The organism is Streptomyces sp. SP18BB07, assembly GCF_036322545.1.
GTDB classification, from domain to species: Bacteria; Actinomycetota; Actinomycetes; order Streptomycetales; family Streptomycetaceae; genus Streptomyces; species Streptomyces deccanensis.
Map to the genome: position 1 here is coordinate 1 of NZ_JAQYWT010000334.1, position 57,671 is coordinate 57,671.

36 protein-coding genes and 2 pseudogenes (1 of these 38 running past the window's edge) are annotated in these 57,671 nt (G+C 72.8%); 22 read left to right on the top strand and 16 right to left on the bottom strand.

Going from position 1 to position 57,671, the window contains the following annotated elements:
* From PUR53_RS26600 to PUR53_RS26620, 5 genes are all read left to right on the top strand, one after another.
* Positions 1–576, top strand: a 576-nt coding sequence (locus PUR53_RS26600) for an alpha-glucosidase C-terminal domain-containing protein (RefSeq protein ID WP_329909868.1), incomplete at its 5' end; no start/stop codon positions are given.
* 29 nt (positions 577–605) lie between these two features.
* Positions 606–1,994 (top strand): maltokinase N-terminal cap-like domain-containing protein, encoded by a 1,389-nt coding sequence (locus PUR53_RS26605; protein WP_329909869.1) that lies wholly within the window; start codon positions 606–608, stop codon positions 1,992–1,994.
* 4 nt (positions 1,995–1,998) lie between these two features.
* The gene (glgB, locus tag PUR53_RS26610; RefSeq protein WP_329909870.1) at positions 1,999–4,353 is read left to right on the top strand and encodes a 1,4-alpha-glucan branching enzyme; all 2,355 of its coding nucleotides are present in this window, start codon (positions 1,999–2,001) and stop codon (positions 4,351–4,353) included.
* Positions 4,350–4,703 carry a VOC family protein gene (locus PUR53_RS26615; protein WP_329897847.1) on the top strand — a complete coding sequence of 118 codons (354 nt, stop codon included), beginning with the start codon at positions 4,350–4,352 and terminating at the stop codon, positions 4,701–4,703. The genes glgB and PUR53_RS26615 overlap by 4 nt, the downstream gene beginning before the upstream one ends.
* Positions 4,704–4,775: 72 nt before the next feature.
* Complete coding sequence (locus tag PUR53_RS26620) at positions 4,776–5,177, top strand: MarR family winged helix-turn-helix transcriptional regulator (protein ID WP_329897846.1); 402 nt, start codon at positions 4,776–4,778, stop codon at positions 5,175–5,177.
* A gap of 72 nt (positions 5,178–5,249) precedes the next feature.
* Here PUR53_RS26620 and PUR53_RS26625 read toward each other — a convergent pair whose 3' ends face one another.
* On the bottom strand, positions 5,250–5,672 hold the full coding sequence (locus tag PUR53_RS26625; protein WP_329897845.1) for an SseB family protein: 423 nt from the start codon (positions 5,670–5,672) through the stop codon (positions 5,250–5,252).
* Positions 5,673–6,092: 420 nt separating this feature from the next.
* Here PUR53_RS26625 and PUR53_RS26630 point away from each other — a divergent pair, with 420 nt between their 5' ends.
* From PUR53_RS26630 to PUR53_RS26645, 4 genes are all read left to right on the top strand, one after another.
* Positions 6,093–7,382 (top strand): alpha-L-fucosidase, encoded by a 1,290-nt coding sequence (locus PUR53_RS26630; protein ID WP_329897844.1) that lies wholly within the window; start codon positions 6,093–6,095, stop codon positions 7,380–7,382.
* 729 nt (positions 7,383–8,111) lie between these two features.
* Entirely contained in the window at positions 8,112–10,331 is a 2,220-nt protein-coding gene (locus PUR53_RS26635; protein ID WP_329909871.1) for an endonuclease, read from the top strand.
* A gap of 41 nt (positions 10,332–10,372) precedes the next feature.
* Positions 10,373–12,397 carry a S8 family serine peptidase gene (locus tag PUR53_RS26640; protein ID WP_329897842.1) on the top strand — a complete coding sequence of 675 codons (2,025 nt, stop codon included), beginning with the start codon at positions 10,373–10,375 and terminating at the stop codon, positions 12,395–12,397.
* Positions 12,398–12,509: 112 nt separating this feature from the next.
* Positions 12,510–13,964, top strand: coding sequence for a glyceraldehyde-3-phosphate dehydrogenase (locus PUR53_RS26645; RefSeq protein WP_329897841.1), 1,455 nt, complete (start codon positions 12,510–12,512; stop codon positions 13,962–13,964).
* Positions 13,965–14,083: 119 nt separating this feature from the next.
* Here PUR53_RS26645 and PUR53_RS26650 read toward each other — a convergent pair whose 3' ends face one another.
* The 3 genes from PUR53_RS26650 to PUR53_RS26660 are packed head-to-tail and all read right to left on the bottom strand — an operon-like array spanning position 14,084 to position 16,625.
* Positions 14,084–14,731, bottom strand: coding sequence for a 3-oxoacid CoA-transferase subunit B (locus PUR53_RS26650; protein ID WP_329897840.1), 648 nt, complete (start codon positions 14,729–14,731; stop codon positions 14,084–14,086).
* Positions 14,728–15,423, bottom strand: coding sequence for a 3-oxoacid CoA-transferase subunit A (locus PUR53_RS26655; RefSeq protein ID WP_329897839.1), 696 nt, complete (start codon positions 15,421–15,423; stop codon positions 14,728–14,730). Before PUR53_RS26655 ends, PUR53_RS26650 begins: the two co-directional genes overlap by 4 nt.
* On the bottom strand, positions 15,420–16,625 hold the full coding sequence (locus tag PUR53_RS26660) for a thiolase family protein (protein WP_329897838.1): 1,206 nt from the start codon (positions 16,623–16,625) through the stop codon (positions 15,420–15,422). Before PUR53_RS26660 ends, PUR53_RS26655 begins: the two co-directional genes overlap by 4 nt.
* Before the next feature lie 71 nt (positions 16,626–16,696).
* Here PUR53_RS26660 and PUR53_RS26665 point away from each other — a divergent pair, with 71 nt between their 5' ends.
* The 3 genes and pseudogenes from PUR53_RS26665 (at position 16,697) to ligA (ending at position 19,966) form a co-directional block, all read left to right on the top strand.
* Entirely contained in the window at positions 16,697–17,578 is an 882-nt protein-coding gene (locus PUR53_RS26665) for a LysR substrate-binding domain-containing protein (RefSeq protein WP_329909872.1), read from the top strand.
* Positions 17,579–17,730: 152 nt separating this feature from the next.
* A pseudogene (locus PUR53_RS26670) lies at positions 17,731–17,814 on the top strand (VOC family protein); the annotation flags it as partial.
* A gap of 58 nt (positions 17,815–17,872) precedes the next feature.
* Positions 17,873–19,966: an NAD-dependent DNA ligase LigA gene (gene ligA, locus PUR53_RS26675; protein ID WP_329909873.1), complete on the top strand. Its 2,094-nt coding sequence runs from the start codon at positions 17,873–17,875 to the stop codon at positions 19,964–19,966.
* A 6-nt stretch (positions 19,967–19,972) separates the two neighbouring features.
* On the opposite strand, the gene PUR53_RS26680 is transcribed toward ligA, so the two are convergent.
* The 10 genes and pseudogenes from PUR53_RS26680 to PUR53_RS26725 all read right to left on the bottom strand — a co-directional run bounded on the left by PUR53_RS26680 (position 19,973) and on the right by PUR53_RS26725 (position 32,073).
* Complete coding sequence (locus PUR53_RS26680; RefSeq protein ID WP_329897835.1) at positions 19,973–21,202, bottom strand: PP2C family protein-serine/threonine phosphatase; 1,230 nt, start codon at positions 21,200–21,202, stop codon at positions 19,973–19,975.
* Between the two features lie 286 nt (positions 21,203–21,488).
* A complete protein-coding gene (locus PUR53_RS26685; protein ID WP_329909874.1) occupies positions 21,489–22,295 on the bottom strand; it encodes an endo alpha-1,4 polygalactosaminidase in 807 nt (268 codons plus the stop codon).
* Positions 22,292–22,954, bottom strand: a complete 663-nt coding sequence (locus PUR53_RS26690; RefSeq protein WP_329897833.1) for a spherulation-specific family 4 protein — start codon at positions 22,952–22,954, stop codon at positions 22,292–22,294. Before PUR53_RS26690 ends, PUR53_RS26685 begins: the two co-directional genes overlap by 4 nt.
* 380 nt (positions 22,955–23,334) lie before the next feature.
* Positions 23,335–24,123, bottom strand: a pseudogene (locus PUR53_RS26695) (NAD-dependent epimerase/dehydratase family protein); the annotation flags it as partial.
* Between the two features lie 7 nt (positions 24,124–24,130).
* Positions 24,131–24,844, bottom strand: coding sequence for a nucleotidyltransferase family protein (locus PUR53_RS26700; RefSeq protein ID WP_329897832.1), 714 nt, complete (start codon positions 24,842–24,844; stop codon positions 24,131–24,133).
* A 40-nt stretch (positions 24,845–24,884) separates the two neighbouring features.
* Entirely contained in the window at positions 24,885–25,886 is a 1,002-nt protein-coding gene (locus PUR53_RS26705; protein WP_329897831.1) for a GDP-mannose 4,6-dehydratase, read from the bottom strand.
* Between the two features lie 73 nt (positions 25,887–25,959).
* Complete coding sequence (locus tag PUR53_RS26710) at positions 25,960–27,378, bottom strand: hypothetical protein (RefSeq protein WP_329909875.1); 1,419 nt, start codon at positions 27,376–27,378, stop codon at positions 25,960–25,962.
* A complete protein-coding gene (gene pelF / locus PUR53_RS26715) occupies positions 27,375–28,883 on the bottom strand; it encodes a GT4 family glycosyltransferase PelF (protein WP_329909876.1) in 1,509 nt (502 codons plus the stop codon). Before pelF ends, PUR53_RS26710 begins: the two co-directional genes overlap by 4 nt.
* 93 nt (positions 28,884–28,976) lie before the next feature.
* A complete protein-coding gene (locus PUR53_RS26720) occupies positions 28,977–31,136 on the bottom strand; it encodes a hypothetical protein (protein WP_329909877.1) in 2,160 nt (719 codons plus the stop codon).
* Between the two features lie 409 nt (positions 31,137–31,545).
* The gene (locus PUR53_RS26725; protein ID WP_329909878.1) at positions 31,546–32,073 is read right to left on the bottom strand and encodes a hypothetical protein; all 528 of its coding nucleotides are present in this window, start codon (positions 32,071–32,073) and stop codon (positions 31,546–31,548) included.
* A 527-nt stretch (positions 32,074–32,600) separates the two neighbouring features.
* On the opposite strand from PUR53_RS26725, the gene PUR53_RS26730 reads away from it, so the two are divergent.
* From PUR53_RS26730 to PUR53_RS26755, 6 genes are all read left to right on the top strand, one after another.
* Positions 32,601–35,429, top strand: a complete 2,829-nt coding sequence (locus PUR53_RS26730) for a M4 family metallopeptidase (RefSeq protein ID WP_443080363.1) — start codon at positions 32,601–32,603, stop codon at positions 35,427–35,429.
* 367 nt (positions 35,430–35,796) lie between these two features.
* Positions 35,797–36,663, top strand: a complete 867-nt coding sequence (locus tag PUR53_RS26735; RefSeq protein ID WP_329897825.1) for a DUF4132 domain-containing protein — start codon at positions 35,797–35,799, stop codon at positions 36,661–36,663.
* Complete coding sequence (locus PUR53_RS26740) at positions 36,660–41,573, top strand: DNA-binding protein (RefSeq protein ID WP_329909880.1); 4,914 nt, start codon at positions 36,660–36,662, stop codon at positions 41,571–41,573. Before PUR53_RS26735 ends, PUR53_RS26740 begins: the two co-directional genes overlap by 4 nt.
* Before the next feature lie 128 nt (positions 41,574–41,701).
* Positions 41,702–42,862, top strand: a complete 1,161-nt coding sequence (locus tag PUR53_RS26745; protein ID WP_329897823.1) for an ATP-binding protein — start codon at positions 41,702–41,704, stop codon at positions 42,860–42,862.
* A complete protein-coding gene (locus PUR53_RS26750; RefSeq protein ID WP_329909881.1) occupies positions 42,859–46,851 on the top strand; it encodes a vWA domain-containing protein in 3,993 nt (1,330 codons plus the stop codon). Before PUR53_RS26745 ends, PUR53_RS26750 begins: the two co-directional genes overlap by 4 nt.
* The gene (locus tag PUR53_RS26755; RefSeq protein WP_329909883.1) at positions 46,848–48,950 is read left to right on the top strand and encodes a hypothetical protein; all 2,103 of its coding nucleotides are present in this window, start codon (positions 46,848–46,850) and stop codon (positions 48,948–48,950) included. The genes PUR53_RS26750 and PUR53_RS26755 overlap by 4 nt, the downstream gene beginning before the upstream one ends.
* Before the next feature lie 107 nt (positions 48,951–49,057).
* Here the strand turns inward: PUR53_RS26755 and PUR53_RS26760 are convergent, their stop codons facing one another.
* Together PUR53_RS26760 and PUR53_RS26765 are read right to left on the bottom strand one after the other, a co-directional pair.
* Entirely contained in the window at positions 49,058–49,735 is a 678-nt protein-coding gene (locus PUR53_RS26760; protein ID WP_329897820.1) for a response regulator transcription factor, read from the bottom strand.
* Entirely contained in the window at positions 49,732–50,706 is a 975-nt protein-coding gene (locus PUR53_RS26765; RefSeq protein ID WP_329909884.1) for a sensor histidine kinase, read from the bottom strand. The genes PUR53_RS26760 and PUR53_RS26765 overlap by 4 nt, the downstream gene beginning before the upstream one ends.
* Positions 50,707–50,846: 140 nt before the next feature.
* Between PUR53_RS26765 and PUR53_RS26770 the strand changes: the two genes are divergently transcribed.
* The 4 genes from PUR53_RS26770 to acnA form a co-directional block, all read left to right on the top strand.
* Positions 50,847–51,563 (top strand): ABC transporter ATP-binding protein, encoded by a 717-nt coding sequence (locus tag PUR53_RS26770; RefSeq protein ID WP_329897818.1) that lies wholly within the window; start codon positions 50,847–50,849, stop codon positions 51,561–51,563.
* Complete coding sequence (locus PUR53_RS26775; RefSeq protein ID WP_329897817.1) at positions 51,560–53,872, top strand: FtsX-like permease family protein; 2,313 nt, start codon at positions 51,560–51,562, stop codon at positions 53,870–53,872. Before PUR53_RS26770 ends, PUR53_RS26775 begins: the two co-directional genes overlap by 4 nt.
* A 117-nt stretch (positions 53,873–53,989) precedes the next feature.
* A complete protein-coding gene (locus tag PUR53_RS26780; protein WP_329909886.1) occupies positions 53,990–54,877 on the top strand; it encodes a GntR family transcriptional regulator in 888 nt (295 codons plus the stop codon).
* Between the two features lie 128 nt (positions 54,878–55,005).
* Positions 55,006–57,671: the 5' portion of an aconitate hydratase AcnA gene (gene acnA / locus PUR53_RS26785; RefSeq protein WP_329909887.1), read on the top strand. The gene runs 34 nt beyond the window's last position; the window shows 2,666 of its 2,700 coding nt (coding positions 1–2,666); its start codon is at positions 55,006–55,008; the stop codon falls past the right edge of the window.

Here is a 57,671-nt window from a genome sequence, read left to right on the forward strand (position 1 = left end):
CTCCTGCTCTCCCTCCCGGGCTCGCCGATCCTCTACTACGGCGACGAGATCGGCATGGGCGACAACATCTGGCTCGGCGACCGCGACGCCGTCCGCACCCCCATGCAGTGGACCCCCGACCGCAACGCCGGCTTCTCCTCCAGCGACCCCGGCCGTCTCTACCTGCCGACGATCATGGACCCGGTCTACGGCTACCAGGTCACCAATGTCGAGGCGTCGATGTCGTCGCCCTCCTCGCTGCTGCACTGGACCCGCCGGATGATCGAGATCCGCAAGCAGAACCCGGCCTTCGGCCTCGGCACCTACACCGAACTCCCCTCGTCCAACCCCTCCGTGCTGGCGTACCTCAGGGAGTACAAGGACGATCTGGTGCTGTGCGTGAACAACTTCTCGCGCTTCCCGCAGCCCACCGAGCTCGATCTGCACGCCTACGAGGAACGCCACCCCGTCGAACTCATCGGCGGCGTCCGTTTCCCCGCCGTCGGTGAACTGCCCTATCTGCTCACCCTCGCGGGCCACGGCTTCTACTGGTTCCGGCTCTCCCGAGTCCTCTCCCGCGCTGCCCGAGGGCGTTGAAGCGCGGGCCGGCGAAAGGACGCGTCACCATGTCGAAGACCGCATCCGCACTGCTCCGGCCGAGCGGCGAAGAGGTCGCCACCGGCCTCATGACCTCGCTGGCGGGGCTGTTGCGCGAGTGGCTGCCACGGCAACGCTGGTTCGCCGGCAAGGACCGGCCGGTCACGGATCTCGCACTGCTGTCGATGACCGAGCTGTATCCGGGCTGCCTGCATCTGCTCGTGCACACCGGTCAGCCGAGCCACACCGGTCACGGCGGGGTGCCCGCGCCGGGCGGTACTCCCCCGGCCGGCGACTGCTATCAGCTCCTGCTCGGGGTGCGTGAGCATCCGGTGCCGCGCCTGGCCAGGGCACTCATCGGGCAGGCGCACGAAGGACCGCTGGCCGGTCTGACGGTCTACGACGCGCTGTACGACCCCCGGTCGGCCGAGGTGCTCCTCGAACGGCTGCGGCATCCCGGCTCGGCGGGCCCCCTGCGTTTCGAGGCGGACCCCGGCGCGCGGGTACCGGCCGGGTTGGCGCCCCGGCTGCTGGACGCCGAGCAGTCCAACTCCTCGCTCGTGTACGGGGACGCGTACATCCTGAAGGTCTTCCGGCGCATCCAGCCGGGGGTGAACCCCGATCTGGAGGTGCCGGGCGCGCTGGCCGGGCAGGGGTGCGGCCGGGTGCCGGCGCCGGTCGCCTGGTTCCGGACGACCGATCCGTTCCCGGCGACCCTCGGTGTGCTGCAGCCGTTCCTGCCCGACGCCTCCGACGGCTGGACGCTGGCGCTCGGCGCGCTCGCCGCCGGGCAGGACTTCACCGAACAGGCCCGTGAGCTGGGCCGGGCCACGGCGGACGTGCATCTGGCGCTGGCGTCGGCCTTCCCCGCCGGGGCCCCCGGCGAGAACGCGCGGACGGCGGCCGCGATGACCGAACGACTCGACGCCGCCGCGCGCGCCGTACCGGCCCTGCGGCCGTACGTCCCCGGTCTGCGCACGGCTTTCCGCGCCCTGCTGGCCTGCGACGCGGGGCCGCCCGCGCAGCGCGTGCACGGCGATCTGCATCTGGGGCAGGTGCTGCGGGCCGGCCCGGAGTGGTTCGTCATCGACTTCGAGGGCGAGCCGTCCCGTCCGCTCGCCGAGCGGTGCGGTACCCAGTCGCCGGTGCGGGACATCGCCGGGATGCTGCGCTCCTTCGACTACGCCGCGCGGCAGCGCAGGCCCTGGCGCCCGGAGTGGGCGCGCCGCTGCCGGGAGGCGTACTGCGCGGGCTACGCGGCCCGCGCCGGCTGGGACCCGCGCGAGAAGCACGGTCTCCTGCGTGCCTACGAGACGGACCGGGCCGTGTACGAGGTCCTCTACGAGGCCCGGCACCGACCCGACTGGCTCCCCGTACCGATGGCGGCGATCGAGCGTCTCGCCGTGAGAGGAGACTGAAGCCGTGGCTCTGCGTGACACCACGCCCCCCGAGTCGGCCGGCCCGCCCCGGCGCGGCCCCCGGCTGACCGTGGCCGCCCCTCCCCTGCCCCCCGAGGAGCGTGCACGGCTGCTCTCAGGCGCACATCACGACCCGCACGCCCTGCTGGGCGCCCATCCGGTGCCGGGCGGTGGGATCGCGGTGCGGGCCCTGCGCCCGTACGCCCATGCCGTGAGCGTCGTCATCGAGGGCGAGCGCACCTATCTCGCCTCGGAGGGCGACGGTCTCTTCTCCGTCCTCCTGCCGCTCGACGCCGTCCCCGCGTACACGTTGTTCGTGTCGTACGAGGACACCGACCACGAGGTCCACGACCCGTACCGTTTCCTGCCCGCGCTCGGGGAGCTGGATCTGCATCTGATCCGGGAGGGGCGGCACGAGCAGTTGTGGAAGGCGCTCGGGGCCGAGCCGATGACCCACCAAGGGGTCACCGGCACCCGCTTCACCGTCTGGGCGCCGAACGCCCGGGGGGTGCGGGTCGTCGGGGACTTCGGCTGCTGGGACGGGACGGCGTTCCCGATGAGGTCCCTCGGTTCCTCGGGGGTCTGGGAGCTGTTCCTGCCGGGGGTGGGCGAGGGCGCCCTCTACAAGTTCGAGATCACCGCGCGCGACGGCCGGCGGCTGCTCAGGGCCGACCCGATGGCCCGCCGGGCGGAGGTGCCCCCCGCGACGGCGTCCGTCGTCCACGCCTGGCACTACGCGTGGGGCGACGCGGAGTGGATGGCCCGGCGCGGTGACGTCCCGGTGCACGAGGCGCCGTTCTCGGTGTACGAGGTCCATCTGCCGTCCTGGCGCTCTGGATTGACGTACCGTCAGCTCGCGGACGTGCTGCCCGGGTACGTCGCCGATCTGGGGTTCACCCATGTCGAGTTGATGCCGGTCGCCCAGCACCCGTTCAGCGGCTCCTGGGGCTACCAGGTCACCGGCTTCTACGCCCCGACCGCCCGGCTCGGCACCCCGGACGACTTCAAGTACCTCGTCGACGCCCTGCACCGGGCCGGGATCGGCGTGATCGTGGACTGGGTGCCCGCGCACTTCCCGAAGGACGACTGGGCGCTCGGCCGCTTCGACGGGGAGCCGCTGTACGAGCCCGGGGACAGCCGGCGGGCGGAGCATCCGGACTGGGGGACGTACGAGTTCGACTTCGGCCGCACCGAGGTGCGCAACTTCCTCGTGGCGAACGCCGTGTACTGGTGCGAGGAGTACCACGTCGACGGGCTGCGGGTGGACGCGGTCGCCTCGATGCTCTACCTCGACTACTCGCGGGACTCCGGGCAGTGGTCGCCCAATGTGTTCGGCGGGCGCGAGGATCTGGACGCGGTCGCCTTCCTCCAGGAGATGAACGCCACCGTGTACCGGCGGGCGCCGGGTGTGGTGACCATCGCGGAGGAGTCCACGGCCTGGGACGGGGTGACCCGCCCGACCGACAGCGGCGGGCTGGGCTTCGGGCTGAAGTGGAACATGGGCTGGATGCACGACTCGCTGGGCTACATCGAGCACGAGCCCGTGCACCGCAAGTACCACCACAACGAGATGTCGTTCTCGATGGTGTACGCGTACAGCGAGAACTACGTCCTGCCCATCTCCCACGACGAGGTCGTGCACGGCAAGCGGTCGCTGGTGTCGAAGATGCCGGGCGACTGGTGGCAGCAGCGGGCCAACCACCGCGCGTACCTCGGCTTCATGTGGGCCCACCCCGGCAAGCAACTCCTCTTCATGGGGCAGGAGTTCGCCCAGGGCGGGGAGTGGGTGGAGGCCCAGGGGCCGGACTGGTGGCTGCTCGATCCCGGGTACGGCGCCGAGGCGGACCACCGGGGGGTGCGGGACCTCGTCCGGGACCTCAACACGGTCTACCGTGACACGCCCGCCCTCTGGCAGCGGGACACGGACCCGGCCGGCTTCCAGTGGGTGAGTGGGGACGCCGCCGAGGACAACGTCTTCGCGTTCCTGCGGCTCGCCGCGGACGGCACGCCGCTGTTGGCCGTCTCCCACTTCAGCCCCGCGGTGCGGGAAAACTACCGCCTCGGGGTGCCGGACGGCGTCGCGGCGTGGCGCGAGGTGCTGAACACGGACGCGGCCGTCTACGGGGGCAGCGATGTCACCTGTTCCCAGCCGGTCGAGGTCGAGCCGCACGCCTGGCACGGGCGGCCGGCCAGTGTCCGTCTGACCCTGCCCCCGCTGGCCACGGTGTGGCTGCGCCCGGAGCCGTCTTTCGGCCCGGGGGCAACCGGTCAGGATCGGAGAAGCCCGGCGGTGCCGGTCCGGCCTAGCGTGAAGGCGGATTCCAAGGACCGCAGACCACCGCGAAGGAGTGCGTCATGACCGCCGGACTGAAGACCGTCATCTACCCCGTGAAGGACCTGGCTCGGGCGAAGGCCCTGTTCAGTGCCCTGCTGGAGGTCGAGCCGTACGCGGACTCGCCGTACTACGTCGGCTTCAAGGACGCCGGGCAGGACGTGGGGCTGGACCCGAACGGCCACGCGAAGGGAATGACGGGGCCGGTGCCGTACTGGCACGTCACCGACATCCGGACGGCGCTCGCGGCGCTGCTCGGGGCCGGCGCGCAGACGCTGGAGGACGTCCATGACGTGGGCGGCGGCCGGCTGATCGCCTCGGTGAAGGACGCGGACGGCAACCTGATCGGACTCCTCCAGGACACGGTCGCGGAGTAGGGCCGAGGCGATCGATGCGGCTGCACTAGTTGCACACTCAACGATCGCTCCGCGCTCTGTTACCGTGCACATATGGCAGCGAACACGACCGGTGTCCGGCTCGAGGACCAGTGGCGGGACATCCTGTCCGTGCACGCCCGCACGATGTGCGAGATCGATCGCGTGCTGCATCCGCACGGGCTGGGCGCCAGCGACTTCGAGGTGCTCGACATCCTCGCGTCGGGGCTGGCGGCGGCCACGGCGGCCGGGGACCTGTGCCGGGTGCAGAACATCGCCGAGAAGGTCCACCTCAGCCAGAGCGCGCTGTCCCGGCTGATCGGCCGGCTGGAGAAGGACGGCCTGGTGGAGCGGTCCGTGTGCGCGGAGGACCGGCGCGGGGTGTGGGTCGCCCTGACGGACAAGGGCCGCGAGCTGCACACCCGGGTCCAGCCCCTGCAGCGCGACGTCCTGGCCCGCATGCTGCGGCAGGACTGACCCCGCCCTCGGGGCTCGTGGGAGCGCCTGCGGGCCCTCCCCTCGTCCGTCGGGCGAGCGGTCCCGTGCGGGTCAGATCCCCTGGCCTCCGAGCAGGGTGCCCACGTCGTGGGCGTCGAGGGTGAGGCCGTGCGGGGAGCCGGCGTCGATGGTGAGGGAGAGGTCGGCGTCGGCGGGCCACTGGGAGGCCAGGGCGCCCAGGGGCACCAGGCGGTAGCGCGACACATAGGGCAGGAGCTCGGCCATCGCGGGCTCCGAGGTGAAGACGGGCACGATCTGCTCGCCGCCGGGCTGCTCCAGCACGGGCAGCGCCACGGCCGTCGGATCGTTCACGGCCGCCTCGTCGGCGTCGTCCGGGACCGGGATCAGCACGTCGGTGTCGGCGAGCGTGTGGAGCGCGGCCGTGTCATGGGTGTCGAAGGCGAGCGCGGTCAGCGCCTGCTGGGCCGGCGAGGCGGCCTGGGGCGGGTGGTGGCCATTGGCGGGTATGTCCATCGGAAGATCCCAGGTAGTAGCGGAAGGGCCGCCCGGGACGGCGTCCGTCCCGGGCGCTGCGCTGCTCGCGTACCCGACGGGGAGGCGGGCATTCCTCTACCTGGCCGATGCATAGGGGGTGCGAGGGGCCGGTGCGGCGTGAGGGCCCCGGTCAGGGCGGCTGCGGCCCCTCGGAGGTCACTTCGGACAGGGCTCGTCCGTGCCGATCTTTCCGGGGCCGTCGAGGACGTACACCCGCGGATCGCCCTTCCGGCCTTCATGGTCGTCGTGCCGGTCGGCAGGGTGTGGTCGGCCCTGTTGTCGTCCTGCGTGAGGGGTCGCGCCGCCGACGATGCACCGAAGGGGTCGGCGGTGAAAATGGACCAGTAGTGGTGACCCGCGCCCACGCGTCCGCCGGGATCGGGCCCCTAGCGTGGCCGCATGACCATGCAACCCTGGTTTCCCGCCGCCAAGCTGGGCATCTTCATCCACTACGGCATCTACGCCGTGGAGGGGGTGCCGGAGTCCTGGTCCTTCTACTGGGGCGAGGTGCCGCACGAGCGGTACATGAAACAGCTCGACGGCTTCACCGCGTCCGCGTACGACCCCGCGGCCTGGGCCGAGTTGTTCGCCCGGGTGGGCGCGAAGTACGCGGTGCTCACGGCACGCCACCACGACGGCGTCGCCCTGTGGGACACCGCCCTGGGCGACCTGGGCGTCGTCCACCGCACCCCGGCCGGCCGGGACCTGATCACCGGGTACGTCGACGCGCTGCGCGAGCGGGGCCTCAAGGTCGGCCTCTACTACTCGCACTCCGACTGGAACCACCCCGACTACGCCAGTGTCCGCCACCCCGAGATCGACCAGTGGACCAACGAACACCCCGGCGGCAACGACGCCAACCCCTACTCCCATGCCGCACCCGGCGAGGAGGACCCGGCCGCCTGGGAGCGCTACCTCGCCTACCGGGACGGCCAGGTGGGCGAGCTGGTCCAGCGGTTCCGCCCCGATCTGCTGTGGTTCGACGGTGAGTGGGAGCGCACCGAACAGCAGTGGCGGATGCGGGAGTTGGCCGAGCTGATCCTCAGGGAGAACCCGGACACCGTGCTCAACGCCCGCATGCTCTCGTACGGCGACTACGCCACCCCGGAGCAGGGCGTGCCGCTCGAAGCCCCCGACGGGCCCTGGGAGTTGTGCCTGACCATCAACGACTCATGGGGCTTCCAGCACGCGGACCACAACCACAAGTCCGTGCGGCAGCTGGTGCGTTACTTCGCCGAGACGATCGGCATGGGCGGCAACCTGCTGCTGGACGTCGGGCCGAGGGCGGACGGGTCGATCACCGCCGAGCAGGTCGAGCGGCTGGAAGGGCTCGGGGCGTGGATCCGGCGGCACTCCGACGCCGTGTACGGCACGGTCGCCGGGCTGCCCGCCGGGCACCACTACGGTCCGAGCACCCTCTCCGCCGACCGGCGCACCCTGTACCTGATGTGCTTCGACGTGCCGCGTGAGTCCGTGGCGGTCCGGGGGCTGCGCAATCCCGTCAGCAAGGTCACCGTCCTCGGCACGGGCACCGAGCTGGCCCACCGGGTGATCGGCGGTCTCGACGCGGTACCCGGCGTGACCTGGATCGACGCACCCGCGGAGGCCGACCTCGACCCGTACGCGACCGTCCTCGCCGTGGAACTGGAAGGGGAGATCGACCTCTACCGCGGCTCGGGCCGCGACTGACCCGGCACCACGGCACCGCACCGCGCCCAATCAGCCGGGCGGACCCGGTGTCCCTGGAACTCCTCGACCACCTCGTCCGGCACCCGCCTCGGCGCGCCCCCGTGGTGATCGTGGTGGCCCGGCGGGAACGGCAGACCACGCCCCGGCTCGTCGCCTCCCTCACCCGGGAGCGGAAGCCGGGACGGTGCTCCGTCTCGAACTGGGCCCCTCGACCGGAACGCCTGCCTCGCGGCGCCGGCGCCCGACCACTCGGCCGGTCTCGCCGCCGAGCTGAACGCCGCGCCGCGTGAGGGCGGCGCCTGAGCCGGGTGCGAAGGTTCGCCGGGCCCGGTCCGGAACCACGTGGCCGGCCATGATCTCCGGCGGGAAGCCTGTCCGCCCTTTTGCGCGTGTTTGCCCTAGCTGTCAGGATCGAAGAGGGGCTTGCACACACAAGGTGCGGCCGGGACCACTCCGGTAGCGCATGAAGCCGACGGCTCCTCCCGGGAGTTGAGACAGGTGCCCGGCAACGCTCCGCGGGGCGAGGCGCCCGGACTTCGCCGCGACGGCCGGTCCACGATCTCCCGTGCGGGGCCGGACACTCGTCCGTGGTCGCACGGAGCCCTCCCACCGGCCGCGTTCATCGCGCACGGCCGCCTCGGCAACCCACTCCGACGAGGCGTCGCACAGCACACGACTCGTGGCGTGGCGCGCCGTACTCCCCACCAACTCCACATGGGAGGCGGACCCATGACGACGGCGGAGCTCTTCTCCCCCACGGAATCCGGCTACTTGTCACAGCTGACGAGGGCCGCGGACCGCTTCGCGGACCGGGCCGAGCGGCGGGAGCGCCATCAGGAACTGCTACGGACCCGCGGTGTGCTGTACGCCGACGAACCGGAGCGCGTCGAGAAGCGGCTGAACCGCCTCGGCACCGACTGGTCCCAGGCCAGGGCCATCGACCGGGAACCGACCGAGCCCCGCACGACGAGCGGAAGCACCTTGCGGCTACCGCCCGAGCACTTCGGCAGCGACATGCTGGGGCTGGAGCGCCTGATCGGGCGCAACAACCTCACTCCGGTCGCGTTCCTGGAGAAGGGCGCGCTGGTGGCCCGCTCGGTCGGCCGGATCACCCTCAGCGGGCCGGGCGGCGGCCACGGCACCGGCTTCATGGTCTCGCCCTCGCTGCTGCTGACCAACAACCATGTGGTGCGCAGTCAGGAGGAGGCACGCCGCAGCACCGTCGCGTTCGCCCTGCAGGCCGGCGTCGACGGCCGGCCCCTGGTACCGGCGGTGTTCCAGCTGGAGCCGCAGCGGTTCTTCGTCACCGACCGGGAACTGGACTTCACCCTGGTCGCGGTGGCCGAGCGCGGAGGGCGAGGCGAAGCCCTCTCCTCCTTCGGCCTCCTGCCCCTCAGCGAGGAGCAGGGCAAGATCGTCATCGGGGAGTTCGTCAACATCATCCAGCACCCCGCAGGCGAGCCCAAGCAAGTGGCGCTGCGGGAGAACCAGGTCGTCGACATCCTGGACCGGTTCCTGCATTCCACGACCGACACCCTTCGGGGCTCGTCGGGTGCGCCGGTCCTCAACGACCAGTGGGAGGTCGTGGCACTGCACCACTCGGCCGTCCCGAAGACGGACGCCGAGGGCCGCCCCCTGAGCGTCGACGGCACCCTCTGGACACCGGAGATGGGCGAGGAACGAGTGGCCTGGGTGGCCAACGAAGGGGTGCGGATCAGCCGGATACTGCGCACGCTGAGCACGATCAGCCTGACCGGTACGGCGGCCCGGCTCCGCGACGAGGTGCTCACCGCCGGGCCGACCGGTGAATCGGTCGCGGTACCGGTCGGCGTCCCTCGGCCCGTGGCCCCGTCCCCGCCGCCGGTGGACGGGGCGGGGGGACTGCCCGGCGCCGACGGCACCCGCGTCCAGGTGACCGACGGCATCGCCCACCTCACCGTCCCCCTGAGGATCAGCGTCGGACTCGACCTGCCGGCCCGTCCCGTGACGTCGATGTCCACCCCCGCGCCCTTCCTCGCGCCCGCTCCGCCGTCGCCCCCGGCCGCGCCTGCGGACGGTGCGTCGGCGGTCGAGAGGGACATGGAGGCCGCTCTGATCAGCCTTCGCCTCGGGCGGGAACGGCCGTACTACGACCGCCAGGCCGATGCCGTCGCGCGCGACACCTACTACGCGGGCATCGACACCGGCGACGCGGAGGCTCTGCGCCGCGCGCTCACCGAACTGCTGGAGGACACCCACTCCCCCCGGCCCAGGTACCGGCCCAACCGCCTGGTCTACCCCTGGGTCGACCTGCACAGGGACGGCCGGCTCCGCAGCATCTACTCCGGGAAGGACTTCGCCCCCGAGGAGTTCATCAGGGCGGACGCGGCCGTGGCGGAGGCGCGGCTGGCCCGTGTTCAGGAACTCTTCGCGCGGGAACGCGCGGCGGGTCCGGCGGAGTTCGAGGCGGAGTTCGACGCGCTGGAGGCCTTGATGCCGTTCAACTGCGAACACGTGGTGCCGCAGTCGTGGTTCGCGCACAAGGAGCCGATGCGTGGGGACCTCCACCATCTGTTCGCCTGCGAGGTCGGGTGCAACAGCTTCCGCAACAACTTCGCCTACTTCGACTTCCCGAACTTCCAGGAAGTCGAACGCGAGGAATGCGGGATGCGCGACCCCGTCGGCTCCGACCGAAGCGTGATCGGCTTCGAGCCGGAGTCCGGCAAGGGAGCGGTGGCCCGCGCCACCCTGTACTTCCTGCTGCGTTACCCGGGCCTGGTCGGTGACGTCCGGACCGAGTTCCCCGAGAGCCGGCTGCCCACGCTGCTGGCCTGGCACGCCGGCGAGCCGGTGAGCGAGTACGAACGCCATCGCAACGCCGCCATCGCCGAACTCCAGGGCGATCGCAACCCGTTGATAGACCACCCGGAGTGGGCGCAGAAGATCGACTTTTCCGGCGTCTGGCCCTGAACCACCCGCCCGACCGCCCCCTCACCCCCAAGGAGTGCCTCATGGCTCGCATCACCATCAACGGCGTGAGCGTCGACCCTCTGGCGCAGTCCGCCGAACTCGCCGCCGCGTCCCTGGTGTCGGAGGACGCCTCACAGTCCAACTATCTGCTCGTGCAGACCACGCGTCCTCCCACCGCCGAGGAGAAGGAACAGCTCGCGGCGCTCGGCGTGGTGATCCACGAATACGTTCCGGAGAGCACGTATCTGTGCGGCTACCGGCCCACGGACCTGGAGGCGGTCCGCGCGCTGCCGTTCGTCGCGTGGGCCGACGTGTATCTCGATGGATTCAAGATCGCTCCGTCGCTGAGGCCGGACCGGCTGCAGCCGGCCCTCGCCCTGCTGGCCGAGCCCGTCGAGGTCACGTCGTCCCGCACGCACACCGTGGACGTCGTGTTGCACGACGACATCGACACGACGAACGGCGAGGTACGGGACCGGATCGCCCGGGCGGTCGGCGCCTCCGCCGACGGCATCGAGACCAACCGCCACAAGGTGCGGCTGACGGTCCAGGAGACGGATCTCCCCGCACTCGCCGCGCTGGACGAGGTGCGCCACGTCGAGGAAGTCCCGGAGCTGGTGTTGCACAACAGCGTCGCCGCGACGCTGATGCACGCCAAGATCTCTCTCAACGGGACGTCCTTCCGGGGCAAGGGGCAAGTGGTGGCGGTGGCCGACACCGGCTTCGACCTCGGCTCCACGACGAACGTGCATCCCGCCTTCACCGGCCGGGTCCAGCAACTGACCGCCCTCGGCCGCCCGGTCTCGCAGGCGACGGACGACCCGGACGGCCACGGCACCCATGTCGCGGGGTCGGTCCTCGGCAACGGGAACTCCCCCTCGATGGGCGGCCCCGTCACCGGCACGGCCCCCGAGGCGAAGCTGATTCTGCAGTCGCTCCTCGACGACGGCGGCTTCCTCGGTGGAGTCCCGACCGACCTGCGCGACCTGTTCGAGCCCGCGTTCCAGCGCGGGGCGAGGATCCACACCAACTCGTGGGGGCCGAAGTCCCCCAGCCTGCCGTACGACAGCAGAGCGTTCGAGGCCGACCAGATGGTCTGGGACCACAAGAACTTCGTCATCTGCTTCTCGGCGGGCAACAAGGGGCACGACCGGGACCGCGACGGCCGGATCAACCAGTCCTCGGTGAGCGGACAGGCAGGGGCCAAGAACACGATCACGGTCGGCGCCAGCGAGAGCAAACGCCCGGACATCCCGCTGACGTACGGCGACCTGAGCATCGTCGCCTTTCCCGTCAATCCGATCCGGGACGACCCGCAGGCCGACAACCCGTCCGGGATGGCGGCCTTCAGCAGCCGCGGGCCGACCCAGGAGGGCCGGATAGCGCCCGACGTCGTCGCCCCCGGCACGTCGATCCTCTCGACCCGTTCCCAGGTGGCTCCGGACGGCTCCCGGTTCGGGGTCTCCTCGGACCCGGCCTACTCCTTCCTCAGCGGCACCAGCATGGCCACCCCCCTCGTCGCGGGCTGTGTGGCCGTACTCCGCGAGACCCTGGTGCGGAACGGCACAGCCGACCCCAGCGCGGCACTCCTGAAGGCCATGCTGATCAACGGCGCGGAGGAGCTCCCTGGCCAGTACAACCCCAGCGAGGCCGGCCCGTCCCCCAACAACAACTCCGGCTTCGGCCTGGTGAACCTCGAACGTTCCGTCGTCCTGCCGGGCGACGACGACCGGGCCGGTTTCGCCGACGAGGAGGAGTTGGAGCAGGGCGACGAACGCTCGTTCCGCGTGCCGGTGCCCTCAGGGGCGGCCCGCACCCTGAAGGTCACCCTGGTGTGGACCGACCCGCCCGGTGCGGCCCTGCAGAACGACCTGGATCTGATCGTCCGCGCGGGCGGTCAGGAGCGCCACGGCAACATGGGCACGGGGGCCGGCTTCGACCGCGTCAACAACGTCGAGCAGGTCAACTGGAGAGGTGTCCCCGCCGGTGACGCGGAGGTCGTCGTGCGCGCCCATCGGATCACCCAGTTCGCCCAGCCCTACGCCGTGTCCTGGCGTGTCTCGTGAACAGCCGGTGAACTCCGTCCGAGGACCGTGCCACCGGGCTCGGACCCCGGTGGCGTGGTCCTTTCGGTGACCGTTTAGCATATGAGCGCCGCCTAGCTCGAAAGATAAACCTGTGACTCTCAACGATGACTCGTTCACCGTCTGGAAGCACCGCGAGGAGATCGCGGAATCGATGATCCCGATCATCGGGAAGCTGCACCGCGAGCGGGACGTCACAGTCCTGCTGCACAGCCGCTCCCTGGTGAACAAGTCGGTGGTCAGCATCCTGAAGACCCACCGGTTCGCCCGCCAGATCGCCGGCGTGGAGCTCTCGGTCACCGACACCCTGCCGTTCCTGCGGACCCTCACCACACTCGACCTCGGCCCCTCCCAGATCGACATCGGCCTGCTCGCCGAGGCCTACCAGGCCGACGACCGGGGCCTGTCGATCGAGGAGTTCACCGCCGAGGCCGTCGCCGGTGCCACCGGCGCCAACAAGATCGAGGGCGGGGAGGGACGTGACGTCGTCCTCTACGGCTTCGGCCGCATCGGTCGCCTCGTGGCACGTCTGCTCATCGAGAAGGCCGGCTCGGGCAACGGGCTGCGGCTGCGCGCCATCGTGGTGCGTGGCGGTGGGGGGCGGGCAGCAGAAGATATCGTGAAGCGCGCCTCGCTGCTGCGCCGGGACTCCATCCACGGCCAGTTCCAGGGCACGATCACCGTCGACGAGGCGACCAGCACGATCAACGCCAACGGCAACGAGATCAAGGTGATCTACGCCGGCGACCCGTCCGAGGTCGACTACACCGAGTACGGCATCAAGAACGCGATCCTCATCGACAACACGGGCAAGTGGCGCGACCGTGAGGGTCTGTCGAAGCACCTGCGGCCGGGCATCGACAAGGTCGTGCTGACCGCGCCCGGCAAGGGCGACGTCCCGAACATCGTGCACGGCGTCAACCACGACACGATCAAGCCGGACGAGCAGATCCTGTCCTGCGCGTCCTGCACCACCAACGCGATCGTGCCGCCGTTGAAGGCGATGGACGACGAGTTCGGTGTGCTGCGCGGTCACGTGGAGACCGTCCACTCGTTCACCAACGACCAGAACCTGCTGGACAACTACCACAAGTCGGACCGTCGCGGCCGCTCCGCGCCGCTCAACATGGTCATCACCGAGACGGGTGCCGCCTCGGCCGTCGCCAAGGCGCTGCCCGACCTGAAGGCGCCGATCACCGGCAGCTCGATCCGCGTCCCCGTCCCGGACGTCTCCATCGCGATCCTCAGCCTGCGCCTCGGCCGCGAGACCGACCGCGAGGAAGTCCTCGACTACCTCCGGGGCGTCTCGCTGACCTCCCCGCTGAAGCGCCAGATCGACTTCACCAACGCGCCCGACTCGGTCTCCAGCGACTTCATCGGCTCCCGCCACGCCTCGATCGTCGACGCCGGCGCCACCAAGGTCGACGGCGACAACGCGATCCTCTACCTCTGGTACGACAACGAGTTCGGCTACTCCTGCCAGGTCATCCGCGTCGTCCAGCACGTCTCCGGGGTGGAGTACCCGACGTTTCCCTCGCCGGCGGTCTGATCCATCGGTGCGGGATCCACGGATCGGTGTGAACCGACTCCGAACAGTCGACGGCCTCGGCGCCGCCCCCTTGGGGTGGCACCGAGGCCGTCGTCAGGTTCGGGACCGCGCGGAGCGCGCTAGAGCGGCGTGATGCCGAGTCGCCCGGCGAGTTCGTCGGCGCCGACGCCGTACGTCTCGCGGATCCGTACACCCTCGGTGCCGACGTCGAAGACGCCGTGGTCCGTGTAGACGCGGCTGACGCAGCCGAGGCCGGTCAGCGGGTAGGTGCACCGCGGCACGAGCTTCGGCTCACCGGAGCGGGTGAAGAGGGTCATCATCACGTAGACGTCCTTGGCGCCGATGGCCAGGTCCATGGCGCCGCCGACGGCGGGGATGTCGTCGGGCCCGCCGGTGGTCCAGTTGGCGAGGTCGCCGTCGAAGGCGACCTGGTACGCGCCGAGGACACAGACGTCGAGGTGCCCGCCGCGCATCATCGCGAAGGAGTCGGCGTGGTGGAAGTACGCCGCTCCCGGCAGTTCGGTCACCGGGACCTTGCCCGCGTTGGTCAGGTCGGGGTCGACCGCGTCGCCCTCGGCCTTCGGGCCCATGTTGAGCATGCCGTTCTCGGTGTGCAGCACCACCCCGGAGCCGGACGGCAGATGGTCGGCGATCTTGGTGGGCTGCCCGATGCCGAGGTTGACGAAGGAGCCGGCCGGGATGTCGCGTGCGATCACGGCGGCCAGTTCGTCCATCGAGAGACGGTGATCGGTGGACGTGGTGGTCATCGTGCCCCCTGGACGGTGTAGTGCCGGGCCGCGACCTGGACGACCCGGTCGACGTAGATGGACGGGGTGACGACGGCCTCGGGGTCGAGCTTGCCGGGCTCGACGACCTCGTCGACCTGGACGATCGTCGTCGTCGCGGCCGTGGCCATGACCGGTCCGAAGTTGCGGGCGGTCTTGCGGTAGACGAGGTTGCCCATGGTGTCCGCGACATGCGCGGCGATCAGCGCGTAGTCGCCCTTGATGGGGTACTCCAGCAGGTACGTCCGGCCGTCGATCTCCCGCACCTCCTTGCCCTCGGCCAGCGGCGTGCCGACCGCGGTCGGGCAGTAGAAGGCGCCGATGCCGGCACCGGCCGCGCGCATCCGCTCGGCGAGGTTGCCCTGCGGCACCACCTCCAGCTCGATCTTCCCGGCGCGGTAGAGGCCGTCGAAGACCCAGGAGTCGGCCTGGCGCGGGAAGGAGCACAGCACCTTGCGCACCCGGCCGGCGGCCAGCAGCGCGGCCAGTCCGACGTCGCCGTTGCCGGCGTTGTTGGACACGATCGTCAGGTCCTTGGCGCCCTGCCTGATGAGCGCGTCGATCAGGTCGAACGGCATCCCGGCCAGACCGAAGCCGCCGACCAGGATGGTCGCCCCGTCCTCGATGCCGGCGACCGCCGCGTCGGCGCTCTCGACGATCTCCGCCCGGCTCACTGGGCCGCCCCCGTGACGTCGCAGTTCTCCAGCACGACCGCCAGCCCCTGGCCGACGCCGATGCAGATCGCGGCGACGCCGTAACGCTGCCGCGTCTCGCGCAGCACCTTGGCCAGCGTGGCGAGGATGCGGCCGCCCGAGGCGCCGAGCGGGTGGCCGATCGCGATGGCGCCACCCTTCTGGTTGACGATTCCGGGGTCGATCTTCCAGGCGTCGACGCAGGCGAGGGACTGCACGGCGAAGGCCTCGTTGAGTTCGACCGCACCGACCTGGTCCCAGCCGATCCCGGCCCTGGACAGCGCACGGTTCGCGGCCTCGACCGGGGCGTAGCCGAAGGCCTGCGGCTCCAGCGCCATCACCCCGCGGCCTGCGATACGGGCGATCGGGTCGGCCCCGATCGCGGACGCCGCCTGCTCACTGCCCAACAGCACCGCCGAGGCACCGTCGTTGAGCGGGCTGGCGTTGCCCGCGGTGATGGTGCCGCCCTGATCCGGTGTGCGGAAGACCGGCTTGAGCCCCGCCAGCACCTCGGGGGTGGATGCGGGCCGAATGCCCTCGTCGCGGGTCAGGTCGATGCCGTCGACCGGTGCCACCAGGTCGTCGTAGAAGCCGGACTCCCAGGCAGTGTGGGCGAGTTGGTGGGAGCGGGCGGCGAACTCGTCCTGGCGCTCGCGGGAGATCCCGAAGCGCTCGTGGAGCTGTTCGTTGGCTTCTCCGAGGCTCACCGTCCACTCCTTCGGCATCCGCGGGTTGACCAGTCGCCAGCCGAGCGTGGTCGAGACGGCGGTGACGTCGCCGGCCGGGAACGGTTTGGCCGACTTGGGCAGCACCCACGGCGCACGCGTCATCGACTCCACGCCGCCGGTCAGCACCACCTCGGCATCCCCGGACTCGATGGTGCGGCTGGCCGTCATCGCCGCGTCGAGGCTCGAGCCGCACAGACGGTTGACGGTGGTGCCGGGGACGCTCACCGGGAGACCGGCGAGGAGCGCGGCCATGCGGCCGACGTTGCGGTTCTCCTCGCCGGCGCCGTTGGCGTTGCCCCACACCACGTCGTCTATGGCGGCGGGGTCGAAGCGGGGCACCCGGGCGAGCGTCGAGGTGATCGCGGCGGCGGCGAGGTCGTCGGGGCGCACACCGGCCAGCGCACCGTTGAAGCGGCCGAACGGCGTCCGGGTCGCGGCGTAGAGGAAAGCACTCATGGCAGCGACGCTAGCCCCGGGGAGCGATATTCTGAAGTACGCATATCGAAGCCGATTGATATGGACCACATATGGATCTGCGACACCTTCGGTACTTCGTGGCGGTGGCCGAGGAGCGACACTTCGGCCGGGCCGCCGAGCGGCTCCACATGGCCCAGCCCCCGCTCTCCCAGCAGATCCGGCAGCTGGAGGCGGAGCTGGGCGTCAAGCTGCTGCACCGCACGACACGGCGTGTGGAGGTGACCGAGGCCGGCCGCGCCTACCTGGAGCGGGCGCGCGCGATCCTCGCCGACGTCGACGAGGCCGGCCACCACGCGCGGCTCGTCGCGGCCGGTTCGGTCGGGCACCTCGCGATCGGATGCGTGGGCTCGGCGACGTACAGCCTGCTGCCCGCGCTCTCGCGGCGGCTCACCGAGGAGCTGCCCGGCGTCGACTTCTCCTTCCGCGGCGAGATGCTGGCACCCGACCAGGTCGAGGCGTTGCGCACCGGCGCGATCGATGTGGCGCTGCTGCGCCCTCCCGCGGCCGACCTCTCCCTCACCGTGCACACCCTGCGCCGGGACCGGCTCGTCGTCGCCGTACCCGTCGAGCACCCCCTCGCCCGCCGGAAACAGCTGCGCGCCGCGGACCTCGCCGGCGCCGACCTGATCGTGCACTCCGCCGACCGCCGGTCCGTGATGTACGACGTCGTCCTGGGCCTGCTGCGCGACGCCGGCGTCGAGCCGCACATCCGCCACGAGGTCGGCGAGACCTCGACGCTGGTCACGCTCGTGGCCGGCGGGCTGGGTGTCGCCGTCGTGCCCGAGCCGGTGACAGCGCTGGCACTCGACGGCGTCACCTACCTGCCCCTGGCGGGGGCCGACGCACGCGTGGAGCTGGCCGTCGCCCACCGCGCCGACCGCGCCGAACCGCATCTGGCGCGCACGGTGGGGATCATCCGGGCGGCGATCTGAGAGACCAGGTCGGCGCCCTCCTCCTTGACGCGGCCTACCAGGAAGTGGACCGTGCGGTGCACGACCGCAGGCACTGCGGGAGTTCGGATCGGTGTTCGCGCCAGAGGCCTGGAGAAGCCGGGGCCGCCGGCGCTCTCCGAGGAGACCGCGGCCCCACCGACCGCCCCTACGGCATCGACTGCGGCCTGCGTGACCCGTTCGGCAACAGCATCCGCTTCACCCAGCCGAAGGGCTGAGCCGCCGCGCTCCCCCGGCGCGAAGGGCATTGTCAGTGGTGGGCGGCAGGATGGGGGCATGACGACATCAGCTGCAGTGATCGTGGATGCCGCCGCCTACGCACAGGCCGTCGAGGACGCGGTGCGGGCCTCGGCCGCCTACTACGCCGGGGGTACGTCGGCGCTGGACGACGACACCTACGACCGGCTCGTGCGCGGCATCGCGGCGTGGGAGGCCGAGCATCCCGACGGGATACTGCCCGACTCCCCCACCGGCAAGGTCGCCGGTGGCGCGGTCGAGGGGGACGTGCCGCACACGGTGGCGATGCTGAGCCTGGACAACGTGTTCTCGGGCGAGGAGTTCACCGCGTGGACGGCGTCGCTGGCCCGGCGGATCGGGCACGACGTGGAGCGGTTCAGCGTGGAGGCCAAGCTCGACGGGCTGGCGGTCGCCGCGCGTTACACCCAGGGACGGCTCACGCGGTTGATCACCCGGGGCGACGGGACGGCCGGGGAGGACGTCTCGCACGCCATCGGCACCATCGAGGGGCTGCCCGGCGAGCTGGCCGAGCCCGTGACGGTGGAGGTACGGGGCGAAGTCCTCATGACCACCGCCCAGTTCGAGCACGCCAACGAGATACGCACCGCGCACGGCGGGCAGCCGTTCGCGAACCCGCGCAACGCCGCGGCGGGCACCCTGCGCGCCAAGGAGCGTGCCTACACCGTGCCGATGACGTTCTTCGGGTACGGACTGCTGCCGCTGCCGGGCACGGACACCGCCGACGCCACCCGGCTCGCCGAACTCGCCCACAGCGACCTGATGCCCCGGGCCGCCGAACTGGGGGTCAACACCACCGCCGGTACGGCCGTACCCGGCATCACCGCCGGTTCCGTCGAGGAGGTCCTCGCCCGGGTGAAGGAGATCGCCGAGCTGCGGGCCGCACTGCCCTTCGGGATCGACGGGATCGTCGTCAAGGCCGACCTGGCCGCCGACCAGCAGGCCGCCGGGTCCGGCTCCCGCGCCCCGCGCTGGGCGATCGCCTACAAGCTGCCCGCCGTCGAGAAGATCACACGGCTGCTGGAGGTGCAGTGGAACGTCGGCCGCACCGGCATCATCGCGCCGCGCGGCGTGCTGGAGCCCGTCGAGATCGACGGCTCCACCATCACGTACGCCACCCTGCACAACCCGGCCGACATCACCCGCCGTGACCTGCGGCTGGGCGACCACGTCATGGTGCACCGCGCCGGTGATGTGATCCCGCGCGTGGAGGCGCCCGTCGCCCATCTGCGCACCGGCGACGAACAGCCGATCGTCTTCCCCGAGGTGTGCCCGAGATGCGGCTCCGGCATCGACACCGGCGAACAGCGCTGGCGCTGCGAGAACGGCCGCAACTGTCACCTGGTGGCGTCCCTGTCGTACGCCGTCGGCCGCGACCAGCTCGATGTGGAGGGCCTCGGGCACACCCGGGTCGTCCAGCTCGTCGAGGCGGGCCTGGTGGCCGACCTCGCTGATCTGTTCGCCCTCACCCGGGAGCAGCTCCTCGGGCTGGAGCGCATGGGGGAGACCAGCACCGACAACCTTCTCGCCGCGCTGGAGACGGCCAAGGGGCGGCCGTTGTCGCGGGTGCTGTGCGCGCTGGGGGTGCGGGGCACCGGACGTTCCATGTCCCGCCGTATCGCCCGGTACTTCGCCACCATGGACAACATCCGGGCGGCGGACGCCGAGGCGATCCAGCGGGTCGAGGGCATCGGCACCGAGAAGGCCCCGTCGATCGTGGCCGAGCTCGCCGAACTGGCCCCGCTCATCGACAAGCTCGTGGCGGCCGGGGTGAACATGACCGAGCCGGGCGCCACGCCTCCCGCGCCGGCCGACGAGAACCCCGCCGACGCCGAGGAGGGCCCCGCGGCCGTGGGCGGGCCGCTCGCCGGGATGGCCGTGGTGGTCACGGGCGCGATGACCGGCGTCCTGGAGAAGCTCAGCCGCAACCAGATGAACGAACTCATCGAACGGGCCGGAGGGCGGGCCTCCTCCAGCGTCTCCAAGAAGACCTCCCTGGTCGTCGCGGGGGAGAACGCCGGCTCCAAGCGCGCCAAGGCCGAGACGCTGGGCATCCGCCTGGCCGACCCGGACGAGTTCGCCACGCTGGTGGCCGACTTCCTCACAGCCGAATGATCACGCTCACAGCCGAATGATCACGAGGGCCGTGTCGTCGGTGGCGCGGCCGTGGTGGAGGAGGTCGAGGAGGAGGGCGTCGGCGAGGAGCTCGGGCGTGGAGCGGCGATGACGGGTGAGCGCTTCGGCGAGGCGGCCGAGGCTGACGTCGATGTCCTCGTCGCGGCGTTCGATCAGACCGTCCGTGTAGAGGACCAGCGTGTCGCCCTCGGTGAAGTCGAGGGTGGCCTCGGGGCGGGGGGTGTGCTCGGGGCGGGCGCCGAGGGGCGGGTCGGTGGCGCCGTCGAGGAAGGCGACCGTGCCGTCGCGGCACAGCAGAGCAGGCGGCAGATGGCCGGCGCTGCTGTAGGTGATGGTGTGGCTGTCCCAGTCGACGCAGGTCTGCACGGCGGTGGTGTTCTCGGCGCCGTCGACGGAGCGGGCGTACAGGCCGAGCGCGTCCAGCGCCTGGGCGGGACCGTCGGCCACCAGGGACGCGGCGCTCAGCGCGCTGCGGAGTTTGCCCATGACGCAGGCGGCGGCCAGGCCGTGACCGACCACGTCGCCGACGGCGATCCCGATGCGGTCGACGCCCTCCAGGTCGACCAGGTCGTACCAGTCGCCGCACACGTTCAGCGCGTCCGTCGCCGGCTGGTAGCGGACGGCCACGCGATGGTGTCCGATCGGGTTGGGCGCGGGCAGCATCGCCTTCTGCAGGGCGAGCGCGACCTCCCGTTCGTGGGCGTGCGCCTCGCGCAGCCGTTCGTTGACCTCCTGCAGCTCCCGGGCGCGGGTGTAGAGCTCGGCCTCCATGACGCGGTCCCGGTCGCCGGGGGCGCGCTCGCGGGCCCGGATCAGTTCGGTGACCTCCTCCACCTTGTGGATCAGCAGGACCACCTTCCCGTCGGGGCCGAGGATCGGCGCGTTCACGGGGCTCCAGTACCGCTCCTCCCACTCCCCCGGCTGCTGCGCCGACTCCACGTCGTAGCGCTGCAGCGCCATCGCGTCCCGCTCGCCGGTCTCCACCACGCGGTGCAGCGAGGCCGCCAAGTTCCGCATCCCGTTGGCGGACGGGTCGTCGGGGTTGTCGGGGAACACGTCGAAGAGATACCGGCCGATCACCTGCTCGCGGGTGCGGCCCGACATCCGCAGGAATTCCTCGTTCGCGTCCGCGTACACCAGCTCGGGTGTCAGCAGCGCCACCATGCCCGGCAGCGCCTGGAACACCGCCGCGTAGTCGATCGCCGTATCCGCCATGGTCGCCGCCTCAGCGTCCGTCGCCTGCCTGTGATCTCCACCATAGGAGCCGCGAGCCCCCCGAGCGCGGTCCCGTTCCCCGGAAAGCAGCCAGGTCACGCACGGTCGTGCTGATGAGGACACAGCGTCGCGGGCCTGCTGGGATCCGCCGGGGAGGTCAGGGGGCGGTGCGCGGGAGGGGGCCGCTGTCGATGCCCGCGTGCCAGGCGTCCGCGCAAGGGTCACGCAGGGTGAGGAATGCATCACGGGAGTCGGAGTCGCCGCCCGGCCTCTCCCTGTCGTCGCCTCAGCAGGGCTGTCGCCACACCCCCAGCTCCAGTCGTTTGACCATCGACGAGAGCTTCAGTCGGCGGGACTCCGCGCAGAAGCTGCTCCTGGGTTCGGTGTACTCCACGTGGAACACGGCCTTGCCGGCCTCGATGAAGGGCGAGAGCCGCGCGCATTCGTCGTACTGGGCGCACTCCTCGTTGACCGCGAAGTCGAAGTCGGCGAGCAGCTCGGGGATCTGGGGCAGGTCGTTCTTCAGGCCCACCGCGAGGCCCCGCTCGTGGGCGATGTCCGCGATCATGCGGTTGTAGGTCAGCTGGTCCCGCGCGGTGAGCGGGAAGCCCGTGTCGTCGGCGTAGCCCTCCACCAGGTCGGGCTCCACCGCGTCGAAGCCCTTGTCGCGGCACATGTCGAAGCGGCGTTCCATCAGGGGCCGCAGGACGTCCAACTGCCGTATGTCCAGCCAGCGTTCGCCCGACCAGCCGTTCTCCTCGCCGAGCAGCGAGCGCGGGAAGGCGTCCTTGTCGGGCCGGAAGTCCTCCCAGGCGCCGACGTTGACGTAGCAGATGACCTTGCGGCCGTCCCGGTGCAACCGGGTCACGTCCTTCGCGGAGTTCTCGAAGCCGTCGATGTCGTAGACCGGCACGTCCGCCGAGGGGTCGACCCTGCCGTCCAGCTGCCACTGCCAGGCGAGACCCGGCCGGGGTTTCCAGCGGGGCCCTGACGTGGAGCCGGAATCCGGGTCGGCATCGCCGCCGCAGCCCGCGAGGGTCGAGGCCACCAGGGCGGCCAGCAGCGCCACGTACGCGGACGTCGGCCGCCTCATCGGTCCGTCCCGGTGAGCGCGGGTGTCAACTGGGCCCAGGGGTTGGGTGGTTCACCCGTCACCGGACCGCAGACGGCGGCGCCCCGGTCGTGTGCGGTGCGCACGGCGAGCGGTACGAGTGCCTCGGGGACACCGTAGACGAGGTGGCAGAGCCGCTCGGGCGGGTAGCGCTCGGCCCAGGCGGGCCGGCTGAACGCCGACACGTACGTCGACCAGTGGCCCTCGAAGGTGACGGTCAGGTCGGCGAGGCGGGCGTACCCCGGGGCCGGGTGGACACCGGGGTTGAGGACAACGGTGGCGGCGCCCAGTCGGCGGACGGCCCGGACGAGTCTGCGGCAGGCGGGCAGGCCGTCCGGGGTGGCCGTCACCTGGTCGAGGAAGCAGCCGTCGGCCGCGTACCACTCCTGGTGACGGCGTACGTCGTCGGCGATCTCGGCGCGGTCGCGCACGCCGTAGTCGGTGTCGACATAGCCGAGCAGCCGGGCCCCGGCCGCGCGCAACGCCCCGGCCGCCGCGGTGAACGCGGGGTCGGGGACGTCGCCGGGGCCGTTCGCCGGGTTGAGGACGACGGCGTACGTGCGGGGTGCCGCCCTGATCAGGCGGTGCCAGGCGCCCGGGTCCTCGGCCGGGTGGACGTACAGCGGGATGAGCAGACTCACGGCGTACGGGCACCTTTCTCGCCGCCCCCGTGTTCCCCGCTGCCGTCCGGCACGCCGACGGCCTTGTCCTCCCCGCCGCCGCTCTCCCAGAGTGCGGTGAGCGCGTCGTCCAGGCTGTGGGCCGGCCGCCAGCCGAGGGCCGCCTCGGCGGCGGTGATGTCGGAACACTGCCACGACACGTCCACCGACCGAACCGACCCGTCCGCCCGGGTCTCACCGGCCACCGCGCCACTCACCGCCGACCCGACCGGCCCAGCCGACCCGACGGGCCGCGCCGACCCGACCGGCCGCGCCGGAGCAGTCGACCCCGCCCTGTCTGCCACGGCCGCATCCGGGGCCGCGCCCGCACCCGCGCCCCCGCCCCCCGAAACCCTCGCGTCCGAAGCCCTCGTCGCCGGAGCCCCCGTCCCCGTCGCGTTCTCCGTGATCCGTCCTCGGAAGCCGGCCTTGTCGGTCAGGAGGTGGGCCACCTCGCGGACCGGGACGGCGCGGCCGCCGGAGATGTTGAGGACGGGCGGCAGGGGGCCGGGGGCCGTGGCGGCGAGGACGACCGCTCGGGTGACGTCGCGGACGTCGACGAAGTCGCGGTACGCGGAGAGGTCCCCGAGCCGGAGCACGGCCTCGGGGTCGGGGCCAGCGGTGCGCAGCAGGGTGGCGATGCGCCCGGGGAGGCTGGTGGGCGGTGCCCCGGGGCCGACGGGGTTGCCGACCCGCAGGACCACCGCGTCCAGGCCGGACGTGGTGACGGCGACCGTGCCCGCGAGCTTGGTCGCGCCGTAGGGGGCGAGTGGACGCGTGGCCGCCGACTCGGTCACCCGGACGTCCGGGACGCCGGGACCGTACTCGGCGGCCGAGCCCAGGTGCACCAGCCGCGCGCCGGGGACGGCCTCCCGGAGCGCCGCGCACAGGACGGCGGGGCCCCGGGCGTTGACCTCGGCGAGGGTGACGGGATCGCCGCCGGTCGCGCCCGCACAGTTGACCACGGTGTCGGGCGCGGCCGACGCCAGCGTCTTCGCCAGGTCCGCGGGGCGGACGGTGGCGAGGTCGACGGCGTGGTCGGCCGTGGGCGCCCGGCCACCGCCGAGGACCAGCGCGCCCGGCAGGGCCCGCAGCCCCTCGACGACATGGGTGCCCAGATAGCCGGTGAAGCCCAGGACGAGAATGCGCATGGGGTGCTCAGGCTCCCTTGAGCAGAAGCGACTTGCGGGTGGTGAACTCGGCGTTGGCCCGGTCGTAGTCGTCCGGGCGGCCTATGTCCAGCCAGTATCCGTCGAAGTCGTAGGCGTGCGGCTGGTTCTGAGCCCTGATCAGGTCGAGGACCAACTCGTCGAAGCCCAGCGGCAGTCCGGGGGTGTAGCCCTCCAGGGTGGAGCGGGACACGCCGTAGACGCCCATGGAGACGCGGTAGTCCATGCTCGGCTTCTCGGTGAAGGCGACGACCTTGGTGTCGTCGGTGGTCAGGACACCGAAGTCGATGTGGACCTTGCGGGCGTAGGTGGCGATGGTGAGCGGCGCCCCGGACTCCCGGTGCCGGCGCAGGACGTCGGCGTAGTCGAGGTCGGTGAGGATGTCGCCGTTCATCACGAGGAACGACGCGGGCAGCTTCTCGCGCAGGTTGAGCAGCGGCCCCATGGTGCCCAGCGGGCTCTCCTCGAGGGCGTAGTCGACGGTCAGGTCCCACTGGGAACCGTCGCCGACGTAGGCACGGATGATCTCGCCGAGGTGGCCGATGGCGAGGGTGACATGGGTGAAGCCGGCCGTGGAGAGCTGGCGCAGCACGATCTCCAGGATGGCGTGCTGGTCGCCGATGGGGACGAGCGGCTTCGGCAGCGCGGTCGTGTAGGGCCGCAGTCGTACGCCCTTGCCTCCCGCCAGGATCACTGCGTGCATGGTGCTCCTCCTTGGTCGATGTGCTTCTGCCGGACGGGAGTCAGATGTTGTAGATGCCGGTCTTGTAGCGGTCCAGGTTGGCCGGGTCGCGGAAGAACTCCACGGTGTGCGCGAGGCCTTGCTCCAGGGTGTGGGCGGGCTGCCAGCCGGTGGCGGCGGTCAGCCGGCTCGCGTCCGCGACGAGCCGCATCACCTCGGAGTTCACGGGCCGGATACGGGCCTCGTCCTCGCGGACGTCGAGTTCGCTGTCCATGACCTTGCCGATCAGTGCGACGAGGTCACCGATGGAGATCTCGCCGCCGGTGCCGGCGTTGAAGGTGCGGCCCACGACCTGTTCGGCGGGCGCGGTGCCGACGGTCAGGAACGCCTGCGCGGTGTCCTTGACGAAGGTGAAGTCCCGGGTGGGGCGCAGATCGCCGAGGGTGATGGTCCGCTCCCCCGCCGCGACCTGGCCGATGACCGTGGGGATCACCGCGCGCATCGACTGGCGGGGCCCGAAGGTGTTGAAGGGTCTCAGGGTGACGACAGGGGTGTCGAAGCTCGCGTGGTAGCTGTCGGCGAGCCGGTCACCGCCGGCCTTCGAGGCGGCGTACGGGGACTGCGTGTTGATGGGGTGGTCCTCGGTGATCGGCACGGTCCGGGCGGTGCCGTAGGTCTCGCTGGTGGAGGTGTGGACCAGACGGGGTGTGCCGAGGACGCGGACGGCCTCCAGGACGTTGAGGGTGCCGGTGACGTTGGTGTCCACGTAGCTGTGCGGTGCCTGGTAGGAGTACGGGATCGCGATGAGGGCGGCCAGGTGGTAGGCGGTGTCGGCGCCGTCGAGGAGGCCGCGGACCGAGCCGGGGTCGCGGACGTCGCCGAGGACGATGTCGACGTGGTCGAGGACGTCCGGGTGCAGGGTCTCCAGCCAGCCGTAGGAGGAGAAGGAGTTGTACTGGGCCATGGCCCGGACCCGGTGTCCGGCGGCGACGAGCGCCTCGGTCAGATGGGAGCCGATGAAGCCCTCGGCTCCGGTGACGGCGGCGAGCGGTGCGGAGGTCAACTGGTGTGTCCTTCCGGTCGGTTGTGTGAGGGTGGCGCGTGGGGGCTGTGCGGTGGTCGAGGTGGGCACGGGCTCAGGCGTGCGGGGCGGGCCGGCCGAGCAGCCACAGCGCGCACGCCGACAGACAGAGCGCGGCGGCGGCGCAGCACAGTGGCAGCGCCAGGTCGCCCGGTGGCAGGCGCAGCAGGGTGACCGTCCCGGCGCCGCCGGCCGCCGCGAGACAGATCGCGGCCGACGGCCAGGCCGCCCCGAAGGCCTGCAGCAGCAGCGCGGTCCACAGGGCGGCGGCGAGCAGCAGCAGGGGGGCGGGGGCGGCGTCGGTGAGCAGGGCCGCGGGCAGCAGCGGGAGCAGGTAGGCGAGCAGGCAGAGGCCGAGGATCCCGGCCGAGCGCAGCAGGAACCCGGCGGGGGTCAGGGCGGCGCGCAGCGCGGCGACGGACAGTCCCCGGTAGCGGTAGAGCAGCCACTCCGCCGGGCCCATGCTGACCGTCAGCACGATCACCGCGTACGGCTCCTGCCGGCCCTCCAGCAGCACCAGCACACCGGCGGCCAGGCCGAAGAGGCCGTACGGCAGGGACCACAGCAGGCGGGGGCGGCGGGCGTCCGGGACGGCCGGGGCGGCGAGGGTGTCCCGCAGGCTCCGGCCGGTGACGGCGAGGGTGGCGAGCAGCGCGAGGAGGGGCAGTCCGCCGCGGAGCCAGGGGCCCGGTTCCCACCAGGGCAGGACGGCGGCGCCGACGATCAACGGGCTGAGCGCGGCGAGGAGTTGGCGTTCCCGGCCGAGGACCAGCAGGACGCCGGCCGCGCCCAGGTACAGGGACTGGGCGGCTGCCACCAGGGTCACCGGGCCGCCGCCCGCGGGCAGTGCCGCGATCGCCGTGGCGACGAGCGCTCCGACGGGGGCGCCGGTCAGGAGCGTACGGCCCGCTTCGTGCCGCCCGGTCGCCAGTCGCAGATGGGCCCGGTGGCCGAGGGCCTGGCCCCAGGCCCAGGAGACGAGTCCGGCGACGACGAGGGCGGGGGCGTGGGCGCCGGGGTTCCACAGCGGGGCGGTCAGGAGGTAGGCGAGGCCGGGCAGGGCGAAGAGGACGCCGCGCAGCAGGCAGCGCACGGTGTCCGGGCGCCAGGGGTCGGCGCCCCGCGCGGGTTCGGGGAACGTCCTCGGCACCCGTTCGTACAGCGCCGAGGCCAGCGAGAACAGGTTGGGGTGGCCGTAGCGTTCCTTGATGAGGGTCGCGGACAGGCCCTCCGCCTCCAGCAGGGCGGCCACTTCGTAGGGGTGGACGGCCGGGCCGACGCGGTCGGCGAGTTCGGCGGCGAGTTCGCTCACGGCCTCCTCGTCCGGGCCCCGGCGCGGGAGCCTGATGGTGAGGGTGGTGTCGTCGCCGACGGCCCAGCTGGGGCGGCGGCGCGGGCGGCGCCGGTCGGCCAGCCGGATGGCGAGGGTGTCCTGTTCGACGCCGCCGGGTTCGAGTGACAGGGGGCCGCTCATCCGGCCACCGTGCCGACCGGGGCGGGTGTCCGCGCCGGGACCTCGACGGTCGTCGACCGCCTTTCCCGGGTGGGGAGTTCGAGGTAGATGGAGCGGAAGGTGTCGATGGTCCGGCGGAGGGTGAACTGTTCGATCACCCGGAGCCGTGCCGCCTCCCCCATCGTCCGGCGTCGCGCCGGGTCCCCGAGCAGCTCCAGCGCGGCCCGCGCCATCGCCTCCGGGTCGCGCGGCGGCACCACGAGCCCGGTGTCGCCGACGGCCTCGCGCACACCCCCCACATCGGTGGAGACGGTCGCCCGCCCGCACGACATGGCCTCGATGAGGGTGAACGGGAAGCCCTCGCTGATGCTGGAGAGCATCACGACGTTGCCGGCCGCGTAGGCGTCCTTGATGTCGTCGACCCTGCCTTCGAAGGTGACGGCGTCGCCGTGGCCCAGCTCGGCGGCGAGGGCCTCGCAGCGTTCCCGGTAGGCCTCGCCGCCGCGCGGTGTGCCGCCGAACAACCGCAGCCGCGCGTCCGGGAGTTCCGCCCTGACGAGGGCGAACGCCCGGATGAGGGTCTCCAGGTCCTTGATGGGGTCGACGCGGCCCGCCCAGCTGAGGGTGAGCGTCTCCGGCTCGGGCCCGGCGGGCGGGAACGCGGCGGGGTCGACTCCGTTGTAGACCGTACGGATCGACTCGGGGTCGGCGCCGCCCTGCTCCTCCCAGAGCCGGTTGTAGCGGTTGCCGGGGGTGATCAGGGCGGCCCTGCGGTAGGTCTCCTCGGCGAGGAGGCGGAAGAAACCGAGGACGACCGCCTTCACCGGCCAGCGGTAGGGGGCGGTGCGGTAGCCGAGGTAGCGCTCGCGCAGATAGACGCCGTGTTCGGTCAACAGCAGCGGTACGCCGTGCCGTTCGAGGGCGGCGAGGCCCGGGAGGACGGCGACGCCGCCGCTGACCGCGTGCGCGACGCCGGTCTCGGGAGTCGGTGCGGCGAGCGGGCGCAGGGCGTGTTCGAGCAGGGAGGTCGCGGTGAGCGCGTCGTGCAGGGTGGGCCGGGCCTCGCGGACGGCGAGGCCGGGGCGGTTCCAGACGGCGGTCAGCTGGGCGATCGCCCGGTCCGAGCGCAGGAAGGGGCTGAGGGTGCCGTCCGCGGCGGCCCGGGCCAGCTCGTACAGGGCGGGTGCGAAGCCGTCCTCGGCGCCCGGGTCGAGCAGGGCGGTGAGGAACCGTTCGTAGGCGGTGGTGAGTCGGTGGCGGGCGCGGCCCCGGGGCGCGCGACCTTCGGGCGGGTCGCCCCACATGGGGACGGACAGCACACGACGGACATGGGCGGGCAGGTCCCAGACGAGGGGTTCGCGTCCGGTGCCGGTGACGGCGATGACGTCGAAGTCGAAGTCGGGCATGCCCTGGACGAGTTGGTCGCACCAGACGCTGACGCCGCCGTGACTGTGGGGATAGGTGCCTTCGGTGAGGAGGGTGACGCGCGCCGCGCCGAGTCGGCGCGCGTCGTGGGGAACGGGCATCGGTGTGCTCCACGGCCGTGGTGTGGGGTGGTTCCGGCCGGTCCCGGCCGCAGGTGACGCGGCCGGGACGGCTCGATGGGCGGGTGCCGCAGGTCAGTCGTCCGCGGTGTCCGTGCCCGCGGAGTCGGTGTCCGCGGTGTACGGCACTCTCTCGCTCACGCCCGCGGGAACGCGGGTGTCCGGCGCGGGGGCCGTGGCGTCGCCCGGCCCGGTGGTGACGGCGGCCGAGGGGTCGGCGGGCGTGGGCAGGGCGAGGGTGAGGGGGGCGCCCGTGGAGGGGGTCCAGCCGGAGACCGCGCCCGCGTAGGCGTCGCCGAAGGCGGAGCCGGCGAGGGTGGTGCCGGTGGGCGCGGTGACGGTGACCGCGACGCCGTCCGGTGCCTCGACGGTGACCGTGCCGCCGATGCGGTGGGCGGTGACCTCGCCGGACCGGAGGGCGGCCTGCCAGTCGGCCCTGCGCCGGAGTTCGGCGCCGATGTCCTTCATCCGCGGGTTGACCACGGGGGTGTTCTCGGTGAACAGGGCCGCGTAGGCGTCGAGGACGCCGTCGAGCACCGGGTAGGCGATGCGGTCCTCGGCCAGGTTCGACTGGTGGATGAAGTGCGGTTTCGGATCGTTCGCCAGGACGTGGCCGAGGGCGATCCGCTTCTCCAGCGGCACGATGACCTCTTCGTAGCCGGTGGCCGTGTCCAGCGGTGCCGGGAGGCAGGTGGTGGTGGCCGGGTTGTCCTCGCAGATGCCGCTGCCGCCCTGGGCGCGGCTGGTGTAGATCCAGTTGTACTCGTCGACCTGTTCGGCGGCGCGGCCCGCGTTGTAGAAGACGTTCATCGGGTAGCGGGGGACGGTGGTGGCGGGGCCGATCTGACGCTGGGCGGGCTCGCGGGAGTTGTCGGAGCCGAGCCAGGCGATGTCGTTGTCGTCGAGGGCGAGCGCCAGGTTGGGATTGTCCTCGGGCTGTTGCGGCAGCACCTTCATGCCGGAGTGCTCACCGGTGACCAACTCGTCGTTCTCCAGCGGGAGTCCGGCCGTCTCGCCCCAGACGCGGTTGGTGGCGATCTCGTCGGAGATGTCGTCGCGGCTCACCCACCGGGTGGAGCCGTCGGCTTGGGTCGCGCATTTCCAGGGGACCACGCTGGTGTCCTGGACGCAGCCGAGGAAGGGGTGCGAGTAGGTGTGGTTGATCCAGCGGAACTGGTCGCGCTCCGCGATGAACTTGTCGGTGAGCGCGTCGTCGCCGTTGTTGTCCTCACGGTGGTCGACGCTGCCGGCGCCGTTGTAGGCGAGGTCGAGGGTGAAGCCCCGCGCCGTCTGCCAGGCGGTGGTGTGGTCGACGTCGTCCGGGGTCATGCGGATGGGGTCGGGCTCGACGTTCGGGTCGGTGCAGTCGACGTCGCCGGGGGTGCAGTTGAGTGCGGTGTTCCAGCGGTCGTCGGCGGCGAAGACGTCGTCGACGTGCACGGCGAAGTAGTTCCGTGAGGCGCCCAGGTGCACCCCGCCGGTCATCCATTCGACGATGCCTCGGGCGAGCAGCCGGAACTGCTGCTGGTACTGGTTGTAGACGAAGGTGACGACGAGCTCGCGCCGTCCGTCGTGCCGGTACTCGCCGACCAGGGTGCCGCGGGTGGACTGGCCGGGGATCGCCGCGTCGACGTAGGAGGTGAAGTCGGCGCCCGCCACCGGTCTCGACAGGTAGGCGTAACTCTCGCCGATGGCGGGGTCGTTGTCCTCGAAGGGCACCGCGCCGTCGAGGTAGCCGAAGGGGCCCGCCTTGCCGGCGTCGGTCACCCGGGCCTCGGCGCCGTCGAGGCCGCCGGAGTAGCCGCCGTACACCGGGTACTGCAAACCGGCTTCTGGACGCGCGTAGGTGTAGGCGTCGACCTGGGGGATCGCGTACGTCCGCTCGTACTCCGCGAGCGCCGTCATCTCGGCGGAGCCGGCCGGGAACGGGTTGTCGTTGGGCAGTACGACCGCCTGGTACTTGGCGCGGGGCCGGCCGTCGACGGTGTCCGCGAGGAAGGCGGCGTCGATCACGGGCCGGTCGGCGCTCGTCAGGTCGATCTCGGTGTACGGCGTGCCGGCGGTGGTGAGTTCGGCGGCTATCGCGTCGGTGGACGGGCCACCGTCGCTGACCACCAGGACCCGCAGGTCGACGCGGGGCGTGGTGTCGTCGGCGTGGACCGGTCCGGCCGGCAGGCCGAGCGCGGCGATGAGCGCGCCCACCGTGAGCACGGTGGTGCGTAAGGTCCGCTTCATGCGGTGAAGTCCCCTCCCCGGGCAGGGGTGAGCACGCCTCTCCTGGAGCGGACGCACCCCCTTGCGTGACGCCGGCGTCCCCCTCCAGAACCCAGTCGTCGACGCATCCGTCGCGTCACATAGTGGTGTCTGTGTGTGGCTTTCGTGCTCATGCCGCGAAACATGACGGAAAAGCGCAGGTGTCCAACTGAGCGAACCTGGAACCGAATTGGCCGTTTTCTCATCCGACCCGAACGGGACGCGGAACGACCGCGAGGGCCCGGCACGCTGGTCCGGGCCCCGCGGGGCGCGTCGGCGGACGGTACGGGCCCGCCGGATCGTCCGTCAGTGGTCCAGACCATGACGGAAGCCTGATCACAGATCATTTCAGGTCACTCCCGTCACGACCGCCCACCTCGTCAACGGACCGTCAGGCGCAGAGCACCCGGGTCTCCGGCGTGAACACCGGACCGCCGCTGACGTTCGTTCTGTCGCTGAACTCGGTGTAGAAGTACGAGTAGAACCCGATGTTGCCGTTGCAGCCGGAGTCGCCGGCGACCTGGAGCGTCAGCGTGACGGTACGGCTCTGGCCGGGCGGAATGGTGGCGCCGTAGTTCGTGCCGAGGTTGGCGGGGCCGGTCCCGGAGCAGGGGGTGGCGCCGGCGGCCGTGGCGAGGCTGCAGCCGGTGAAGGAGTACTTCAGGTCGGGGCGCTGGTTGGTCAGCCAGGTGGGCTCGATGGTCTGGTAGATGAACCAGACGTCGTAGGTGTGGTTGTTCGTGATCGTCATCGACAGGTTGACCGTGCCGCCGGGCGTGGTGGTGGCGCTGTCGGTGGTGAACGTCAGCTCCGCGGGTGCCGCGGCGGCCGCGCTCGCGCCGGGTGCGGCGCCGAACACGGCGAGAACGAGGGCCAGTACGGCGCCGAGGCCGAAGCGTCTCATCAGTGGTGATCGCATGGGCCGGGAGGCTAGGCATCCGGCGGGCGCACCGTCTGCCCCGACGGACGGCGTCCGACCGCCGCCCGGCCGGAAGTGCGCGCCGCGTGAAGGCGATGCGGTGGATCCGTGACGGTCGCTCATGGGTCCGCGTCAGCGCACGGTAACCGTCGTGTGACTGGGGGTGCGGGCGGGGTCGGTGCGGCCGGTTCGGGCCGTGACGGGTACGGGACGGCATTGGCGCGTATCGCACCTGGCGGGCCGCTCACCCGCCGCCGCGCGGTACGCGGCATCTCGGCCATTCGCTGATTTCCGGCCCCGTTCCCATGGCCGTTCTCCGGCCGCGCGCCTCCCCTGCGGCCAAGGGCCGGAAGTCGTCCGTGGAAACCGCCGCCCCGTTGATGAGTCGGCGCATCGCCTGTTGCATGGCCGTGCCCGGCGGTCGACCACCGCCGGTTTCCGATGCTTGGGGGAATGGGGGCACTGTGGGCCGGTCCGGAGCGAGTTCGCAGAGACGGTCGAGGACATCGGGGGCGCGTCGGTACGGCGTGTCGGGTGCGGCGGCGCTGATCGGCGTCGCCGCACTCGTCGTGCCGGCGGTGCCCGCCGGCGCGGCGACGGGGGCGACGACGCCACCACCGAGCCCGGGAGAGGTGATACCGGGGCAGCGGACGGCGACACCGGCGCTGGTGGAGGGCCTTGAGGAGCCGGCCCCGGACGCCCCGAACGCGGTGGCCGCGGCACGCGCCCACCTCGCCGAACAGGAGGACCGCTACCGGATCGCGGACCCGCGGCGCGATCTGGAACCGGCGGGCACCTTCACGACGGGCGACGGGCACGAGATCGTACGGCTGCGGCAGGAGCACCGTGGTGTGCCGGTGCTGGGCGGCCAGTACGTCGTACGCATGGAGCAGCGGGACGGCGAACGGGTCGTCACCGGCACGTCCGGCAAGTACTTCACGGGTCTGCGGGCCGACACCACCGCCAGCGGGGTGGACGACGCGCTCGCCGTCGAACGGGCCGTCGACGCCGTCCTGTCCGACCTGCGCGCACGGGACTTCACCGCGTACGAGGAGAACGGCGGGGACGGCGGCGAGGAGGAGGGCGCGGAGGACGGGCATCCGCTCACCGGCACCTCGAACGGCCTGGTCGTCCTGCCCTCCGGCACCGGCATCCTCACCCGGCACATCACCGTCCGGGGCGAGAGCCCGGTGGGCGGTGAGCCGGTGCTACGGGAGGTGTACGTCGACGCCGACGCCGGGTATCCGGTCCTGCAGTACAGCGGGATCAAGACGTTCGGCACGCCCGGGGCGGTCGCCGAGGGGAACGCGGCCGGGCGGGTCGATACGGCCGGGCGGGCCGCCGCGGCGGGCTCCGGTGTCACGCTGGACGGCCGGACCGTGGGCCTGGAGGTCACCCTGGACGAGATCCGCGGCGCGCACGTCCTGCGCGACACGTCGCGGGTCGACGAGGAGACCGGGCGTCCCGTCCTGTCGACCTGGGACGCGCGTGGCAGGCAGGTCACCGACGTGGCCGGCGTATGGCCCGCGGACCTGGGGGAGTTCGCCTCGCCCGGCCCGGACTTCGGAGCGGAGGCGACCGAGGCGGGGGCCGTGGACGCGCACTGGGCCGCCGGGCAGGTGTTCGACTGGTTCAAGAGCAAGCAGGGCCGGCACAGCCTCGACGGGCGCGGTATGTCGGTCGACTCCCTCGTGGGCGTGACCAACTACGGGCAGCCGTACGTCAACGCCTTCTGGGACGGCACGAAGATGGTCTACGGCACCGGGGACGCCGAGTACCGCCCGCTCTCCGCCGGGCTGGACGTCGTCGGGCACGAGATGACCCACGGTGTCGTCGACCACTCCGCCGACCTCGTCTACGCGGGTCAGTCGGGCGCCCTGAACGAGGCGTTCGCGGACTACTTCGGCAACGCCATCGAGACGGATGTGTACGGCGACTCCATGGACGACCCGGACGCCGGACTCCTGGGCGAGCGGCTGTGCCGTACGAAGGCACCGTCCGAGTGCGCCCTGCGCGACCTGAACGACGGGCGGACCACGGCCAAGTCCTTCCTCGGGGTCGGGTTCGGCACGGACAGCGGCGGCGTCCACCTCAACTCCACCATCTTCTCGGGGGCGTTGTGGGACATCCGGGAGGATCTCGGCGCCGCGCTCAGCGACCGCGTCGTGTACAAGGCGCTCACCGAGTACCTCACCCCGCTCGACGGGTTCACCCAGGGCCGGGACGCGGTGGTCGCCGCCGCCGGGGCCCTCGGGGTGGAGGGACAGGACCTGAACGCGGTGCGGCGGGCGTTCAACGCCCATGGCATCGTCGCCAACTGGGAACTCGCCCTGGGCGTCGACTCCGACCCGCTGCTGGAACGCGTCAACACCACCGACTCCCGCCTGGGCGCGGGCGGCGACTGGTGGGTGGCCTCCTCCTCGAACGAGGCGGGCACCGAGGCGTACTCCGTGTGGGCCGGGCGCACCGACGGCTCCGGACGGCTGAGGTTGATGAGCCCCAACGACGGCCGCTACCACGTCGATCCGGCGACCGACGGGAAGACGGTGGTCTGGGCGGCGTACGGTTCCGGTCCCGTGGAGGTCCTCGCGCGGCCGATCGCGGGCGGTCCCGTCCGCAAGCTGTGGTCGGGCCGGGGTGTGGGCCACTCGATCGACGTCGAGGGCGACACGGTGGCCTTCGAGCACCACAACCACGGCGGGCGCCGGGGCGTGACGTATCTGAGCCTGAAGGACCCGGCGGCCAAGGTCTCCGTCGGCGGCGGCACGTACCGCCGGGCGTCCTTCCCGTCGCTGAGCGACGGCCGGGTCGTCTACCAGGACTACCGGCGTGTGCGGGCGTCGTACGCGTACTCGACGCGGATCATCGACGTCGCGACCGGTGAGGACACGCTGCTGCACGGGTCGGAGGCGACCACGAGCCTCGGCCCGACCGCCGTGAACGGCCGATACGCCTACTGGCTCGCCAACGAGGTCCGGAACGACGGCAGAACACTGCTGAGGCGCTCCGCCCTGGACGGTTCCGGCGTGGTGGACCTGAGCCCGGAGAGCGGCCCGAACTCCCTCAACGTCTCCGACGTGACGGCGTCCGAGGACACGGTCACCGCGACGGCCCGCACGGGCGACCCCGCGATCCGCAACGAATCCCTGGCCAAACTCTGGCAGTTCCCCGGTGACGCGGGGCAGCGCGTCCGTGTCTCCTGCAACCGGGGGGAGCAACTGTCCGCCGCCGCGGCCACCGGCACCCGGGTGATCTGGCTCGACGCCACCACCGGCGTCAGCAGCGTGGTGACACGGGCCCGCCCGACCGGCAGGTGCGAGACCGTGCCGGCGTCGGCCGGGGCGGCGATGCCCTGACCCCGGGGCGGACGGGGGCGGTGCCGGGCCGGCCGGTGGGCGGGCACGTGTCACTGCGGAGTGTGAGCGCCGCGGCCGCGCGGCGCCGCCTACGGCGACTGGCCGGTAATACGTACTCCGGTTACGTAGGTCTACGGATGCGTCGCCCCTGTTCGCTTCGATTGGCTTGCCGGACGCCGGAGGGGTCGCCCCGTGTGCCCGTCGCGCCGTCGAGGTCCCCGACGTGCCGGAGGGGGCTTCACAGGGAGGCGCCGGACCGATTGTCAGTGGCTGCCGCTAGCGTTCCGCACATGGTCGCACTTGGGCCGGGATTCCCCGGCTGAACTGTGCTTTCTTCCTGTGCAATTGACGCTAGGGGCTGGGGTTCGTGGGTTGGCTGTCGGCGGGCGACGGGTACGAAGTCGCTCTTGTGGAGGGGCGGGTGGCCGCACGAGCCACCTCGGGCCGTGCGGCGGGACGGCAGTTGAAGTCGCTGCCGAAGGCGCTGAAGGACCACCCCGAGGTGGACCGGCTGCGCCGGTTCGCCGAATGGCTGGATCGACACGCGACGGCATGTGTCGAACAGGTGGACGCCTGGATGGTGTCGTCACTGCCCGTACCCACCGGTCTGCTGGCCCGGGTGTGGCCGGACGAGGCGTGGCAGGCCGCGCTGCGGGACCTCGCGGTGGTCGGCGACGACCCGGACGAGGTCGGCTTCCTGCGGGGCGCCACCGACGCCGGCGAACTGCGGGTGGTGAACCTGGACGGGGAGACGGTCCGTCTCTCCCCGCGCACGGTGACCCTGCCGCACCCGGTGCTGCTGCCGGACCTCGACGACATCCGGGAGTTCGCGGCGGAGCTCGGCATCGTCCAGCGCGTCGAGCAGATACACCGGGCCACCTGGCGACGGCCGGACGACCTGGCCGCCAAGGCCACCCAGGTGCGGGAGTTCACCGGCGGCAAGTACCGCTCCCGCTTCGCCCTCGCCGCGCGCGCCACCTCCCTGGGGTACCGCGTCTCCGGCGGGTACGCCACCGCCCGGGTCCGGGACGGCGTGCGCACCGTCGAGGCCTGCGTGTGGATCGGGGAGCCGTACTGGGACGACGAGGTGGAGACCGGCAGTCTCACCTGGCAGGACCAGGACGGCCGCGCACTGCCGCTCGGCGAGGTGGGCCCGGTGGCGTGGTCGGAGGGAATGCGGATGGCCGCGGCGCTGCACGCCGGGCGCGTGATCGAGGAGGGCAAGGACGCATGAGCGGGGGGACGCAGGTGTCGTACGAGGACGTGCTGGCCGCGGGCGGGGTGCTGCCGCCGGACACCGAGGGCGCCGGGGAGCGGGCGGTGCCGCTGACCGCGCGGACGTACCGTCACCCGGGCCTGGACGACCGGGTGGTGGTGCGGCTGGTCGCCGGGGAGCTGGGCGCGGCGGAGGATCTGGCCGCGGGGTTCCTGGGCCTGGAGCAGGAAGCGGAGCCGGCGGTCGTCGGGCTGGGGCTGCGGCAGTCGCTGGGCTTCCCCGAGTGGGTGCTGGTGCACCACCCGGCGGACGGCCACCACGCGCTGGGCATCGTGCCGGACCTGGAGCGGGCCGCACGGCAGGCGAAGTCGAAGCCCAAGATGGCCATGGACGCCTATCTGGAGCTGGGCGAGCGGCTGGCGGCGTCGGTGCCGCACTTCCTGCCGACCTTCTTCGAACAGGCAGGCCGGGTGTTCCTCGCGGAGGAGAACGCCACGTACGCGGCCCAATTGTTCACCCGCGCCCGCAAGGCCGAGGCGGAGCACGGGCTGGTCGTGGAGGAGGAGCGGCTCGACGCCGTGTTCCTGGAGTTCGCGCTGGCCGGCGCGCTCCCGGTGAAGGTGCTGTCGGCGTACGCGAAGGAGTTGGCCGCGCGGGTCCCGGCCGAGGAGGCGCTGCGGCGTTTCACCAAGCTGTGCCTGCGCCGCACGGCGGGCGGTCTGCCGCCTTCGGCGCAGATGGCGAACGACCTGCGCCGGTTGGCGCGGGCCGCCGGCCGGGACGCGGACCTCACCGAACAGGACTACCTGGCCGAGCTGCTGGTCCTGCCGTCGACGCTGCGCGCGGCGGCGGGCTGGTGGAAGGGGCACCGTACGGCGCTGGTGGCGCTGGCCGCGCGGGAGCCGAAGATGCGGGGCACCCTGCTGGACACGCTCCCCTCGTCCCACGACGACGACATGCCCGCGATGTGGCTGGACATCCTGGAGGCCTCCGGCGCCACGGCCGGGCTGTGGGACGGTTCCCTGCCCGCGGAGCAGCGTCCGCACGACGGAACGGCGGGCTGGCTGGAGCGGTTCCTGACCTACCGCGAGCGGGCCCGGTCCTGGCGCGGTTCCACCCGGATGCCCCGGCTGTATCCGCTGGTCGAGCGGACGGCGGACCGACTGCGCGCCGAACTCACCGCCGCTGGACTCGAGTTGCGGGTCACGCACGACATCGACCTGATGGATCTGCTGCTGTCCCTAGGCGTGCCCGTGGCCGCGCCGGCGAAGGCCTCGTCGCTGCCGCTGGAGCAGTGGGCCCCGGGCGAAGGGCACCGCGAGCTGCTGTCGCTGGCCGCCGATTCCCGTTTCCACGACGCGTTCCGGCGGGGCGCGGACCGGTTCGCCGACGACGATCCGGGGCGGCGGGCGATCCGTGTGCTGGCGGCGTCGCCGGGCGGGCGGCCCCTGCTGGCCGAGTGGGTGCGCTCGGTCGTCCGGCGGTTCACCGCCGTGGGTCTGCCGCAGCTGCCCGAGGCACTCGCCCGGCTGAAGTGGCTGCCCGCCGAGGCGCTGGCGCTCGCCGAGGACGAGGTGCGCGCCGCCGTCTCCACCGAACTGGCACCGGTGCTCTCGCGCACCCTGCGCGCCGGTCTCTTCGACGAACTGGGCTGGCCCGCCTGGGAGGACGCGACCACCACGCTCGTCCCGAAGAACGACGTCGAGGACATCATCGTCGCCGACGCCTGGCCGCACCTCGTCGTGGCGGGTGCCGCCCAGGCCCGGGTGATCGGCGCGGAGGGCACGCTCCTCACCCACGATCTGCGCATCCCCGCGGACGACAAGTGGGGCGACCCGGGCTTCCACCACGTGGACGGCGAACTGCTCGTCTACTGGCGGTCCCGCGACAACGGCCTGCGCGGCTACTGGCACACCCGGGCCGACAGCCCCCAGCCCATGGAGGGCCCGGGCGGCACCCGGGGCACCGAGATGGACTGGTACAAGGCCGACCTGAAGCTCACCCTGCCCCTGCCGGGCGGCGGCCGGACCACCGGCGCGGGTGTGCTGCACGCCGGGGACACCACGATCCCCGACGAGCGGTGGCTGGTGTTCGACGGCGCCTCGTACTGGGTCTGGCACGCGGAGGGCGAGCGGGACACGCACGGGTTCTACGAGTACGACCCGGCGACGGACAGGCGCGGGCGGATGAGCGTGCCCGCCTTCCTCGCCGACGCGCTGCGCGACGCCCCCGAGGGCAGCGTCTACGACAGCGGCTGGCTCGGCCCCTCCCCCACCGTCGGCCGCACGCCGGCCTCCGCGCCCGTGGACGGCGTGGTCGGCCTCCGCACGGTCCGGCTGCCCGACGGCGCCTACCGCACGCAGGACCTGGCCGGTCACACCGTCACCCTGCCCGCGGGGAAGGGCCGGCCGTCCGCGCTCGTCGTGTTCCCGGGCGACGACCGGGCCCGTGCCGTCGTCCGCAACGGCTGGCAGCTGGAGATCCTCGACGACGATGGCGTGGTCACCTCCGTCGCGAAGACGGACCGCACCCCGGGCGTCTACGGCGAGGGCACGCTCCTGCTGCCTCCGGTGCAGTTCTGGGAGTGCATGACACCCCGCGATCCGGAGGGCTCCGCCGCGCTGCGCCGCATCGACGCGGCCACGTCGACGGCCCTGCTGGCCGCCGCCGCCCAGGACGACAAGGACGCGCTGCCCAACGCGATCCGCGCGCTGCTGCCGGTCACGCACGACGCCCTCGTCGCGGGCATCGCCGGAGTCGTCCGCCACGCCGCCGACCAGCAGGCCGTCCTCGACACCGCCGCGGCCCGGCTCACCCGGGCGCTCGACGAGGGAGTGGACGTGCCGGAGGGGCCCGCCGGGCCCGCCGACACCGTCCTCCAGGGCGCGCTGAGCGGCCTCGGCGAGTCGACGAGCCACTGGTGGAACCGCGACGAGGAGGCCGACACCGTCTTCCGTTCGCTGCGCACGCTGAGCAGGGCCGCCGGGCTGCGCCCCGCCACCACCGCCGCGAAGTCGGCGGACGTACGCCTCCACCTCGACGGGACCGAACTGCCCACCGGGCAGCCGGACCTGTGGTCGCTGGCCGACCGCACCGCCGCCATCGTCTTCCGCGCCACGGCCGCCACCACCTCGCCGGAGCACCGGGAGGCGCTGCGCGCCCTGCTCGACCGGTTCGAGACGCTGGGGCTGGGGATCGGTGCCCACGCCGAACGGTGGCGCGGGGTGATCGTGAGCCTGACGGCCGACCAGCTGCGCACCGCGTCGGGCGAGTGGCGCTCCGGCTCGTGGAACGGTCTGCTGCCGCTGGGCGACGACGCCTTCCTCGCGATCGTGGGACGCCTGTCCCTGAACGACGACGGCGCCGTCTTCACCGGGTTCTTCCACGACCCGACGGGACGCTTCGAGACACCGGAGCCGTACACCCTCCGCGAGTCCTGCCCGGTGCCCGGGACGAAGCACGCGGACCGGCTCGGGGCGTTCCTCGCGGAGCTGGACGCGCGCGGCCCGGCCCCCTGGTTCCCGGAGGCCGCCGAGGAGTTCGCGCGCCGCACCGGCGTCACCGAGACGCTGGCCCGGCTGATCGTCGCCGGACTGCCCCAGGTCGACGTCTACCAGCGTGCGTTCCTGTCCACGGAGGCACGCGCCGCCATCGGTGTGAAGCTGGCGCCCGCGGCCGTCGCCAAGGACGAACTGCGCCGCGTCGACGGCGGGATCCGCGCCGAGGTGGTGGCCGCGCTGCTGCCCGCCGACCCCGCCCGGCTCTGGACCGACGGGCCCGACGCGGCCGCCGCGGCCGAGGTCTGGAACAGCAGGGTGGGCAGGCGGACGGCCGTGCCCGAGGAGTTGTTCGCCGACGCGACCCGCGCGGTCAAGCACTCCCCGTGGGAGCTCCGCGCCGCCCTGCCCGCGCTGCTGCACCCGGCCGGTGAACCCCGGCTCACCCGGGACCTGGAATGGGCGGTCAAGGGCGACCGGGTCCGTCCCGTCGACGACGACGCGGTCGGATTCACCGCGGACACCCTCGTCGGCTCGGTCGGCCTGGCCGCCTGGCTCGCCCACCGGCTGCCCGCCGGCGACCCGCTGCGGGCAGCACTGCCCGCCGCGCTCAGCGCCGTGCGCGAGCGGCTCGCGCACCCCGGGCTCGTGCTCGACCTCGGGCGGTACATCGGCCTCCCACAGTTCCGCAAGACCGCGGGTGCCCCGACGGAGGTCGGCGAGGGCTTCGAGCGGTACGGCGCCGTCATCCTGGCCACCTACGACGACCAGCCGTCACCGGGCATCAGGGTGGCGCTGCTCGACGAGGCCGGCGAGGACCCGTACCTGCCGGCGCTGCGCATCGACGACCAGCGGCCCTACGCCGCCGAGGTGGCGCTGCGGCTGGCCCGTTCCGCCCCGTACGCCGCACTGCTGGCCGATCCGGGCGACCCGGTGGCGGGCGAGCGCGGCAAGGACGGCACCTGGTGGCCGCAGGACCCGAGCCGTTCGGTGCCCGAGCTGGTGACCGAGGTGGCGAAGGAGTACGGCATCGGCGAGGACGCCGCCACGCTCTATCTGATGCTGCTCGCCATGCCCGACCCGACGGACCGCGTGACGGCCCGCTGGACGGGGTGGAAGCCGGCCCGGCTCAAGGCGGCCCGTGCCGAACTGGCCGGGGGCGAGCTGGTGGTGGAGGCCAGCCGCGCCAGGGCCGGGCGTTCACTCTTCCTGCCCGGCGCCTGGGTCGACCCGAAGGCACCGCGGCTGCCGCTGGAGCGGTGGAAGCTGCCGCTGTTCGCCGGCCTGATGAACGAGGAGCACGCCACGTTCGGCGTGATCGTGCCGTCGGAACCGGCCGCCGAGCTGTACCGCAGGGCCTGGCAGCGGATCCAGGACGGCGACACGCCCCGGTTCGAGGAGCTGAAGGTGCGGCGGGGCCGACGCCGCTGAGCGAGCGGGGCGCCCGGCGACGGGCGCCCCGGGCCCCCGACGCCGAGAACGACCGACAGACGTACAGACATGCAGACATAGAGACCGACCGACCCACCGGCCTACCGACCTACCCAGCAAGGACATCCATGACCGCGACCGACACGGCGACGGCTCTTCCGGCCCGGCAGATCCTGCCCGCCGAGGAGCGCCACGCCACCGAACTCGACTTCCTCGCCGCCCATGACGAGGGCCCGCGCCCGCCCGGCTGGCGCCTGACCCCGCGTTCCGTGGTCACCTTCGTCTGCGGCAGCGGCGGCGAGGCGCTGAAGCTGCCCAAGCCGCACGAGACACTGCCGGACAAGCTGGTGATCGCGCCCAAGTTCGTCGGCGAACGCGCCCTGGTCGAGCGGTGCGTGGTCACCCTCGCCGGTGAGCGCGGCCTGCTGCTCGTCGGCGAGCCCGGCACGGCCAAGTCGATGCTCTCCGAGCTGCTGTCGGCCGCCGTGTGCGGCACCAGCGCGCTCACCGTGCAGGGCACCGCCGGCACCACCGAGGACGCCTTCCGCTACGGCTGGAACTACGCCCTGCTGCTCGCCCAGGGCCCGACCCCGCAGGCGCTGGTCGACTCGCCGGTGCTGGGCGCGATGCGCTCCGGCCGGGTGGCGCGGGTCGAGGAGATCACCCGCTGTCTGCCCGAGGTGCAGGACGCCCTGGTGTCGATCCTGTCCGACCGCCGGGTGAGCGTGCCCGAGCTGTCCGGCACGGACGACGCCCAGGTCCCGGCCGCGCCCGGGTTCACGGTCATCGCCACGGCCAACCTGCGCGACCGGGGTGTCTCGGAGATGTCGGCCGCGCTCAAGCGCCGCTTCAACTTCGAGACCGTGCACCCCATCGCCGACGTCGACGCCGAGACAGCCCTGGTCCGGCGGCAGGCGGAGGCGGCGGTGCAGCGGGCGGGCGCGGCCTTCGGTGTGGACGACGCGGTGCTGGACGTGCTGGTCACCGTCTTCCGCGATCTGCGTGCGGGGCGTTCCGCCGAGGGCTGGGACGTGGAGCGTCCTGGCACGGTGATGTCCACCGCCGAGGCCGTGTCGGTCGCGGCCTCGCTCGGGGTGGCCGCCGCGTACCTGCCGGGTGGGGACGCGCTCGACCTCGTCCCCGGGCACCTGCTGGGCGTGGTCCGCAAGGACGACCCGGCCGACCACGCCCGCCTCCTCGGCTACTGGGACGGCCCGGTGCGCCGTCGCGCCGAGGACGGCTCGGCGATGTGGCGCCGCCTCTGGGACCTGCGGGAGAACCTTCGGTGACGACCACTCAGGACCCGCGGGCCGCCGTCACGGCCCTCGCCGACTCGGCGGCGCCGTACCTGCTGGGGGTACGGCACCACAGCCCGGCCCTGGCCGCGGCCGTGCCCGCCCTGCTGGACGCCTCCGGCGCGGACGTCGTCTGCGTGGAGCTGCCGGCCGACTTCCAGCACTGGCTTCCCCACCTCGCGGCGCCGGGCACTCTCGCGCCGGTCGCCCTGGCCGGGGCGAGCGAGGGCGGCCGCCTCGGCTTCTACCCGTTCGCCGACTTCTCCCCCGAACTCGCCGCCCTCCGCTGGGCCCGGGAGCGGGGCAAGGAGGTGATCTGCTGCGATCTCCCGATGTCGGACCCGGCGTGGAGCACGGACCGGCTGGGGGCGAGCACGAACGCCCCCGGCCCGCACGCCGACCACCGGGCGACGGGCGCGCACACGACTACGGCCGGTGGGGACAACCCGACGGGGGGCTCGGGCAGCCGTACGGCTGGTGCGGGCAGCACCACGGGCACCACCGCCGGCGGGGACAGCCCCGTCGCCGGGGCGGACAGCGTCACGGCCGGTGCGGGCGGGCCCTCCTCGGAGCGGGGCACGCGCAGCGTGGTGGTCGAAGGGACCGCCGTCGCCTCGCCGACGGCGTTCGCGGCGGCCCTCACCGCCGCGGGGACCGGTCGTGACGGGGACGACCTGTGGGACCGGTGCGTGGAGGTGCTCGCCCCCGGCTGTATGCCCGAGGCGATCCGGCGCGCGGCCCTCGGCGTCGGATGGGCGTTGCGTCGCGACGCCGAGTCGGCGGGCGGCGTGCCGCTGGTCGACCTGGCCCGTGAGGCGCACATGCGCGACACGATCGCCCGCGCCGCGGCGGGCGGACGCCGGGTCGCGGCCGTGATCGGCGCGTTCCACGCCCCGGCGTTGACGGACGCGGCCGACGCGGACCCCGACCCGGCCGACGCGGAGGAGGCAGCGGCCGCCGACAGGGGGAGGCCCGCGACGGGCGGTGCGACGGCCGCCCGGAGGGCGGACGGCAGCGCGGCCGGGGCCCCAGGCACGGGCCTCGTCGGGGAGCACCCGCCGGTCGTCACCTCGCTCGTCCCGTACGCCTTCGACCTGCTGGACTCCCGCTCCGGGTATCCGGCGGGCATCCGTGACCCGCGCTGGCAGCAGGCGGTGTTCACGGCGGGGGGCGACCCCGAGCTGCTGTACGGCGCCGCCGCGCGAGCGATCACCGATGTGTGCCGGGAGCTGCGCGCGGCCGGGCACACCGCGGGCACGGGCGAGGCGACCGAGACCCTGCGGATGGCGGGCGACCTGGCCAGTCTCCGGGGGCTCGCGGCCCCCGGCCGGGGCGAGGTCCTGGAGGCGCTGACGACGGTGATGGGCCAGGGCGAGCCGCTCGGCCGTGGCCGGGCTCTCGCCCGGGCACTCGAAGTGGTGCTGGTCGGCACCGACCGGGGCCGGATCGCACCGGGCACCCCGCGTTCCGGTCTCGGCCCGTCCGTGGAGGCGGAGTTGACCGCGCTGCGGCTCCCCGGCCCTGACGACCCCGCCTCGCGCGAACTCCGGCTCGACCCGCTCCGCTCCGCCCTCGACGGCCGCCGCGAGGTCCTGCTCCAGCGCCTCGCGGTGTGCGGTGCCGGCTACGGCGAGACCGTCGAGGTGGCCGGCACGGGCGACGGCACGGCTCTCACCACCCGGTGGCGGGTGTCGTGGAGCCCGGCGGTTCCCGTCCGGCTCGACCTGGCCGGCATACGGGGTGTGACCGCGGCGCTGGCCGCCGAGGGCACCCTGCGGGAGACCTTCCGCCGGGAGTCGGCAGACGGCGGGCCCACCTGTGCCTTGGTCCTCGCCGGGCTCCGGGCGGCGGCCCGCTGCGACCTGCCCGCGCTGGTCGCCGACCGGCTGGCGGACGCCTCCGCCGTGCTCCCGGCCGCGGCCACCCTGCCCGAACTGCTCGAAGCGCTCGACCTGTTGGAGGCGCTGCGCCGGGGCCATCTGCCCGGCACCACACCCGAGGGGCGATCGGCGGCCGCCGATCTGGCCGTCGATCTCCTGGAGGTGGCGGTCCGCGCGCTGCCCGGACTCGCGGGCAGCGACCAGCCGGAGGACGCTGCCGCGCTCGTCGCGCTCGCCTCCCGGGCCGGTGAACACCGCCTCGGTCTGCGCATGGACGACGCCCTGGGCACGCTCGCGCGCTCCGGTTCCGCGCTGATCCAAGGGGCAGCCCTCGCCGCCCGGGTCCTGCTCGACCTCGACGGCGCCGACACCGTCGGGACGCGTGCGGCCGGCTGGATCGACACGGCCACCGGCCCCGACGGCCGCCTCGGACTCGCCCGCCGTCTCACCGGCCTGCTCAGCGGCGCGGCCCCACTGCTCCAGTCCGCGCCGACCGCGCTGGACCCGCTGCTCGACCGCATCGACACGCTGACGGACCAGGGCTTCCTGGACCGGCTGCCCGCCCTGCGCGGAGGCTTCGACACGCTCACCCCGGCCGGGCGTGACCGTCTGCTCGACACGGTCACCGAACGCCTCGGCGACCGCCTCGACCTGTCCCTCACCGCCTCACCGGAACTCCTCGCCCTGTGGACGGCGGCGGACACGGCGGGCCTGACAGCAGTCAACTCCCTCCGCCTGCCGACCGGTTCGACCCCGGCGGAGTCCCCCGAGAGCCCGACCTCCGTACGGCCCACCGGGGCCACGAACGGACCGAAGGCCTCACCCGAATCCTCGACCACCGGTTCGTCGACCGCCCCGGCGACCGCCCCGGCGACCGCCCCGGCGACCGCCCCGGCGACCGCCCCGGCGACCGCCCCGGCGACCGAGGCGAACGAGACTGCGGTGAGCGCCGATGTGGGTCGGACGTCGGTTTCCGTCCTCCACCTCTCCCCCACCGACCGCTGGCGGCTGCTTCTCGGCCGGGAGAGCGAGAAGCTGCCGCAGGGTGCCCGGCGTTACGCGCACGCGCTGGACGAGCTGTACGGCACCGGCCGGGGCGAGGGCTCCTCGGACCTCGGCCGGGGAGCCCCCGGTCAGGGCGGTGGTCAGGAGGCGTCATTCCCCACGGCCCGGGAATGGGGCGAGGAGTTGGACGCGCTGTTCGGCGCCGAGGTCCGTGAGGAGGTGCTGGCACGGGCCGCCGACCGGGGCCGTACGGACGTACTGGCCGAGCTGGACCCCCAGGCCGTCCGCCCGTCGGTCGATCTGCTGACCTCCGTGCTGAACCTCGCCGGAGGAATGCCCGAACAGCAACTGGCCAGACTGCGCCCGCTGGTACGACGGCTGGTCGACGAACTGGCCAAGGAACTCGCCACCCGGATGCGCCCCGCCCTCACCGGCCTGGCCACCCCACGTCCGACCCGCCGCCCCGGTGGCCGGCTCGACCTGCCGCGCACCCTGCGGGCCAACCTGGCGAGCACCCACCGTACGGCGGACGGCCGGACCGTGGTCGTACCGGAGCGGCCGGTGTTCAGCACCCGGTCCCGCAAGGAGGCGGACTGGCGGCTGATCCTGGTCGTCGACGTGTCCGGGTCGATGGAGGCCTCCGTCATCTGGTCGGCGCTGACCGCGGCCGTCCTGGGCGGCGTGCCCACGCTGTCGACGCACTTCCTGGCGTTCTCGACCGACGTGATCGATCTGACCGACCGGGTGGACGACCCGCTGTCGCTGCTGCTCGAGGTGCGGGTCGGCGGCGGCACGCACATCGCGGCGGGGCTGGCGCACGCCCGTTCCCTGGTGACCGTGCCCAGCCGCACCCTCGTGGTCGTCGTGAGCGACTTCGAGGAGGGCTACCCACTGGGCGGGCTCCTGGGAGAGGTCCGGGCCCTCGCGAGTTCCGGGGTACACCTGATGGGCTGTGCCGCCCTGGACGACACGGGCACCCCTCGCTACTCGGTGCCCGTCGCCCAGCAGCTCGTCGCGGCCGGCATGCCGGTCGCCGCCCTCAGTCCCCTCTCCCTCGCCCGCTGGGTGGGGGACCGCCTCCGCGGAGAGAGCCGATGAACGCCGAACTGCCCCCGGCGGCGCCCGACGTGGTGGCCGCCGCCGTCGAGAGCCTGACCTCCCGGCTGCGCAAGAAACTGGACGCCGCGGTCGAGACGTACGCGGCGCTGCCCGTCACGGTCGACGGCGGTGACCTGCGCATCCGGTGCGGTGAGGACGCCGAGGTCACGCTGACGCCCGGTCCTTCGGGCGCGGTGACCGACGCCGGGCGGGCGGTGTGCAGTTGCCTGCTCGCACCCCGCTGTCTGCACCGCGCCGCCGTCCTGAGCGCCTGCCCGGTGGCCGACGCCGAGGACATGGCCGCGGCAGAGCCGGAGCCCGTGCCGGCCGGCACGGCGGCGGACGCCCACGGAAGCAATGGTGAGGCCCCGTCGCCCGGGGCCCCGCAGGCAGCGGGGGGATCCTCAGCAACCACCGCACCCGCCGACGGCACAAAGCGGTCCGGAGCCACCACCGCTGCCGCCCCGACGGGACCGACCGAAACCGGCAGCACAGGCACCACCGGCACCACCGACACCACCGGCAGCACCGACACCACCGGCAGCACAGGCAGCACAGGCACCACCGGCACCACCGGCAGCACCGGCAAGGCCAGCACCGCTGGGACCAGTGCCGACGTCGGCAAGGCCCCCACCCCCGCCCAGATCGCCGCCGCAGCCGGTCTCTGGGCGGCCACCGCGGCCGTGCTCGCCGCCGGAGTCCCGGCGGCGGGAGCGGTGCCGCAGGCGGAGTTGCTGCGGGCCGCGCACACCGCCCGGCTCGCCGGACTGCACCGCGCCGAGGCGGCGGCTCTCCGGGTCGTACGCGGACTGCGCGGGGCCCGCGCCCGGCACGACGGCCATCGGCTCGCCGACCTGGTCGCCAACGTACGGGAACTGCTGCTCACCACCGGCCTGTTGTCGGCGGCCGACCCCGACCCCGCCCTCGTCGGCACGGCGCGGCGCGCCTATCGGCCGGGCGGCAGTCTGCGGGTGCACGGCGTGTGCCGGGAACCGGTGATCTCGGCCACCGGCTACGGCGGTGTCGTGACCCATCTGGTCTCCGACGACGGGAGCTGGTTCTCGATCGCCGACGTCAAACCGGGCGGCCCGGCCCGCGCCCGGGGTGCCGCGAAGGCCACGGTCGCCCTCGGTTCCGGCGCCCTCGACCACGCCCGGCTCTCCCGTGGCGGACTGCTGATCTCCGGCGCCACGGTCTCCCCGGACGGCCGCCTCGGCTCCGGAAAGGGTGTGCGGGCCACTCCGCTCGCCGGTCTCTCCTGGACGTCGGGCCCGCTCGCCGCCCTGTTCGCACGCCCCCTGGCGGAGGCGGTCGCCGAGCGGCTCACGGGCGGCCCCGGCGCCGACCCCGAGCAGGCACAGCAGGAGGCACGCAGGCTGATCGGCTGTGACCTGGTCGTCGTCGGCGCGGCGGGCGACCAGCTGTTCGCCCGGGAGGTGTCCGGCTCCGGGGAGTCGGCCGACGGCGGCCTGCTCGTCCGGCTGACCCCGGCCAACGGCCACCCCGACCTCGCCCACACCGCCAACTTCCGTCAGCTGGCCACCCGTCCAGGTCTGCGGATACGGGTGCTGGGCCGCGTGGAACCCGACCGTGCCGCCACGCTCCGCCCGCTCGCGATCGGCCCGGCCCCGGACACCGAGGCGACTCTGCGGCTGCCGGACGAGTGGGAGGGCCACGCCGACCTGGGCTACGACCGCCTCCAGGGCGCGCACTTCCCGCCGGCGGACGCCCTGGCCGGGGTCGCCGGCCCCGCCGGGGTTCCGGCGGATCCGCTCGCCGAGGCTCCGCTGTGGCGGCTGCGCCGACTGGTCGAGGTCGCCGTCTCCGGGGGCCGCCGCGCGGTCGCCGAGCCGGCTCGTGACGGCGATCGCGGCGGAGGGGGCGCGGCCCTGCGGCGCAGTGGGTTCCGGGCGGGGGCCGACCTGGCGACCGCGCTCGCCATGGAGGCGGACCGCCGCTCCCGCGACGTCTTCGGACGCGTCACCGACCCCGACCCGGACCGCTACGCCCGCGCCTGGCTCGCCACCGCGATCTACCTGACCGGCACCGAACGTGCCCTGATCCAGTCCACCTGGCGGCCCCCGTCCCACACCGCCTGACCCACGCACCACGCCCGGACCGCCCAGACCGCCCGGTCGGCCCGAACCACCCGCACCGCCGCGCGGCCCGGTCCGGCCCCAGCCCTCAGCCCCCCAGCCCTCAGCCCTCACTCCCTGACCCTGACCAACCCCTTCTCGTAGGCGATCACGACGGCCTGGGCGCGGTCGCGCAGGTGGAGCTTGGCGAAGATGCGAGCCACGTGCGACTTCACGGTGGCCTCGGTCAGGGTGAGTTCGGCCGCGAGTTCCGTGTTGGACAGACCGCGGCCGAGGAGGGTCAGGACCTCGAGTTCGCGCGGGGTCAGGACCTGGAGGTCGGCGGAGATCGCGGGCGGCCCGGCGGCTTCCGTGGCGAAGCGTTCCACCAGTCGCCGGGTGATGGAGGGGGCCAGCAGGGCGTCACCGGTGTCGACCAGGCGTACGGCCGCCGCGAGGTGCCGCGGCGTGACGTCCTTCAGGAGGAAGCCGCTGGCGCCGATCGACAGGGCCGCGTAGACGTACCGGTCGAGGTCGAAGGTGGTGAGCATGAGCACCCGGCACTCCGGGTTCGCGGCCAGGATGCGCCGGGTGGCCTCCAGGCCGTCCATGGTCGGCATCCGGATGTCCATCAGCACGACGTCCGGTCGCAGTTCGCGGGCCGTCGCCACCGCCTCCGCGCCGTCGGCGGCCTCGCCCACCACCTCGATGCCCCGGGCGGTGAGGATCAGCCGGAACCCGGTCCGGATCAGGGTCTGGTCGTCGACCACGAGCACGCGCGGCGCCGCTTCGGGCCCGGCCGGCGTCACGGCCGGTCCAGGGGGATGCGGGCGCGGACCCGGTAGCCGCCGCCGAGGCGGCGTCGGGCGTCCAGGTCGCCGCCGTACACGGCGACGCGCTCGCGCAGGCCCAGCAGCCCGCGCCCCGTGCCGTACGGATGGCGCGGGGTGGGCCGCGCGGGGTGCGACGGGGAGGGGGTGCCGCCGGTCAGGACGCTGGGGCCGGTGTTCAGCACCTCCACGCGCAGCGCCCGGTCGGCGTACCGCACGGTGACCTCGGCCTTGCCCCCGTCACCGTGTCTGAGCGCGTTGGTGAGCGCCTCCTGCACGATCCGGTACGCCGTCACGTCGATGCCCTGCGGCAACGGGCGGGGCTCGCCGGAGATCCGTACCTCGACGGGCAGACCGGCGAACGAGACCCGGTCGACGAGCGTCCCCAGCCGGTCGAGCCCGGGCTGGGGCGTCAGCTCCGCCAACTCCGGCCACTCCACTCGCTCCACACCGGCAACAACCACATCCCCCTCCGCATCCCCCTCCGCGTCCCGGACCGCCCCCTCCCGCGCGTCCGAGGCCGCCGTCGCGTCCAGGCCGTCCTCCGAGTCCTCGCCGTTCTGCGACGGCGCCAGCAGACCCAGCAGATGCCGTAGGTCGGTCATCGCGCCACGGCCCGCGTCCTCGACGGCGAGCAGAGCGGCCGCCGCCTCGTCCGGCATGGTGCCCAGCACCTCACGCGCCGCTCCCGCCTGGACCACCATGAGGCTGACGTTGTGGCTGACGATGTCGTGCAACTCCCGGGCGATACGGTCGCGTTCGGCCGCGATCGCGGCCCGCGCGGCGCTCTCCCGCTCCCGTTCGAGCATCCACCCGCGCTCCCCCACCGCCTTCTGCCATCGGCGCCGGGTGCGCACCAGGGCCACCGCGAGACCCGCCGCGAGACCCATCGCGACCGCCGCCACCACCCCCAGCGCCGCCGCCGGTCCGTCCGTCCCCCACTCCCACATGGGGTTCACCCTCGCAGACCGGCCCGCCGCCGCGCATCCGCCCCGGGATGGGGTCCCCTGCATCTGCGGGATGAGGCGCGGGTCATGGTGCCGTCCGGGGAGGGATGTCCTGGCGGCGCCGCTCGCCTAGCGTCCGGTGCATGGTCACCGAGGAGAACACGAACAACAGCGCGGAGGCCGTCGTACGACTCGACGGTGTGCGCAAGGAGTACGGGGAGGCGACGGCTCTGGACGGGGTGTCGCTGGAGATACGGTCCGGTGAGGCGGTCGCGGTGATGGGCCCGTCGGGATGCGGCAAGTCCACGCTGCTGAACATGATCGCCGGTCTGGACCGCCCGACGAGCGGCACGGTGACGGTGCACGGCGAGAACGTGGGGGAACTGACCGAGAAGGGGCTCGCCCTGTACCGGCGGCGCCGCATCGGCATGATCTTCCAGTTCTTCAACCTCATCGACGACCTGTCGGCGCTCGACAACGTGGCGCTGGCCGCCCAGTTGACCGGCACCCCGGCCCGCCAGGCCCGTCGTCGCGCACTGGAGCTGTTCGACGAGCTCGGCATCGCCGACCGGCGCAACGCCTACCCGGCGGTGCTCAGCGGTGGTGAACGGCAACGGGTCGCCGTGGCACGGGCGTTGATGAACCGCCCGGCCCTGCTGCTGGCGGACGAGCCGACCGGCGCGCTGGACAGCCGGGCGGGAGAGCAGGTGATGGACCTGCTGCTCGATCTCAACCAGATCGGCCAGACGCTGATCCTGGTGACGCACGACGAGCGTCTCGCCCGGCGGTGCGCCAGCCGTCTCGTCGAGTTCGCCGACGGCCGCGTGCGCGGCGAACACACCCTGGAGCCGTCCGCATGAGGGCCGTGTGGCGGGCCGCGCGCGCGGCGGTACGGCGGCGCAGGCTCCAGACGTTGGTGATCGGGCTGGTCACACTGACCTCGACGACGGCGATCGTGGTGGCGCTCGGGCTGGTCGACGCGGCCTCGTCGCCGTTCGACAAGGCCTTCGCCCAGCAGCGCGGGCCGCATGTGGTCGCCGCCTTCGACCGCGCGAAGGTCACGGACGGTCAACTGACGCGAGTGGCCCGGCAGTCCGGCGTCGCGGCGACCGCGGGCCCCTTCCCCCAGGCCACCGTCGAACTGCCGAGAGAGGTCATGAACTACGGCCTGAACAGTGAACTCACCGTCGTGGGCCGCTCCGATCCCGGGGGCCCGGTGGGCCGGTTGGACCTGTGGGCGGGCCGCTGGGCCACCGGGCCGGGCGAGGTCGTCCTCAACCGGCAGTCGGACTGGTCGGCGGACGACCTCGGCAAGAAGCTACGGCTGCCGTCCGGCCCCACCCTGACCGTCGTCGGCTTCGCCTTCGATCTGAGCCGCACCGCCGACGCCTGGGTCGCGCCGGGGCAGATCGACGCCCTGCACCCCACCGCCACACAGCTGCTGTTCCGCTTCGAGGACGCCGCGTCGGACACTGAGCTTCGCACCCAACTCACGGCGGTGACTGAGGAGTTGCCGTCGGGTGCGCTGGCCGGCTCACGGTCGTACCTCGCTCTCAAGGACCAGATCGGCAGTACGGCGCGGGCGTACGCTCCCTATCTGCTGGCCTTCGGGGTCCTCGGCGTCGTGGTGGCCGTGCTCATCGTCGCCAACGTGGTCAGCGGCGCGGTGATCTCCGGTTTCCGGCACATCGGCATCCTCAAGGCGCTGGGGTTCACCCCGGGTCAGGTGGTGGCCGTCTACCTCGTGATGATCTCCGTCCCGGCGGTGCTGGGCTGTGTCGTCGGGACGGCCGTCGGCAATCTGGCGGCACGGCCCCTGCTGCGGTTCGCGTTCACGGGCCCGGACGCGGGGGTGTTCCACGACAGTGTCTCGCTCGCTCCCTGGGTCACCGTCCTCGCCCTGACCGGCATGCCGGCCGTGTGCCTCCTCGCCGCGCTCGCGCCCTCGGTGCGCGCCCACCGGCTGTCCGCCGCGCGGGCGATCAGCGCGGGCAGCGCACCGCGCGCCGGCCGGGCGCTCGGTGTCCAGCGCCGACTGGCGGGCAGCCGGCTGCCGCGCTCGGTGAGCCTCGGGCTGGGCCTGCCGTTCGCCCGGCCGGGACGCAGTGCTCTCACGCTCGCGGCGGTGGTCCTCGGCGTGACCACCGTGACGTTCGCGACGGGCCTGGCCACGACGATGGACCGGTTGGGCAGCGCGGGGCGCGACGCCTACCAGGTGACGGTCTACGTGGGGAAGTACCGCGACGGCAAGGAGACCGGACCGGTCCACGACGACCGGGCCCTGCACGCCCTGCTGCGCTCGCTGCCGGAGGCGCGAGAGGTCACCGCCAGGGCGGACACCGAGGCCCGGCTCGCGGGTTCCACGGAGAAGCTGTGGCTCGAAGGCCGTCGCGGCGACCACCCTCTGATGGGCAACGTGCTCACCGAGGGGCGGTGGCTCCGAGGCACCGGTGAGGTGGTGGCGGGATCGGCCTTCCTGCGCAGGCACGGCCTGGACGTCGGCGACCGCTTCCGGGTCGAGAAGGGAGACCGTGGCGCGGACGTGGTCGTCGTCGGGGAGTACATGGAGACGAACGCCCGTGTCGTCGTCACGGACTGGGCGACCATGCGGGCGGTGGCGCCGGAGGAGAAGCCCATCGCCTACCACGTCAAGCTCCGCGACGGGGCCGACGCGGGAGCCTACGCCCGCGCCGCCGAAGCGGCCGACCCGGGGGTCAGCCCGTCCGTGACCGGCGCCAACTCCATCACCCGAACCATCATCGGCTCCGCCACCGCGCTCACCCTCCTGCTCGCCGCCGTGACGTCCCTCGGCGTGTTCAACACCGTCGTCCTCAACACCCGCGACCGCCGCCGCGACCTCGGCATGCTGAAGTCGATCGGCATGACACCACGCCAGGTCACAGCGATGACAGTGGCCTCCATGGCGCTGCTCGGGGCCCTCGGCTCGCTCCTGGGCATCCCGCTCGGCATGGTGGGCCACGAGCTGGTCGTCCCGCGAATGGCGGACGCGGTGGACCTCACCCTGCCGTCGTACATGACGGACGTCTGGAACGCCCCGGCGCTGGCCGGCCTGGCCCTCGCCGGCATCGTGATCGCCGTCCTGGGCGCGTACGTCCCGGCACGCCGCGCGGCCCGGCTGACGATCGCCCAGGTGCTGCACAACGAGTGAGGGGCCCCCTGAGGGGCGCGGCCGTTCCTCGGCCGCGCCCCAGTTGCATCACTCGGATCATAAATACAATTACGATGTCCTCCACTCTCCCATCCACCGGAACGAGCGCGGGGACCCATGTCACGGCCGAATCTGACCACCTCCCTCGCCACCCGCCTGGTGGACCTGATGCGTCGCAGCGAACTGCCGGAGGGCGCGCACGTCACCGAGCAATGGGCCGCGGACACCCTGGACGTCTCGCGCACACCGGTCCGCAAGGCCATGCTCTTCCTGACCGAGGTCGGCATCCTCGAACGGGTCCCCCAGCGCGGTTTCTTCCTCACCCGTGACGCGGGCGCCCTCACCCGCCCATCCCTCGGCGAGGGCGACCACACCGGCGACGACGCGGAGCGGACGGCCTACTTCGAGATCGCCGACGACCACCTCGGCGGGCGCTTCACCGGCCCTTTCACCTCGGCCGACGTCAGCCGCCGCTACCGGCTGACCTCCCGCCAGGCGGACCGGGTCCTGGCCCGCATGGAGGGCGAGGACCTGGTGCGGCGCAGAACCGGCGGCCGGGGCTGGGAGTTCCAGCAGGTCATGGCCACCGTGGAGGCGCACACCCAGAGTTACCGGTTCCGGATGATCGTCGAGCCCGCCGCGCTGCTGGAGCCGGGCTTCACGGTGGACGCTGCCGCCTTCGCACAGCATCGGCAGCAGCAGGAGGCCCTGCTGCAGGGGGACATCCTGCTGCTGCCGCGCGCCGAACTGTTCCAGGTCAACGCCTCGTTCCACGAGATGCTGGTCGGCTGCTCGGGCAACCCGTTCCTGCTCGACGCCGTACGTCGTCAGAACCGGCTCCGCCGGCTCATCGAGTACCGCCACCAGGTCGACCGGTCCCGCCTGGCGCGCCAGGCACGCGAGCATCTGCGCCTGCTCGACCTCGTGGAGGAGGGCGACCTCCCGGCGGCGTCGGCCTTCCTGCACGAGCATCTGGACCAGGTGCGGGTGATCAAGACCGGGTAGCCCACTGCCCCTGCGACCCGTTGTACTAATGCGCGGACTAAGACAATATGAGCCTCTGAAGTACCCGGGAAGTACCCGGTGAGTCCCGGACTCGCCGGAAGAGGGACTCACCACCGCAGCAGGGGACCATGAACGCCGACCGCACCACCGCGCCCACCGTTTCCGCCGTCCTCACCGCGCACGGTCGCGCCCACCGCTATCTGCCCCTGGCCGGACTGCTGCCGCGCGCGGAACTGGACGCCCTCCCCTACGCGATCCGCGTGCTGCTGGAGAACGTCGCCCGCCGGGCACCCGAGGCACTGGCGGACATGCTGCACCGGGCACGCACCGGAAGCGGTGCGTGCGAGGTACCGGTGCATCCGAACCGGATCATGCTGCACGACACCACCTGCCTCCCCGCCCTAGCCGACCTCGCGGCCATGCGCGACAGCGTCGCCGAGCTGGGCGGCGACCCCGGGCGGCTGCAACCGTCGATCCCCGTCGACCTGACCGTCGACCACTCCGTCATCGTCGAGGAGTACGGCCGGCCGGACGCCGTCGAACGCAATCTGCTGATCGACTTCCGCCGCAACACCGAGCGCTACGAGATGGTGAAGTGGGCCGAGCGCAACGTCGACAACTTCCGCGTCGTACCGCCGGGCACCGGCATCATCCACCAGGTCAACATGGAGACGCTGGCCCGTGTGGTGTGGACGGAGGAGTCGCCGGACGGCGCGCCGCCCGTCCTCCACCCGGACGTGCTCGTCGCCACCGACAGCCACACCCCGATGATCAATGCCCTCGGTGTCGTCGGCTGGGGCGTCGGCGGGCTGGAGGGCCAGGCCGCCATGCTGGGCGAGCCCGTCACCATCCCCTACCCCGAGGTGGTCGGTGTCCGGCTGACGGGTCGGCTGCGCCCCGGCGTGGGCGCCACCGATCTCGCCCTCACCCTCACCGAACTCCTGCGCGCGCACGGCGTGGTGGATAGGTTCGTCGAGTTCTGCGGCCCCGGTGTCACCACCCTCGGCTGGGCGGAGCGCGCGGCCGTCTCCAACATGGCTCCCGAGTACGGGGCGACCTGTGTGTACTTCCCGTACGACGACGAGACGGCCGCGTATCTGCGGCTCACCGGCCGGGACGAGGAGCACGTCCGCCTCGTCGAGGCCTATCTCACCGCACAGGGCCTCAAGCGCACCGACGACCGACCCGAACCCCGCTACGACACCGTCGTCGATCTCGCCCTCGGCACGGTCGAGCCGAGCATGGCGGGCCCGAACCTGCCCCACCAGCGGCTGTCGCTGTCCCGTGTGCCCGAGTCCTACCGCGCCGCCGCTCCGGCCCCCGCTCCGGCCCTCGCTCCGGCCCTCGCGCCGGCCCCCGCCCGGGAGGGCGCCGTGGACGAGAGTGCCTTCGGTGAGCCGTTGCCCGAGGGCCCGGTCGCCCTGGCCTCGATCACCAGTTGCACCCACACGGCCAACCCGGCGCTGCTGATCCAGGCGGGCCTGCTGGCCGAGCGGGCGGTGGCGGCCGGGCTGACCGCCAAGCCCTGGGTGAAGACGTCCCTCTCCCCCGGCTCACGCGTGGTCGAGGAGTATCTGCGGGCGTCCGGTCTGCTGCCCGCGCTGGAGAAGACGGGCTTCCACATCGTCGGCTTCGGCTGCATGACCTGCATCGGCAACTCCGGGCCGCTGCATCCGGTGCTGGAGCGCCTCGCCGAGGAGGGCACGATCGCCCCGGTCGCCGTGCTCTCCGGCAACCGCAACTTCGCGGGACGGGTCAACCCCCGTACCCCGCTGTCGTATCTGGCCTCCCCGCCCCTGGTCGTCGCCTACGCACTGGCCGGCTCGGTCCTGCACGACTTCGAGACCGAGCCGCTGGGCACCGGACCCGACGGCCGCCCCGTACACCTGCGGGATCTCTGGCCCTCCGAGGAGGAGGTGCGGGACCGGGTCGCCGAGCACGTCCGGCCGGAGCTGTTCCGCGCGAACGCCGAGCGGCTGCGCGAGGGAACCGATGCCTGGCGCCGGCTGGACGTGCCCGCCGGCATCCGCTTCCCCTGGGACCCGGAGTCCACGTACATCCGCCGTCCCCCACACCTGACCGGCCTGTCGACGGCCGCTCCGGACCGCCTCGGCCCGCACGTCGCCAAGGTCCTGCTGCACCTCGGCGACGACGTGACCACGGACCACATCTCCCCCGCCGGCCGCATCCCCGTCGACAGCGCGGCGGGCCACTGGCTCACCGAACGCGGAGTCGCCCGCCGTGACCTGAACCAGTACGCGACCCGCCGCAGCAACCACGAGGTCATGCTGCGCGGCGCCTTCACCAACCCGACCGTCGCCAACCTGACCCTGCCGGGGCGGCGAGAGGGCGGGCACGCCTACACGGCCGACCGCACCGAGGTCCTGCCCGTGCACCTGGCCGCGCCGGCCTACCGGGAGTCCGGGTACGACCTGGTCGTCGTCGCCGGTCGCCACTACGGCGCCGGTTCCAGTCGCGACTGGGCGGCCAAGGCCCAGGCCCTGCTGGGTGTCCGGGCGGTCGTGGCCGAGTCGTACGAGCGCATCCACCGCAGCAATCTGATCGGCATGGGAGTGCTGCCGCTGGAGTTCACCGAGGGCGACCGTGCCTCCTCGTACGAGTTCACCGGCGAGGAGGAGCTGACCTTCGAAGGTCTCGACGACCTGACCGTGGGCGCCCATCCGGTCGTCCTGCGCATCGCGCGAGCCGACCGCGCCCCCGTGACCGTGGCCCTGAGGCTACGGATCTACTCACGGCAGGAACTGTCCTACCTCCGGCACGGCGGCATCCTCCC

Coding starts and splice junctions, on each gene's coding strand:
- PUR53_RS26685 (WP_329909874.1), bottom strand. CDS start 22,295: ATGAGGCGGCCGACGTCCGCGTACGTGGCGCTGCTGGCCGCCCTGGTG.
- PUR53_RS26765 (WP_329909884.1), bottom strand. CDS start 50,706: ATGTGGGAGTGGGGGACGGACGGACCGGCGGCGGCGCTGGGGGTGGTG.
- PUR53_RS26745 (WP_329897823.1), top strand. CDS start 41,702: ATGACCGCGACCGACACGGCGACGGCTCTTCCGGCCCGGCAGATCCTG.
- PUR53_RS26620 (WP_329897846.1), top strand. CDS start 4,776: ATGGCAGCGAACACGACCGGTGTCCGGCTCGAGGACCAGTGGCGGGAC.
- PUR53_RS26650 (WP_329897840.1), bottom strand. CDS start 14,731: ATGACCACCACGTCCACCGATCACCGTCTCTCGATGGACGAACTGGCC.
- PUR53_RS26770 (WP_329897818.1), top strand. CDS start 50,847: ATGGTCACCGAGGAGAACACGAACAACAGCGCGGAGGCCGTCGTACGA.
- PUR53_RS26660 (WP_329897838.1), bottom strand. CDS start 16,625: ATGAGTGCTTTCCTCTACGCCGCGACCCGGACGCCGTTCGGCCGCTTC.
- PUR53_RS26725 (WP_329909878.1), bottom strand. CDS start 32,073: ATGCGATCACCACTGATGAGACGCTTCGGCCTCGGCGCCGTACTGGCC.
- PUR53_RS26630 (WP_329897844.1), top strand. CDS start 6,093: ATGACCATGCAACCCTGGTTTCCCGCCGCCAAGCTGGGCATCTTCATC.
- PUR53_RS26775 (WP_329897817.1), top strand. CDS start 51,560: ATGAGGGCCGTGTGGCGGGCCGCGCGCGCGGCGGTACGGCGGCGCAGG.
- PUR53_RS26625 (WP_329897845.1), bottom strand. CDS start 5,672: ATGGACATACCCGCCAATGGCCACCACCCGCCCCAGGCCGCCTCGCCG.
- PUR53_RS26665 (WP_329909872.1), top strand. CDS start 16,697: ATGGATCTGCGACACCTTCGGTACTTCGTGGCGGTGGCCGAGGAGCGA.
- PUR53_RS26755 (WP_329909883.1), top strand. CDS start 46,848: ATGAACGCCGAACTGCCCCCGGCGGCGCCCGACGTGGTGGCCGCCGCC.
- PUR53_RS26605 (WP_329909869.1), top strand. CDS start 606: ATGTCGAAGACCGCATCCGCACTGCTCCGGCCGAGCGGCGAAGAGGTC.
- PUR53_RS26615 (WP_329897847.1), top strand. CDS start 4,350: ATGACCGCCGGACTGAAGACCGTCATCTACCCCGTGAAGGACCTGGCT.
- PUR53_RS26640 (WP_329897842.1), top strand. CDS start 10,373: ATGGCTCGCATCACCATCAACGGCGTGAGCGTCGACCCTCTGGCGCAG.
- PUR53_RS26780 (WP_329909886.1), top strand. CDS start 53,990: ATGTCACGGCCGAATCTGACCACCTCCCTCGCCACCCGCCTGGTGGAC.
- PUR53_RS26635 (WP_329909871.1), top strand. CDS start 8,112: ATGACGACGGCGGAGCTCTTCTCCCCCACGGAATCCGGCTACTTGTCA.
- PUR53_RS26710 (WP_329909875.1), bottom strand. CDS start 27,378: ATGAGCGGCCCCCTGTCACTCGAACCCGGCGGCGTCGAACAGGACACC.
- ligA (WP_329909873.1), top strand. CDS start 17,873: ATGACGACATCAGCTGCAGTGATCGTGGATGCCGCCGCCTACGCACAG.
- PUR53_RS26680 (WP_329897835.1), bottom strand. CDS start 21,202: ATGGCGGATACGGCGATCGACTACGCGGCGGTGTTCCAGGCGCTGCCG.
- PUR53_RS26700 (WP_329897832.1), bottom strand. CDS start 24,844: ATGCACGCAGTGATCCTGGCGGGAGGCAAGGGCGTACGACTGCGGCCC.
- PUR53_RS26740 (WP_329909880.1), top strand. CDS start 36,660: ATGAGCGGGGGGACGCAGGTGTCGTACGAGGACGTGCTGGCCGCGGGC.
- pelF (WP_329909876.1), bottom strand. CDS start 28,883: ATGCCCGTTCCCCACGACGCGCGCCGACTCGGCGCGGCGCGCGTCACC.
- PUR53_RS26720 (WP_329909877.1), bottom strand. CDS start 31,136: ATGAAGCGGACCTTACGCACCACCGTGCTCACGGTGGGCGCGCTCATC.